At 53.0% G+C, this 57,671-nt stretch carries 39 protein-coding genes (2 of these 39 running past the window's edge); 3 read left to right on the forward strand and 36 right to left on the reverse strand.

The window, feature by feature from the left end; all coding sequences use genetic code 11:
- The 5 genes from ACQ76X_RS06505 to ACQ76X_RS06525 all read right to left on the reverse strand — a co-directional run.
- On the reverse strand, positions 1-1,413 hold the beginning of the coding sequence (locus ACQ76X_RS06505) for an AAA family ATPase (RefSeq protein ID WP_438492387.1). 2,016 nt of this gene lie to the left of the window's left edge; only the first 1,413 of its 3,429 coding nucleotides appear in the window; it begins with the start codon at positions 1,411-1,413; its stop codon lies beyond the left edge, outside the window.
- On the reverse strand, positions 1,414-2,595 hold the full coding sequence (locus ACQ76X_RS06510) for an exonuclease SbcCD subunit D (RefSeq protein WP_438492389.1): 1,182 nt from the start codon (positions 2,593-2,595) through the stop codon (positions 1,414-1,416).
- 112 nt (positions 2,596-2,707) lie between these two features.
- On the reverse strand, positions 2,708-6,895 hold the full coding sequence (locus tag ACQ76X_RS06515; protein WP_438492391.1) for a UvrD-helicase domain-containing protein: 4,188 nt from the start codon (positions 6,893-6,895) through the stop codon (positions 2,708-2,710).
- On the reverse strand, positions 6,892-10,413 hold the full coding sequence (gene addB / locus ACQ76X_RS06520) for a helicase-exonuclease AddAB subunit AddB (RefSeq protein WP_438492393.1): 3,522 nt from the start codon (positions 10,411-10,413) through the stop codon (positions 6,892-6,894). The genes ACQ76X_RS06515 and addB overlap by 4 nt, the downstream gene beginning before the upstream one ends.
- Before the next feature lie 402 nt (positions 10,414-10,815).
- Positions 10,816-12,216: a class I SAM-dependent rRNA methyltransferase gene (locus tag ACQ76X_RS06525; protein WP_438492394.1), complete on the reverse strand. Its 1,401-nt coding sequence runs from the start codon at positions 12,214-12,216 to the stop codon at positions 10,816-10,818.
- A 98-nt stretch (positions 12,217-12,314) separates the two neighbouring features.
- Between ACQ76X_RS06525 and ACQ76X_RS06530 the strand changes: the two genes are divergently transcribed.
- Positions 12,315-13,304 carry a Na/Pi cotransporter family protein gene (locus tag ACQ76X_RS06530; protein ID WP_438492396.1) on the forward strand — a complete coding sequence of 330 codons (990 nt, stop codon included), beginning with the start codon at positions 12,315-12,317 and terminating at the stop codon, positions 13,302-13,304.
- A 197-nt stretch (positions 13,305-13,501) separates the two neighbouring features.
- On the opposite strand, the gene ACQ76X_RS06535 is transcribed toward ACQ76X_RS06530, so the two are convergent.
- From ACQ76X_RS06535 to ACQ76X_RS06625, 19 genes are all read right to left on the reverse strand, one after another.
- Entirely contained in the window at positions 13,502-15,736 is a 2,235-nt protein-coding gene (locus ACQ76X_RS06535; protein ID WP_438492483.1) for a hypothetical protein, read from the reverse strand.
- 304 nt (positions 15,737-16,040) lie between these two features.
- Positions 16,041-17,387: a tRNA (N(6)-L-threonylcarbamoyladenosine(37)-C(2))-methylthiotransferase MtaB gene (mtaB, locus tag ACQ76X_RS06540; protein ID WP_438492398.1), complete on the reverse strand. Its 1,347-nt coding sequence runs from the start codon at positions 17,385-17,387 to the stop codon at positions 16,041-16,043.
- A 3-nt stretch (positions 17,388-17,390) separates the two neighbouring features.
- Complete coding sequence (locus ACQ76X_RS06545) at positions 17,391-18,155, reverse strand: RsmE family RNA methyltransferase (RefSeq protein ID WP_438492400.1); 765 nt, start codon at positions 18,153-18,155, stop codon at positions 17,391-17,393.
- A gap of 154 nt (positions 18,156-18,309) precedes the next feature.
- Positions 18,310-18,993 carry a site-2 protease family protein gene (locus ACQ76X_RS06550; RefSeq protein ID WP_076109107.1) on the reverse strand — a complete coding sequence of 228 codons (684 nt, stop codon included), beginning with the start codon at positions 18,991-18,993 and terminating at the stop codon, positions 18,310-18,312.
- A 2-nt stretch (positions 18,994-18,995) separates the two neighbouring features.
- A complete protein-coding gene (gene prmA, locus ACQ76X_RS06555; protein WP_438492402.1) occupies positions 18,996-20,054 on the reverse strand; it encodes a 50S ribosomal protein L11 methyltransferase in 1,059 nt (352 codons plus the stop codon).
- A 146-nt stretch (positions 20,055-20,200) separates the two neighbouring features.
- A complete protein-coding gene (locus ACQ76X_RS06560) occupies positions 20,201-20,779 on the reverse strand; it encodes a DNA-3-methyladenine glycosylase I (RefSeq protein ID WP_438492404.1) in 579 nt (192 codons plus the stop codon).
- Positions 20,780-20,896: 117 nt separating this feature from the next.
- Positions 20,897-22,555: a DUF4179 domain-containing protein gene (locus ACQ76X_RS06565; protein ID WP_438492406.1), complete on the reverse strand. Its 1,659-nt coding sequence runs from the start codon at positions 22,553-22,555 to the stop codon at positions 20,897-20,899.
- Positions 22,515-23,075: an RNA polymerase sigma factor gene (locus tag ACQ76X_RS06570; protein ID WP_438492407.1), complete on the reverse strand. Its 561-nt coding sequence runs from the start codon at positions 23,073-23,075 to the stop codon at positions 22,515-22,517. Before ACQ76X_RS06570 ends, ACQ76X_RS06565 begins: the two co-directional genes overlap by 41 nt.
- Positions 23,076-23,246: 171 nt before the next feature.
- Positions 23,247-25,679, reverse strand: a complete 2,433-nt coding sequence (locus ACQ76X_RS06575) for an EAL domain-containing protein (protein WP_438492408.1) — start codon at positions 25,677-25,679, stop codon at positions 23,247-23,249.
- A gap of 450 nt (positions 25,680-26,129) precedes the next feature.
- Positions 26,130-27,308 (reverse strand): sn-glycerol-1-phosphate dehydrogenase, encoded by a 1,179-nt coding sequence (locus ACQ76X_RS06580; RefSeq protein WP_438492410.1) that lies wholly within the window; start codon positions 27,306-27,308, stop codon positions 26,130-26,132.
- A gap of 142 nt (positions 27,309-27,450) precedes the next feature.
- Positions 27,451-28,941: an L-arabinose isomerase gene (gene araA / locus ACQ76X_RS06585; protein ID WP_438492412.1), complete on the reverse strand. Its 1,491-nt coding sequence runs from the start codon at positions 28,939-28,941 to the stop codon at positions 27,451-27,453.
- Positions 28,942-29,020: 79 nt separating this feature from the next.
- Positions 29,021-30,694 carry a ribulokinase gene (locus ACQ76X_RS06590; protein ID WP_438492413.1) on the reverse strand — a complete coding sequence of 558 codons (1,674 nt, stop codon included), beginning with the start codon at positions 30,692-30,694 and terminating at the stop codon, positions 29,021-29,023.
- A 27-nt stretch (positions 30,695-30,721) separates the two neighbouring features.
- On the reverse strand, positions 30,722-31,411 hold the full coding sequence (gene araD / locus ACQ76X_RS06595) for an L-ribulose-5-phosphate 4-epimerase (RefSeq protein ID WP_438492414.1): 690 nt from the start codon (positions 31,409-31,411) through the stop codon (positions 30,722-30,724).
- A gap of 185 nt (positions 31,412-31,596) precedes the next feature.
- Positions 31,597-32,610, reverse strand: coding sequence for a FecCD family ABC transporter permease (locus tag ACQ76X_RS06600; RefSeq protein WP_438492416.1), 1,014 nt, complete (start codon positions 32,608-32,610; stop codon positions 31,597-31,599).
- Positions 32,607-33,596, reverse strand: coding sequence for a FecCD family ABC transporter permease (locus ACQ76X_RS06605; RefSeq protein WP_438492485.1), 990 nt, complete (start codon positions 33,594-33,596; stop codon positions 32,607-32,609). Before ACQ76X_RS06605 ends, ACQ76X_RS06600 begins: the two co-directional genes overlap by 4 nt.
- Before the next feature lie 129 nt (positions 33,597-33,725).
- Positions 33,726-35,681 (reverse strand): ABC transporter substrate-binding protein, encoded by a 1,956-nt coding sequence (locus ACQ76X_RS06610; protein ID WP_438492418.1) that lies wholly within the window; start codon positions 35,679-35,681, stop codon positions 33,726-33,728.
- Positions 35,682-35,833: 152 nt separating this feature from the next.
- On the reverse strand, positions 35,834-36,940 hold the full coding sequence (locus ACQ76X_RS06615; RefSeq protein ID WP_438492419.1) for a GntR family transcriptional regulator: 1,107 nt from the start codon (positions 36,938-36,940) through the stop codon (positions 35,834-35,836).
- 246 nt (positions 36,941-37,186) lie between these two features.
- The gene (locus ACQ76X_RS06620) at positions 37,187-37,366 is read right to left on the reverse strand and encodes a YfhD family protein (RefSeq protein ID WP_038595479.1); all 180 of its coding nucleotides are present in this window, start codon (positions 37,364-37,366) and stop codon (positions 37,187-37,189) included.
- 40 nt (positions 37,367-37,406) lie between these two features.
- Positions 37,407-37,766, reverse strand: a complete 360-nt coding sequence (locus tag ACQ76X_RS06625) for a hypothetical protein (protein ID WP_438492421.1) — start codon at positions 37,764-37,766, stop codon at positions 37,407-37,409.
- A 273-nt stretch (positions 37,767-38,039) separates the two neighbouring features.
- Here ACQ76X_RS06625 and ACQ76X_RS06630 point away from each other — a divergent pair, with 273 nt between their 5' ends.
- Positions 38,040-42,602: a S8 family serine peptidase gene (locus tag ACQ76X_RS06630; protein ID WP_438492422.1), complete on the forward strand. Its 4,563-nt coding sequence runs from the start codon at positions 38,040-38,042 to the stop codon at positions 42,600-42,602.
- A 178-nt stretch (positions 42,603-42,780) separates the two neighbouring features.
- On the opposite strand, the gene dnaJ is transcribed toward ACQ76X_RS06630, so the two are convergent.
- The 10 genes from dnaJ to gpr form a co-directional block, all read right to left on the reverse strand.
- On the reverse strand, positions 42,781-43,908 hold the full coding sequence (dnaJ, locus tag ACQ76X_RS06635) for a molecular chaperone DnaJ (RefSeq protein ID WP_438492424.1): 1,128 nt from the start codon (positions 43,906-43,908) through the stop codon (positions 42,781-42,783).
- A gap of 120 nt (positions 43,909-44,028) precedes the next feature.
- On the reverse strand, positions 44,029-45,864 hold the full coding sequence (gene dnaK / locus ACQ76X_RS06640; RefSeq protein ID WP_038595484.1) for a molecular chaperone DnaK: 1,836 nt from the start codon (positions 45,862-45,864) through the stop codon (positions 44,029-44,031).
- A 103-nt stretch (positions 45,865-45,967) separates the two neighbouring features.
- The gene (grpE, locus tag ACQ76X_RS06645) at positions 45,968-46,558 is read right to left on the reverse strand and encodes a nucleotide exchange factor GrpE (RefSeq protein ID WP_438492426.1); all 591 of its coding nucleotides are present in this window, start codon (positions 46,556-46,558) and stop codon (positions 45,968-45,970) included.
- 49 nt (positions 46,559-46,607) lie between these two features.
- Positions 46,608-47,639, reverse strand: a complete 1,032-nt coding sequence (gene hrcA / locus ACQ76X_RS06650) for a heat-inducible transcriptional repressor HrcA (protein WP_038595487.1) — start codon at positions 47,637-47,639, stop codon at positions 46,608-46,610.
- A 255-nt stretch (positions 47,640-47,894) separates the two neighbouring features.
- Entirely contained in the window at positions 47,895-48,386 is a 492-nt protein-coding gene (locus ACQ76X_RS06655) for an N-acetyltransferase (RefSeq protein WP_438492487.1), read from the reverse strand.
- Between the two features lie 92 nt (positions 48,387-48,478).
- Positions 48,479-49,651 (reverse strand): radical SAM family heme chaperone HemW, encoded by a 1,173-nt coding sequence (gene hemW / locus ACQ76X_RS06660; RefSeq protein ID WP_438492428.1) that lies wholly within the window; start codon positions 49,649-49,651, stop codon positions 48,479-48,481.
- A 182-nt stretch (positions 49,652-49,833) separates the two neighbouring features.
- Positions 49,834-51,648 (reverse strand): translation elongation factor 4, encoded by a 1,815-nt coding sequence (gene lepA / locus ACQ76X_RS06665; protein ID WP_438492430.1) that lies wholly within the window; start codon positions 51,646-51,648, stop codon positions 49,834-49,836.
- 209 nt (positions 51,649-51,857) lie between these two features.
- Positions 51,858-52,352 (reverse strand): hypothetical protein, encoded by a 495-nt coding sequence (locus ACQ76X_RS06670; RefSeq protein WP_438492432.1) that lies wholly within the window; start codon positions 52,350-52,352, stop codon positions 51,858-51,860.
- A gap of 82 nt (positions 52,353-52,434) precedes the next feature.
- Positions 52,435-53,826: a stage II sporulation protein P gene (locus ACQ76X_RS06675; protein ID WP_438492433.1), complete on the reverse strand. Its 1,392-nt coding sequence runs from the start codon at positions 53,824-53,826 to the stop codon at positions 52,435-52,437.
- A 190-nt stretch (positions 53,827-54,016) separates the two neighbouring features.
- The gene (gene gpr / locus ACQ76X_RS06680; protein WP_038595493.1) at positions 54,017-55,027 is read right to left on the reverse strand and encodes a GPR endopeptidase; all 1,011 of its coding nucleotides are present in this window, start codon (positions 55,025-55,027) and stop codon (positions 54,017-54,019) included.
- A 272-nt stretch (positions 55,028-55,299) separates the two neighbouring features.
- Here gpr and rpsT point away from each other — a divergent pair, with 272 nt between their 5' ends.
- Positions 55,300-55,572: a 30S ribosomal protein S20 gene (gene rpsT, locus ACQ76X_RS06685; protein ID WP_038595494.1), complete on the forward strand. Its 273-nt coding sequence runs from the start codon at positions 55,300-55,302 to the stop codon at positions 55,570-55,572.
- A 181-nt stretch (positions 55,573-55,753) separates the two neighbouring features.
- Here the strand turns inward: rpsT and holA are convergent, their stop codons facing one another.
- Positions 55,754-56,773 (reverse strand): DNA polymerase III subunit delta, encoded by a 1,020-nt coding sequence (holA, locus tag ACQ76X_RS06690; RefSeq protein ID WP_076109125.1) that lies wholly within the window; start codon positions 56,771-56,773, stop codon positions 55,754-55,756.
- Positions 56,774-57,100: 327 nt separating this feature from the next.
- A protein-coding gene (locus ACQ76X_RS06695) for an anti-sigma factor family protein (RefSeq protein ID WP_438492436.1) crosses the window boundary here: on the reverse strand, positions 57,101-57,671 show its 3' end. The gene runs 650 nt beyond the window's last position; 571 of the gene's 1,221 nt are visible here — the last part of the coding sequence; its start codon lies beyond the right edge, outside the window; the stop codon is at positions 57,101-57,103.

The raw sequence follows: 57,671 nt of genomic DNA on the forward strand, positions 1-57,671 counted from the left end.
CCGCCGGGCTTCGGCGGCGGCCAGCCGCGCCTCTGCCGCCGCGAGCACCGCCGCGCGCTCGCGGCGCTCCCGCTCCGCCGTCTCCCACTGGGACTCGGCGGAGTGCAGTTCCTGCAGTCTCTGCATCGCTTCCTGCAGAGACTGCCGCTCCTGGGAGCGGACCGCAAGCGGCTGCAGGCTTTGCTGCAGCTCCTGCTGACGCTTTTGGCCCTTGGCCAAAAGCTCACGCTCCCGGGCCATGCTCTCCCGCCGGGCAGCCAGCCCGCGGGAGGCCTCGCCTTGGCGCGCCTGCACCGCAGCGCGCTCACGCCGCAGTTCGCTGAGCTCGGCTTCGAGCTCCAGCGCGCGGCGGTAGGTATCGGCCCCCTGCCGGAGGGCCGGCTCCTCGGCGGCCAGCGCAGCCTGCGCCGCAGCCTCGGCCGCAGCAAGCCCCGCCGCCTCATGCTCGGCGGCGGTTGCCAAGGTCTCCCGGCTCTCGGCAACAGCGAGCCGGCTCCGCCAGGCTTCCTCGGCGCTTCGCCACGCCTTCAGCACAGGCAGCCGCTTCTCGGCTTCGTCAGCCTTGACGAGCTTTTGCTCCAGCAGGAGGACGTTCTCCTCCTGCAACAGCAATTCCTGCCGCCGCCGCTCACGGCGGGAACGGTCCTCCTGCAGCTCGCGGATCTTCGCGAAGCGCTCGGCAAGCTGCATAGCCGCCTCCAGCTTCTTGCGGCATTCCTCTGCATGGCGGACCGCTTCCTGCAGCCGCTCTGCTGCGGCCTCTACATCCGCCTTCCCTGCACTGCCAAGGCCCTGCTGCTCCGCTTCAAGCGCCCGCAGCGCCGCCTCGTTCTCCTTGACCCGACGGCTAAGCTTGAGGGCCAGCTGGTCGCCATACTGCTCCAGGTGAAAGAGCCGCTGAAGCATTTGCCTGCGGTCTACACCCCGCAGCGACAGGAACTCGGCAAATTTGCCTTGCGGCAGAACCACCGCACGGGTGAAATCATCCATTTTCAGTCCGATATGCTCTTCTACACAGCGGGTAACATCCGCCAGCTTGTCAGCCATAACCTGGTCTCCGTCTTCCGTGACCTCGATGAACCGGCTGATTGTATTGCTGATGGACTGCTCCCCGGTCCGTTTGAATTTCCGCTCCACCCGGTAACGCCGGACACCGGCGGAGGAAGTGAGCTCGAAGGTGAAAGCCACACTGAGCTGATCCTCGGAATGGTTCATAATTCCCTGCGTTCCGTTCACTGCTCGTTCCACCTTGCCGTACATCGCTAATGTAATAGCGTCCAGCAGACTGGATTTCCCGCTGCCGGTCGGTCCGAAGATCCCGAACAGCCCAGTTTCCGTCAGACTCGCAAAATCAATCTCCTGCTGCTCCCGATAGCTTTGCAGCCCGGATACTTTTAATAGAATCGGCTTCACCTAGTTCTCCTCCCCTTCCTCCGGCTGCCGCCGTTCTTCTTCCGTCAGTTCAAGGAACAGCTCGATCAGGCTGTCCTCCGGCTCCGCACCGCCGGTCTGCCGCTGGAAGAACTTGCGGAACAACTCCTGGACCGGCATCCGCGAACGGGAGATTTCCTCCAGCTCAAGCTCCATCTGCGGATAGATCGGGCGGATATGTATAATCCCTTCCCGTGATTTGCGGAGCCGCTGAATATCATTCATCGACATCGCTTCGCTCAGGCGCAGCTCCAGATCGATAAAGGCGGAGGCATCCCTGCCTTCATCAAGCCAGCCATACACCTCCTGCAGTCCGCCGGAAGATTTCCAGTTCACCAGCGGACGGCCGCAGCGGAGATAGATTTCCTCGAAGGAAGGCTCCCCGCCCGGTGCCACATCAATCATCGTCACCGATTTGGCCTGGCCCGCTTCGGAGAAGCTGTAGGCCAGCGGTGAGCCGCTGTAACGGATCATGCCCTCGCCTTTGACCCGCTGGGCGCGGTGCAGATGTCCGAGCGCCGTATACTGCGCACCGCAGGACAGAGCCGAAGGATCTACGGTATAAGCTCCGCCTACCTGAATGGGACGCTCCGAATCGCTTTCCACGCCTCCGAGCACATAGATATGGCTCATGGCCAGATTCACCGTCTGCGGTGTAAACTCCCGGCCGAGCAGCTTCATCAGCTTGCCTACCCGCGCACTGTAGGCCAGCCGGAGCTCATCCTCCCCGCTGTCCCCGGCGAGCAGCTCCCCGAGGCGGGCTTCGGAGGGATAGGGAAGTGCAGCGATTTTGGCAATTTCTCCGGTCCGGACGGCATGTACCGTCACCGGCTCCGAGGTAGGCAGCCCCACCAGGGTGATGCCCTGTCTGCGCACAAGCGGAGACACGGAAGCTACCCGCTCCGGCTGGTCATGATTGCCGGAGATGACAACAAGCGGCCTGCCGTTCGCCGTCAGTCTGGCTGCGGCATCATAGAACAGCTGCTCCGCCGCAGCCGGAGGGTTGACTGAATCATAAACATCCCCCGCCATTAGAATAAGATCGGCCTTGGAGTCATCGGCAATCTCCACCAGCTCATCCATGAACTGCTCCTGCTCCTTCTGCCGGCTCCGTCCTTCCAGCGTACGGCCCAAATGCCAGTCGCCCGTATGCAATATGCGCATTTTCGCCCTCTTTTCCCCGCCCTCACGCGGCCATCATATAGGTGATATAAGATCAACTTCCATCAATCTCACCTTTTGGGTTAGTTTTTTCAGTTTATCTTCTATAGTAGATTTATAGTTTCACAGCATGTCCGCCGTCAAAAAAGTACAGCCAAATCTCGCTGACCGGTTCGCTTAAAATATCATTCAGCGCCTTGCTGTACAGCTCCAGCTGAAACCGGTACTTTTCCTTCAGCCCGTCCAGTCCGCCTTCATGCTCCAGCACGGCATCACTTTTATAATCCAGCAGAATCAGCCGTCCCTCCTCGCGGAACAGACAGTCAACCACCCCTTGAATCAGCACTGCTTCGTCAAGCGTCCGGCGGCCGTTGTCCATCGAAAGATTAGACAGCTCTCTATCAAAATAATCAAGTCCCCGGTAGGCTTCGCCTGCCGGAACCATATAACTGAACGGCTGCTCTCTGCGCTTCCATGATGCTCCCAGCAGTCTTTGCCCAAGCTCACCGGCATAAAAAGCTTCCACTTCGGCAAGGTCAACCGCCTCCGCCTGCTCCCCGTTCAGAATAGCGACCCGGGTCAGGTGCGCCATCACAGCTTCCAGAACAGCACGGTCCACAGGCCCGTCCAGCGGGACATGCTGCATCACCGTATGGTACGCCGTTCCACGCTCTGCCTTTGACAAGCCCCGCTTCTCCATAAACTTTGGACGGCGCAAATGGAGACTCTCCGCCAGTGCATTACTGCGGCCAGACCCGTTACCCCGGCTTGCAGAATACCCTTCTTCGAGCAGGTCATAGGAAGGCTGTTCCTCCATAGACAACATGGCCTTCAGCTCCGTCACCGATGTTTTGGCCGGAATGCCGGATGCTGCCGCGTATGGATACTCCCATTTCAGTCTTCCGGAGATTTCTGTTTCATCCGGTGTTCCTAGTGAACGCAGTGCACTGCCCGTGCGAAGCGCATCCTGGACAAGCCGCCGTTCTTCACCTTTTGCAGCATCGTCCGCCGTGCCGGCAAAAGAACCTGACCCAAGTCCGGAAGCAGCCAGTACAGAGATGCTCCAATTGGAAACATCGCCATGCAGCACCGTTGAGACAGTGCCTTCCGCTCCCGCCAGCTTGCGCAGAATAGCTGCGCCGGGATGACGGATCAAAGCGGGACCTACCCAATCCAGATAACTGCGGCCCCGGGCCAGCAGATGGTCGGCCAGCAGCAGTTCCTCGCGGCCCTGCATGCCTGTCCAGCCTGAAACGGCACGCGGCAAATCTCTTATTGTACCGACGAGGATCATTTTGTCTCTTGGTCGGGTCAACCCGACGTAGAGCACGCGCATTTCCTCCGCCAGCAGTTCCAGCCGCGAGCGGCGGTTAATCGCCAGATACGGGAGAGTCGGATAGCTGACACGCGTCTCCCGCTCCACAAACCGCGGACCGAAGCCCAGCTCCTTGTGCATCAGGAACGGGGAGTACAGATCCTGCCGGTTGAAGGGCTTGGCCATCCCGGCCAGAAAGACAACCGGGAATTCCAGGCCCTTGGATTTATGAATCGTCATGATTCTGACGCCACCGGCTTCCTCACCGCTTCCCCCGGCAACACCCAGATCGCCGCCATTCTCCCTCAGCCGGGAGATAAACACCAGGAAGCGGAACAAACCGCGCGCGGAGGTATCCTTCTCGAACTGCACCGCCCGGTCGTACAGTGCTTTAAGATTGTTCTGGCGTTGAAATCCGCCAGGTAGGCCGCCCACCCATTCCAGGTAGCCGCTCTCGCCGTAGATGCGCCAGATCAACGCACTGAGACTGCCCTGACGGGCTGCATTTCTCCAACCCTCCAATAATGCTGTGAAAGCTTGCAGCTTCTTCCGCAGTGCAGGCGGAATCTGTGACACCGCTGCTTCATCGGCTCCCCATCCGGCGCCGTCTAACTGCAGCGCACCGGTTACAGCGCCGGATTCAAATTTTTCTGCGGAAGCTGCAGGAACGTTATTAAGGGGGGATACAGCCGCAGCAATCTCAGCCGCAGCAGTAAGCTCCTGTTCAGCCCTAGTGACTTCACCGGTACTGCCCGCAGTCGAGTCACCTGCAGCCGCCATCAGGGCATCATAGAAAGAACCCGGGCTGCACAGACGAACCATTGCCAGCTCTTCCTCACTTAAATTGACTACTGGTGAGCGCAGCACCCCCGCCAGCGGAATATCCTGACGGGGATTATCCACTACTTGCAGCAGCGACAGGGCAATTTCCACTTCCGTTGCCTGGAAATACCCCTTGTTCTGATCGCCGTAGGCCGGAATGCCTTCCAGGCGTAGCTCCTCGATCATCAGCGGTGTCCATATCCGCGCAGAACGCAGCAAAATAACGATGTCGCCGTACACTACAGGACGCATGATACGCAAGGACTTGTCATAGATAAGCAGCGGCGCGCCGCCGGTCATCCCGGTCATCTGCGAGATGCGCCGGGCAATGGCCCGCGCTTCCAGCTGCGCCGTCTCGCTCTCGATGGCTTCGCTCTCCTGGGGAGGAAGCTCCCCGTCTTCAGCGGCTTCCTCCATGCGGCCCGCCGGTGCAGTCCCCCGGTCAATCAGCAGCAGCTCCGGCGCGAAATAAGTATCCGGCCGGTTCTCCTCCGCTCCCGGGAAATTCGCCCCGTAGACCAGTTCGGCACGCTCATCGTAGCTGATCTCTGCAACGGTCCTGTTCATGATCTGGCGAAAAATCATATTGACGGCATTCACAACTTCCATCCGGCTGCGGAAATTACGCGCCAGATCGATCACCGAGCCCCGGGCAGCAGCTGCTCCGCCCTGCTCTTTCTCATCTCCGAGAATCCCCTCTCGGCCAGCCCCGTTATTTGACGCACCAAAGCTGAGATACTTGTCCAGAAACAGCCCCGGCTCCGCCAGGCGGAAGCGGTAAATACTCTGCTTCATGTCGCCGACCATAAACCGGTTGCCCGGCGATTCGCGGGAGATAAGCCGCACGATCTCTTCCTGTACGCTGTTCGTATCCTGGTATTCATCCAGCAGTACCTCGTCGAACTGCTCGCGGTATTCCATTGCCGCATCCGATGGCAGCGAATGGCCCGGCGCAGAATCAGGATGGCGCAGAATCTGCAGGCAGTAATGCTCCAGATCGCTGAAATCGACCAGACCGCGGCCTGCTTTCTCGATCCGGTAACGTTCACCGAACTCGATGACCGTCTCAGCGAGTTCCTGCATCAGCGGAGCCGCCTCATGCAGCTCCGCCAGAAAAACCTCGGCTGGACGCCCAAACAGCGATTTTTGCAGCTCCAGCAGGCTCTTCTTCACATTGTCCCGCAGCTCCTTGACCGTCTCCTGCAGTCCGGGATCGGTTGCATCCTTCTTGCAAGCCTTAAGCTTGCCAAAGGATATCTCTATGAAAATATTATAGAGCTCTGCCCAGGGTTTATTTAGCAGATCATTCTGCAGCGCCCGGACCATTTCCAGATCCGCAGTCAGATTCTCCGCATAGGGAGCCGGTCCGCCGGGCTGCAAGGCGATTTCATACCCCTGAATAAGCTGGCTGGCCGCGCCGTCCAGCGTAAGCTTCGCCTCGGCAAGAATGCTCTGCACCCAAGCCGTACGGCTCAAAGCTTCCGTGTCCGGCAGCGAGAAATCAGCCGCAGTATCCCTCAGCCACTGTGCCGGCCAGGGATGGCTGCGGGCAAAATCATGCAGCCGCTGGACCAGCGCATGCACCGCATCATCGGTACGCTCGCCGCTGAACCAGTCTGCAAGCTTTACGAAAATGCCATCTTCTCCGTCTTCAGAGACCTCGCCGTATTTCTCTTCCAGCAGCTCCTCCAGCAGCTCTTGGCGCATCATCTCCGCCTCGTGCTCATTCAGAATCCGAAATCCGGGGTCAATGGGGATCTGCTGATAATAACGCCGGATGACTTCCAGACAAAAGGAATGCAGGGTCGTGATCGACGCTCTCCCCAGCAAGGCAAGCTGGCGGCGCAAGTAGTCATTGTCCGCTGCTCCGCCCTCTTCCGCCCCCTCTTGCTCCTCCAGCTTCCGCTCCAGTGCCTCGCGGATCCGCTGCCGCATCTCAGAGGCTGCTGCCTTCGTGAAGGTGGCCACCAGCAGCCGGTCCACGCTGAAGCCGTTCTCCTCGTTGCTGATCTTGCGGATGATCCGCTCGACCAGTACGGCTGTTTTGCCGGAGCCTGCCGCTGCCGCAACCAGAATATCATCGCCGCTCTCGGCAATAGCGCGCCATTGATCATCGCTCCACAGGCTGCCTTCCGGCTTGGCCTCTATTTCAGCTCTAATACTCACGGCTTCTCTCCTCCTTTATGGGACAGCAGATCCCAAATCACGTCTTTGCCCGGCTTGGCAAGATTGTTATAGCCATTGCCCTCCACAGCCTCGTCAAACTGGCATACCGGCCGGAAGGAACAGAACGTGCAGGCTGTTTCCTGCTGAATCCGGTATGGCTGGATCGCCACATCGCCTTCCGTAATCCGCGTCCCGATATCGGAAATATTGCTCCGCACCGAGGACAGCAAATGCCCCCACTGCTCCGGCGTGGCTACAGAGGCGCTGCTGTAAAAGCTGCCGTCGCTCTTCAGCGCTACCGGCACAATTGAGGAATGCCCTTTATCGAGCGTAGTATCCATTAGTGAAACGACCTCACGGTCCGCAGTCAGCAGACCCTTCATTTTGAACCGTTTCAGAAGCTCCTGCTCCGCCTGCTCACGGTTCAACCCGTTTGGCGACGAAAGCAGCGGATCATGCACATGGAAATACAGGGTTCCTGCCGGAAGCGCAGCCTTGCCCAGCCACTGCTCGGAATAGGTGAGCAGCACATCGAGATAAGTCAGCATCTGCAGCGACAGCCCATAGTACACCTCATGCAGCTTAAGATCCTTCTGGCTTGATTTATAGTCGATAACCCGCAACAGAACTCCATGCTCTCCTTCGGCCATATCGACACGGTCAATCCGGCCCACCACCTCCATTACACAGCCGTTAGGCAATGTAATTCTCAGCGGCGGGAGATCTTTACCCGGGCCAAAGTCCAGCTCCAGCCCCACCGGCTCGAAGCTGCCCCGGCGGGCATGCTCGCCGAGGATCACGGAAGCGCGGCCGACAATATTCTTCAGTTTGCGGGAAATGTATCCGTAGCGTTTGCTGCTCATCAGAATTTCGCCCTGCAGGAGCGGTGACAGCTTGTCTACTGTCTCTCCGGCTTCCCGGCGGCATTCCTCAGCCGTCAAGCTCCCCCAGCCGCGGCCCTGCTCCTGCAGCCGCTTGGCCATATCGCTTAGCGCGGCATGGAAGAGCTGTCCAATGTCCGGCGCCTGCAGCTTGTAGAGCTGGCGTTCTTTCAGCCTTAAGCCGTATGAAGCAAAATGGGAGAAGGAGCAGGCAACGAACTTCTCCATACGCGACACGCTGCCGCGCAGTGTTCTGCCTCCGTATAGACGGAGGCTGGTCTCCCGCTTGAGCGGAATGCCGTCATTGCGGTAGAACAGCGAACCCAGCAGCAGCTGCAGCTTCGGACTCCAATGCTCCTCCTCCGTGAACCAGTTATAGACATCCCACCACAGTCCGGGGATTTCCACTCCCTGCCGCCACTGGCGCAGCTGCATAATCAGCATGCGCAGACTTTGTCCGGGATGCCCCACAAAACCCAGGTGCAAAGCTTCACCTGCATCGGCTTCGTCAGGAGACACCGCTGCGGGGAACCCGGAAAGGGAACGTTCTTGCAAAGCATCCGGGAACATGCCATGCAGCTGGCGGATGATTTCCGAAGGCAGCAGCGCTTTGCCCTCATCATCGGCTGTGGCATAGCTGATCCACAGTCTGGTGCTGGCCGTTGTCAGCGCGCCATAGATCAGGAAGCGCTCATCGAGCAGCTTGCGCGAGGACCCCGGAGCCAGCTCCATTCCGCTGTTCTCCAGCAGCAGCCGTTCTCCCTCGGACAGGATGCCGTCCTCTTTAAACTGTGCAGGGACAACCCCTTCGTTGAATCCCAGCAGGAAAGCATATTTCACACCTGAAACCCTCGTCCGGTCCATGCTTCCGACCAGCACCTGATCCAGGGCAGGCGGAACCAAACCCATCTTAAGCTCGCTGAGTCCGGTCTCCAGCACCCCGGCAAACAGCTCAAATTCCATTCTCTCCGATCCCATCATTTCCGCGATCTGATCCAGCAAATCGAGCACTGCATCCCATAGCTGGCTGTGTTCCCGCGCACGTTCCGGCTGTCCCAGCTCAAGCGCCTCTCTGCTCAGCTTCTCCAGCTTCCGGGCGGTATCCGACTCCCGGAGCAGAAGGTACACCGCTGTACATAGCTCCAGACCACTGCGGCTCTTCTTGACTCTTTTCTCAAAAGCATACAGCGGACCGGTAATGCACTCCCGGCACCGCTCCATTTTCAGAAGCAACTCCTCATCCACAATCCGGCTGCCTTCCAGCGAAAGACTGGGGATTCCTTTCCAGGAACGTCCGTCGGTCCAGCGGTATCCATGGATGCCGCAGGCCAGCACATAATTCTCCAGCGCGTCCATATCCTCGCGGGTAATACTGCCGTCAAGCGGAAGCAGAAGCTCGGTCTTCACACAGCGGAACACATCCTCATACCGCCAGCGGCGGCGCACCACATCAAGTGCGGACCGTACAAATTCCACCAGCGGATGATGCAGCTCATTCACCTTCTGGTCCAGGAAGAACGGGACGCCATAGTCTTGAAACAACGGGGTAATCAGCTGCTCATAATCTGAAATATTGCGCATGAATACAGCCATCTCGCCGTACTCCGCCCCTTCATCCCGGGCCAGCCTGATCATTTCACGCAGCGCGCCCTCGACCTCTGTTCTATGCGAGACGGCAGCGCTGATCGTGATGGCTTCCGCGGCCTGCCCGATATCGCCGCTCCAGCGGCTGCGGCGGTGAAATCCGCGTTCCAGGTGGGCCAAGGCCGGACTTCCGGCGAAACGCGGAAGCACAGGCGGCGCCAGCAGCTCGTCCCAGACCGCAAGGCCCAGCTCTTCGGCCATCCCGCGCAGCTTGATATACGTAACTGCGGAGGGGTGAAACAACTCCAGTTCATGCGGCTGCAGCCCCGTTGGATAAATCCGGTCAAGCGTAAGGGCCACTGTCACCCTTGATGCATGCTGCATCAGTTCGCGCAGCACCATAAATTCCTGCGGGGTAAAACCATGGAACCCGTCTACCCAGATCTCGGCTTCTCTTATGTAAGAGGAATCCGCAATATGCTCCGCCAGTTCAGCCAGCCGGTCTTCCTGATCTATATACAGCTGTGACATTTCCTGCTCCAACTCGCTGAATACAATATGCAGATCATCCAGCTTGCCGGCCAGAATCGGACTGCTTCCTATGGCCTCACGCATTCTTGCCAGCTGTTCTTCCAGATCGGAAGCACCCAGGCAGCAGCGTTTCAGCTCGGTATGCAGTGCGCTGAGCCGTTCCACAAAGCCCAGTCTGTCGCTTGAAGCGCCGAACAGCTTCAGTTCTTCCTTGCGGCGGTTGATGATCTTGTATATCAGCATTTTTTTGCCTTCCTCGCTGATGGGCAGACTGGCGCTGCCCCCGGTCTCCTGCTTCACCCGGAATGCAAGCCGCGAGAAGCTCAAGGTCTGGGCCCGGATGCTGCCCTTCACGCTGCCTGCTGCCAGCAGGCCTCTCTCCGCCCCGAACGAGCCCTGCTCCGGAACAAGTACAATGATCGGTGCGCCCAGCGGCTCAGACTCCAGCTTTGAGGATACCGTTTCCCATATTCTTGTTGTCTTGCCGCTGCCCGAGCGGCCTATCAAAAAGTTTACCGTCATTGCAGTAGACTCCTTCCGTGGCCAAATCTATGAATACAACCGGTATCAAATTTCTAAACCCGGTTGATGAATCCGTCCCAACATTATAGCATATCTCTTCCAAACGGAACATACGTTTGCCATTGTTTTCAAGTTTCAGCGGGTGGATATCCGCATGTACAGTACAAAGAGACTGCCGCATTTTTAAGCTGCGGCAGTCTCTTGATCATTTACGGTAATATTCATAAATAAGCATGGTCCAGCTTCACTTCCTGCTGCCCTCCCCTTTCTTCATCAGCAGCGGTTCCAGCCACCGGGCCGCCTCTTCTTAGGAGGAGAACGCCAGAATGATTATCAATGAAAAATGAAAAAAAGAGCCTCTTTACAGAGACTCCCGCAGAGCCGGCCTAGGGGCCGGGTTCGTTATTTCTTGCTGCGCACTTCGAATATGGCAAATTTCAGATAATGCCCTTCGTCGACACCGAGAATTTGCGGATGGTCTTTCCCCGCGGCCCGCCATTCAATCAGTCTCAGGACCTTACCGGCATCCTTCGCCGCTTCGGCGATGGTATCCAGGAACAGTTGCGGCTGCATGTGGTAGGAGCAGCTTGCCGTCACCAAATAACCGCCCTCATTGACCAGCTTCATGCCGTGCAGGTTAATATCCTTGTAACCACGGCAGGCACCGGCAACAGCACTTTTGGTTTTGGCAAACGCCGGCGGATCCAGAATGACGACATCCCATGTGCGTCCGCCGCCAGCGGTCATCGGCTTTGCCGTATCGGCCTTAGCCGCCGGCTTCGCTACCGTCTTAGCCTCTCCTGCACCGGTTGCCCGCTCCGTCCGCTCTTCCAGCCCTTTGACCTGATTGCGCAGAAAAGCAAAAGCATCATCCACCACAAATTCCACACGGTCCGTGAATCCGTTCAGTTCCACATTGGCCTTGGCGCTTTCGATTGCGTGGGCGGATACGTCGAGGCAGGTAACCTTTTTGGCTCCGTATTTGCAGGCATGCAGTGTGAAGCTGCCCGTATGCGCGAAGCATTCCAGCACTGTCGCACCGTCCCAATACGGGAAGGTGACCGGCTTGCCGCTTTTGTTCACCGGCAGGGTCTGAACCAGACCTTCATCCGTCTCGATCTCCTGCAGCGTAATTCCGCTGCGGCCGCCCCAGCCTTTGATCAGCGGAGCGATGGAGGCTCTATTCTCGCGCTGGTCGAAAAAGTAGCCCGTCTTCTGGCCTTCCTCGATATCCACGATTACCTTCAGACCGTTCTCGCTTACAGTAATGTGGCGCGGACATTCCCCGTAGAGCACTCCGGTTCTTTGCTCCAAGCCTTCCAGCTCCCGGACACTAACGTCACTGCGCTCATAAATCCCGCGTGGATTCATCACTTGCACCAGTGCCTCCACAATCTCGGCGCGGCGCAGATCCATGCCCAGCGTCAAGAGCTGAACGACAAGAATCTCGCCGAAACGGTCAACAATCAGGCCGGGCAGAAAATCAGCTTCGCCGTACACAAGCCGGTACGCGTCTGCTCCCGGCAGAAAACGTTCCCGATGCTGCAGGCAGCTTGAGAACCGCTCTGCGAAAAAGGCCGTATCCATGACGGCCAGCGGACTCTGGGAGAGAATTCTCACCCGGATTTGCGAAGCCGGATTATAATAACCTGCACCCAAAAAACGCCCCTGGTGATTTAGCACATCCACCAATCCGCCTGCCTGCGGATCTCCATCCACCGAGGCCACCTCGCTGGCGTAGACCCACGGATGCCCCTGCTCCAGTCTTTTCTTGCGGTTTCGTTCCAGAATAACCGATGCCAATGACTTCAACTCCCTGTTCTTGTTAATGATTTCATACATGTCCACTGCAATGCTTTCATATATTGGTGTACAACCCCCGTTCAAAGGAGCCTGTCCTTATGATCCATGACCTGCTGTTCCCTATTATATATGGTCTAGTTATCTTTCTTGCCGGCATGAAGCTTATGGAAGCCGCGCTGTCGCGGCTTGCTGGACCCCTGCTATCCCGAGGCCTGCATAAGGCCACATCTACGCCAGTAAAAGGCCTCATAGCCAGCAGTCTGCTGTCGGCACTGCTGCAGAGCAGTACTGCCGTCACGGTGCTGACCATCGGCATGGTCAATGCCGGCCTACTTACCTATGCCCGGACCCTGGGCATCATTCTCGGCAGCAACATTGGCACCTGCTTAACCACCGAGCTGATTGGACTGCAGATCAGCACGATGGCCACGCCGCTGCTGGCTGCCTCGCTCTGCGTCTGGGCCGCGGCAGTCATGATCGGCGAGCTGCCGCCCTACTTCTGGCGGGCGGCGGAAGCCTGCCGTAAATTCTCCGGGCCGCTCCAGTTCATCAGCCTGGCAGTGGCCGGCTTCGCGCTTGTCCTGTGGGGCATCGCCGTCATGCAGTCGATCAGCCCCGCGCTGCAAGCCAGCGGACTGTTCCGCTGGTTCCTTGGTCATGCTGCCACCAGCGCTCTCTGGGGGCTTGCCGCCGGAGCCTGTCTGACCGCAATGCTGCACAGCAGCGCGGCGGTCATCGGGATGGCGATGGGCCTGGCTTCCACCGGCGTGATGCCGCCGGAGCTGGGCATCGCCATCGTGCTTGGCGCAAATGTCGGCACCTGTGTCACCGCCGTAATTGCCGCAATCGGCGGCTCGCCTTCCGGGGTATTCGTCGCCTGGTCGCATGTGGCGCTCAACGTAGGCGGCGCACTGCTGTTCCTGCCCTTTATAGGGCCGCTGCAGAGCCTCGCCGCCTGGATCGGCGGCGGTCCCGCCGCACAGCTCGCCCATGCCCAGACGATCTTCAATGTGGTCTGCTCGCTGTTGGCTCTCCCGTTGTGCTACCTTCCCTTATGGTCCAGGCTGGAAAGCCGGCTCCAGCCGTGAGAACATGCGCATGGCCGATCGGGCTATCCCCGGACGCATGCGCTATCGCTGTACTATTATACTTCAATTGAGCCTTTTCATCTAATGCAAAGACGAAATGTCGAGCGCACCAGAAAAAAAAGAACTGCAAAGTGCCCCAAGGCGGCATTGCAGTTCTTTGGTCTTTCTTTGATTTTGCATACAGCAGTTTGTTGCTGCTACTTGACTTTAACCGAAATTGTCACGGTCTTGTTATTGTATTTGCCTTTGAAAGAAGTGCTTCCCTTGGCCAGCGCTGTGATGCTGCCTGAGGAGAGCTTGGCTACAGACGGCTTCGAGTTGGTCCAGGTTATCAGACCAGTCACGTCTGCCGTTTTACCAGTATCATACAAGGCGGTTACCACAACGGTCTGGTTGCCTCCCGGAGCCATCTTCAGGCGTGATTCATTCACTGTCAGCTTGGTCAGCTTGGGAATCACGTTGACCTTGAGGCTGACGTTAATACCCTGATAAGATCCCGTTAACGTAGTTGTGCCTTCAGCCACGGCCTTCACGGAAGCGCCCTTGACAGTCGCTGCTGCCGGATTGGAGGATTCCCAATTAATCGTATTCGAGAAGTTGGCTGTTTTTCCGTTGGAGTAATAAGCTGTTACTTTTACCGATTTGGAGGCTTTAATGTTCATCTCCAGCGATGCCGGCTCAACTTCAAGCTTGGTAATCTTTTGCTCAATGGTCACCGGAATGGTGATTGTCTTGTTGGCATAGGTCCCTTTTAGGCTTGCACTGCCCTTTACCAATCCTCTGACCGTTTTTCCGCTTGTGCCTGATTTGATCACGGCATTCGTGCCCGTAATCTCCCAAGTAATCTTGTCGGAGGTCTCACGCTCATCGCCGTTTTCCATAACTACTTTAACTGAAGGCATAGCCTTCTCTTCGCCTGTAACAACCACCAGGTTGTCCTCAGGCCCGATCAGCACCAGCACTTTATCCAGAACAGTAAGCTTATATTCAACGCTCTTGTTGCGGATGTCCGCTTTTGAGGCACTGACGTTGCCTTCTTTAATTTTACCGATCAGTGTAACTGTACCGGCTGCTTTACCTTCAATCTTGCCATCCTTGATGGTAGCAACTTCTGCATTGTCAGAAGTCCACTCTATCTCCTGGCTCAGTTCAAGTTTGGTACCGTCGAGCTTGGTGCCATTTACCTTAGGCAAGCTTAAAGTGTCACCTTTGAACATTTCCTTTTCGGACTTTTCATTCTCTGCTTTCTCAACCTCTATGGCCGTGATGGTCGGAAGCACTTTCAGCTTAATCTCTCTACTGACACCTTTATACTCCGCTTTGATAGTAGAGTCGCCCACACCCTTAGCCGTAATGTCCGCAGCGTCTGCTTCGGATTTGGCTGTGGCTACCAGTTGATCACTGGATGTCCAGGTGGCGTTCTGGGATACATTCAGCGTAGAGTTGGCAGCATCTCTGACCTCAGCCTTCACATCCAGCACTTCACCCATGAACAGCTTCTGTTCCTTGGAAGGCGTCAATAGAATCGCTTCATACGACGAGCGGACGTATACGTCTACGGAAGCTTTCACACCCAGATAAGCAATCGTGATTACAGTCTTACCCGTAGCCAGAACCTTGAGTTCTCCGTTCTTGACGGTAGCTACAGCAGTATTTGAAGAACTCCAGTCGACTTTAGCCGTCACGTCCTCAGACTCCGCTTGGGTAGCGGCTTTGGTAGTTGCCGTCAGCTTAATCGCGCTATCCCCCATAAGGGTCTCGACATCCTTCACAACCTTATCGTTCTGTTTGATGTCGATGTCGGTAAAAGCCATTTCAACTTCTGTCTTATATGTAGCCGTCAGGCCTTTGTATTTCGCAGTGATCGTTACCTTACCTTCTTTAAGAAGGTTGACTTTACCATCCGATATCGTCAATACATTGGTGTCAGAGCTGGACCATTCAACATCTTTCGTAACATCAGTCGCTTCGGTGATGGACTTTCCTCCGAGTACCTTAGCTTTGATAGTCCGCTTCTCTTCACTGTCTCCCAGCTTATAGTTGCCTTCTTTATGCTCAATCTTCAAATCCTTGAATGGATGAGTCACAGAAACTTCAATCGTAGTAAGCATGCTATTATAAGTAGCTGTAATAATAGCCGTGCCACTGTCAAACGGCGTCAAAAGGCCGTTTACAACCTTTACAGCAGTGGTATTGGAAGAATTCCAGGTCACCGCACCCGTTACATCTCTCTTGGAAGAAGAACCTTCTACATTGGCGAACACCTTCAATTGCTTCGGTGTCTGGCCGACTACGAGATCCAATTTGGCCGAACTCTCAAACTCAATCGAGTTGATATCTCCCTTTTCTGCAAAGACACTTACCGGAAATACTACGGTAGCCAGCAGCGCTATGATGAGAAGCAACTTCGTCATTTTCCTGTTCACAGTCATCATTTCTCTCCTTCATTGTGATGTTGTTCTGGGAGGGTACATTCCCACACTCTTCCACTACTATCGACATTTAGCACTGAAGACTTTAACTTTTCTTGAAATCAGGGGTCTTAAAAGCCCAATTAGGGACTTTATAACCAGTGTTTCCCACATGTTCCAGTACCAGCGCCTCATGTTGAAATTCAGAATGATTCGCATACGCGCGGCAGGCTCTTATGATCCAGTCTGCTGCAAACATGTCCCCCAACAAACAACAAGGACTTCATCCCTTGCAGGGGACGAAATCCTTGGTTCCAAGCTGTATTTATTGGCGGACCGCCTGTTTCAGGCCAGCTTGTGACATGCCAACCAGAGTCCCGCCGCATTCATTAACGCCAGCTTCCGTAATCTTCACCTCGCAAAGCTGTCCCTGCAGCGAATCATCGCCGCTGAAGAAAACCTGCAGGTAATTGTCGCTGAAGCCGTGCTGTGTGCTGCGGCCTGGGGCCCCTTTGGCCGACCGTTCAGGAATAACAGACAATGTCTTGCCGACGAACCTGCGCGCATAGGCAAGCTGCATCTCCTCGGATAGGTCGATCAGTTCCTGTACGCGGACGTTCTTAATTTCCTCGTCAACCTGGTTCAGCATTCGTGCCGCCGGAGTGCCTGTGCGCTTCGAATACGGGAAGACATGCATCTCGGAGTAGTTCACGGCCTTCATGAAATCATAGCCGGCGCGGAACATTTCCTCGGTCTCGCCGGGGAATCCGACAATAACGTCGGTGGTGATCCCGACATCCGGCATCGCCTGGCGGATCAGCTCCATCTTGGCATAATACTCTTCGGTGGTGTATTTGCGGCGCATCGCTTTGAGCACCTCGTTATGTCCGGCCTGCAGCGGAATATGCAGATGACGGCACATCTTGGAGCTGCGGTTCAGCACCTCAAGCAATTTATCGTCAATCTGGCTGGCTTCAATCGAACTGATACGTACCCGCTCCAGCCCGTCCACCTTATCCAGCTCCCACAGCAAATCGGCGAGACGGTAATTCTCCAGATCGTCGCCATAACCTCCGGTATGAATTCCGGTTAGAACAAACTCCTTATAGCCGGCCTCCACCAGCTGATGCGCCTGGGCGACAATCGATTTCGGATCGCGGCTGCGCGACAGCCCGCGCGACCACGGAATGATGCAGAAGGTGCAGAAGTTGTTGCAGCCATCCTGGATTTTCATAAACGCCCGCGTCCGGTCGGCAAAACCCGGCACATCCAGCTCTTCGAATTCACGCGTCTTCATAATGTTGCGGACGGCATTCACCGGCTGGCGGGACCCCTGGATATTTTTAACGTGAATCATAATCTGTTCACGGTCCTGGTTGCCGATCACGAGATCGACCCCGGGAATATCAAGGATCTCGCCGGGTGAGGTCTGCGCATAGCAGCCCGTTACGGCAACGATAGCCTCCGGGTTGCGGCGCACGGCGCGGCGGATCATTTGGCGGCTTTTCTTGTCGCCGGTATTGGTTACCGTACAGGTGTTGATTAGATATACGTCGGCGGGCCCTTCGAAATCAACCTGCTCGTAACCTTCATTTTTGAATAGCTGCCAGATGGCTTCAGTGTCATAGAAATTCACTTTACAACCTAAAGTATAAAATGCTACGGATGGCATTGTTCAAGCTCCCCCCATTTCTCCGGATTCATACAGGATGCAGGCTGCAGCGACCATGCCGGCCGTCTCGCAGCGCAGAATACGCCGCCCAAGGCCTACCGGTACCGCTCCGGCCTCTTCGGCCGCGTGGCATTCCTCCGGGCTGAAGCCGCCTTCAGGACCGACAACGATCATTACCCGGCCCGGCGATTCCGGCGCCAGCGCAGACAACCATGGTGCGGCGGCGCTCCGCAGCTGCAGTCCTTCTTCCTTCTCATAACAAAAGTAAACGGCATCATAGTCGCGGAAGCTTTGCAGCAGCAGTTTCCAGCTCAAAGGCGCATGCACGGCCGGCACTATATTACGGTGTGCCTGCTCCGCTGCCTCCTTGCAAATCTTGCGCCAGCGTTCCAGCCTCTTATTCTCCTTGCGCTCGTCATACTGCACTATCGTGCGCTCTGAGAGGAACGGGGCAAAAGCCACCGCACCGATTTCGGTGCACTTCTGAATGACGGTTTCCAGCTTGTCTCCCTTCGGCAGACTCTGGGCCACCGTAATCTTGATCCGCGGCTCATGCGCCATCTCCAGAGATTCCAGTATGTCTACTATAATCTCGCCGATCTCAATCGAAGAGATCTCCACCAACGCCTCGCGGGAAACGCCGTCGCTGACTATTAGCTTGTCTCCGGCTTTGCCGCGCATCACTTTGGCAATATGGCGGGCATCCTCGCCGTCAATGGTTACCTGTTCCGGGCCGAACTGCTCCGGTGCTACGAAATAACGCTGCATCTTCATCCTCATCCTATCCATTATTCAGCGTAAAAGCGGCGGCGATCCTGCTGTTCAGGTCTCCAGCCGCCGCTCTACTCACTTGTAAACCGTCTAAAAATTCACATTACATCATACAACGTTTGCCTGCCTGTGAACAGCCCCTGTTCAGGCTTTACCCTCCAAACAGATTGAAGAACAACCGGAAAAAGTCGTTCCCGATTTGCAGTGCCCAGCTGTTCAGCGGTTCGATCGTGTAGGCACGCAGGCCGGGGATAAAGATGATAAGCAAAAAGATAAAGACCGTCCACTGCTCATACTGCTGTAATTTTGCACGGATCGGACGCGGTGCCACATCCTCTACGATCCGGTAGCCGTCCAGCGGAGGCAGCGGAATTAAGTTAAACAGGAATAGGAAGAAATTAAATTGAATGAACATGCCAAAGAACCAGTACACCGCCCGCAGCAGCTGTTCATTCGTAATGGACTCAATGGCGCCGCTGGCATGCAGGGCGGCATATACTAGAGTACCGAGAATACCGAGCAGCAGATTGCTGATCGGACCGGCTGCAGACACGATAACCCCCATCAGGCGGGGGCGTCTGAAGTTGTCGCGGTTCACCGGAACCGGACGTGCCCAGCCGAAGCCGGCAATGAGCAGCAGGATGATACCGAATAAATCGAAATGCACTGCGGGATTCAGCGTCATGCGGCCCAGCAGCCTTGCGGTTGGGTCACCAAATTTGTTGGCAAAATAGGCGTGGGCGAATTCATGCACGGTAAATGCAATCACCAGTGTAATCAGGAAAAACGGAAGCTGCTGCAGGGGTACTACTAAAATTTCATCCAAAAAATCCATTTCTACCTCTTTCCGGCTGTAAAGGCCACCCAATCTTCTTCACGGGATACTTCCTTAATCTCAAACCCGGACGACTCCAGCGCCTGCGCCACGAGCCCTTCCTTATCTTTATAAATGCCGGAGGTGATATAGAGGCCACCCGGCTGCAGGGCACGGTAGACATCATCGGTGAACAACACGATGATCTCTGCCAAAATATTGGCGACCACAACCTTCACCGGCAGTGTGACACCAAGACTGTCTTCAGCTTTTGGCTTCGCTGGAACAGCCTGCTGCGCGTCCGTATGGCCGGATCTTGCCGATGGCCACATATCTCCCGCCGCCGTATCTGCCGCGCCTTCACCGCCGAGCAGTGACAGCAGGTCGCTTTCTTTTACCGTAATGGATTCCTGCAGCCGGTTCAGCGCCACATTCTCGCGGGCACTTTCCACAGCCACCGGATCCAGATCCAGCGCCAGTACAGACTTGGCACCTAACAGCACCGCGCCTACAGCAAGAATGCCGGAGCCCGTTCCAACGTCAATCACTTCCTCATCGCCGCTGATATGTTTCTCCAGTGCCCGCAGGCACAGTGCTGTCGTTGGATGCGTTCCGGTTCCAAATGCCATGCCGGGATCAAGCTCAATAATTTTTTCTTCCGGGCCGGCAGGGGTATATTCCTCCCAGGTGGGCTTAATCGTCAGCCGGTCCGATACGCGAAGCGGCTTGAAATACTGCTTCCAGGCATGCGCCCAATCATTTTCATCCACAGTTTTCCACGAAATCAGTGCTTTGCCGGGATCAATCCCGAACTCTCTCAGCTCTTCGATCCGTGGAGCCAGCTCTTCGATAATGGCATCCATCGGGACGGTTTCGGCATAATATCCTTTAATCACCGCTTCCCCTTCAGGGATATCATTCAGCGGCTCGTCGTATAATTCACCATAACGTGTATCCCGTACCTTATTCAGGGTTCCGGATTCCTCGATGGAAACACCGCCTGCACCGGCTTCATACAGCAGATTGGAAATCATCTCCTGCGCCTCTTCTGTTGTATGTACTGTCAGTTCATGCCATAACATCTTTGTGGATCCTCCTAAAGGTTTTGTGAGCGCAGCTTACGTGGTTATTCTTCGAACAAAACTGGCTTCGGAAGCATATACTAATAGTTTTGTGAGCGCTGCTTAACAGTATACCATTTCTTCCCCGGGTAGCGCCAAACTGCGGATCAGCTTCCGGAAAGCTGACTTTTGCTGCGGCAAAAGCATTCCTGTGTATGATCGTCCACCATTCCAGAAGCTTGCATAAACGCGTAGCAAATGGTTGAGCCGACAAACTTCATGCCTTTTTTACGCAGCGCTTTGCTCATTTGATCTGACTGGGAGGTTGTAGCCGGCACTTCCGCTCTGCTCTTCCAGTTATTAATTACCGGCACACCCCCGGTAAAGCTCCAGAGATAGTCCGCAAAGCCGCCCTCCTCCTGGACGATCTGCAAATACACAGCCGCATTCCGGATGATCGAGTTAATCTTGAGGCGGTTGCGGATAATGCCCGGATCGCCCAGCAAAGCGGTAATTTTGGCTTCATCATATTCCGCAATTTTCACCGGATCAAATTCGTCGAATACTTTGCGGAAATGCTCCCGCTTCTTCAAGACGGTGTACCAGCTTAGTCCGGCCTGCATCCCCTCCAGCATCAACAGCTCGAACAGCTTCCGGTCATCATACAGCGGTTTGCCCCATTCCTCATCGTGATAAGCAATATACAGCGGATCCTCATTGACCCAGGAACAGCGGGTTATCTCCAAGCTTCATTCTCTCCTTTGACAAGCATCTTATAGAATATAATATCTTATTTTTATCGTATCAGCACAAAAAGCCCCCCGCCGTTAGGTTAGGGCGGGGAGCCTTTCGTGACCGGAGGATTAAGGCTGCAGCTGTACCCGCGTCTCCTTATCCGGTTCATCAGTCGTATAATAGAACATATAAATAGAAGCCTCTGTTCCTTTGTAATCCTTATAGATATCAATAGCTTTATTATTTCCGTCTCCCGCAAAATTGATAGTTTCCGGTCTGCCCAGAATACGCTCGTTACCCAAGCCGATATGAGTCTGGTTGACTCCGCCGAAATGTGGGTCATCACTTTCCGTCTCCACATAAAGGTCATTTCCCTGCATATAGTAGGTCCACTTCACCTCGTAACCACCAGTGTCCCCAATCACTGTTTGTTTTTCTGCAGAAATATTTTTCAGAAGCAGCGGGGTCTTATCATCCTCATGAGTGGTAACTTTATATTTCCCCACAAAGGTAATATCAGTTTGCTCGTCTATAACAAGACCGGATGGGCGCTCAAATCCAAGTGTGGTCAGGAATGGATCATCATTCGGAGACCGGAACAGGCTCCCCTCTAGTGTAGTGCCGCCTACTTCAAGATTATATTTATAATAAGGCAGCTGCTCATGCTTCTCCTTCGCCCTTAGAGTTACACGAATCTGCGTAGGTGTAACAACCATCTGTTCAAAGGTGTGCATGGTATCTCCCGCTTCCAGCGGTGCATTCAGCGCCGTCTTGATCGTCCCGCTCTCCATCAGCTTTTTGCTTAGCTTCAGATCAAAGGACCACGGTCCGGCGATGGTTTGTTCCACCTTAGTATATTGAAGTTTAAAGATAGTGTTTCCGCCGGAAATTTCGGAAGGCTTAAAATACTGTTTCATCGTATATTCTCCGTTATCCCCCGGTGTACCCATCGCCCCCCCAGGAATTGGATCTACCCGGGTGTCTCCTTTGTAAGCCACAATCATCGGAAAGGTCCATTCCTTGGCCTCCGGATTATCGTAGGCTACTGCTGACGACAACAGCAGCTTATCCTCATTCTGCTCAAAAGGCTTGACCTCTACGCTCTTCATTCCCTCTATGCCTAGCGGAAAGTTCTGCCGCTCCGTAGAACTGCTGTTCAGCGGCAGCTCCTGCTCCGCCTGGCTTAAAGCCCGTACAGCCGATGCAGTCAGGGTAACCTCGGCTTCATCCTTCCCGGGTGTCCAGTCACTTTCAAAGTACCCGTTGTACAGCTGTTTCTCTTCATCCCACTGCTGATAGCTGTACTCTCCCTCACTGCTGTTACCCTGCTCATCCTTAAGAGACATCCCTTTGACACCCCAAATCTCTGTATCCGCACCTTTACCGACATCCATGCTGTACAGGATCACTGTCCGGTTCTCATCTACGAGAGCTGTGTGCAGTGTCAGCGTTACTCCGTCTCTGGTTATAGATTGCTCCAACGACTGCCCGAGATTCTGGTCCAGCGCAGCCTGAACGCCGTCCCTGTAACGGAGCAGATTACCCCAGTCATACTGTATTGCGGCATATACTGGAGCAGCCGCCAGCAGCGCACTGAGCGAGGCGGCAATTGTAATTCTGCGCCAGTTTCTAACGCGTTGCCCGCCCCGGACGTCCGCTGTGCTCATCCTTACCGGAGAGGTATCTCCAGCCTGCTCCAGCCTGCGCCACATATCACCAAAATCAGGATAAGGTACAGCTTCTTCATCATTTAGTTGACGCTTCAATGTATTTTCCAGTTTGTTCATAATATTCTTCCCTCCGCTCTTCGTCTTCAAAGCCAGCTTCCTGCAGAATGTCCTTCATCAGCTTCAGGCCTTTATGCAGTCTTGATTTGGCCGTACCGACCGGAATGGACAGTGCTTCCGAAACCTCAGCCAGGCTGAAATCATGCATATATCTCAGTGTCAGCACAGCTCTGATCTTTGCAGGTAGCCGTGACATATAGCCGCCCCATTCCCGCGCCGTTTCTTTCTGCTCAATCGTCCGTTCCACCGTTGTTTCTGTCTGGCTTTTCCATAAATACAGATTTTCCGTCACCTTCTTCTGCAGGCTGCGCGAACGCTTCAGATGATTCAGGCAGGTATTGACCGCAATTTTCATAATCCATGCCCGGGGATATTTAACATCCTCCCATTTGCTGCGGAATACGGTGATGAACACCTCCTGGCACAGGTCCTCGGCATCGGCGGCATCATGCACCATGTAGTAGCAGGTCCGATACACATCCTTATTGTAGGTTTCAAATAACTTCCGATTGCTCTGCACATGTCCCCCTCCTTTCTTGTGTGATCTGTCTATTTAACAATCCGGCTCATCAAAAGGTTCATTTTCTGAGCATAAACGATAAAAGCTGTTAGCGACATCCTTTTACTGGAAAAATTGATCACAACAAAAAAACATGAACCCCGGAAGGTCCATGCTTGCTTAAAACTGTATTTACAGGCTTTGCGTCGCCAGCAGAAAATTCGCCTCCAGCTCCTCCGGCGGCAGCGGACGGCTGTAATAATAGCCCTGTACCTTTATGCAGCCGCTCTCCACTACAATATCCAGCTGCTCTTTGGTTTCTATACCTTCGGCTATGACCTGCATATTCAGATGCCTTGCCATAGTAATGATGGTGGACACTATGGCCCGGTCATCGCTGCTTGCGACAATATCCTTGATGAAGGAACGGTCAATCTTCACTTTATGAATGGGATATAATTTCAAATAACTGAAGGAGCTATAGCCTGTTCCAAAGTCGTCAAGGCTGATACGAATTCCGTTCCGGGTCAGATTGTTCAGAATTCCGGCAGATGCAGAAGCATTCATCATCATACTTTCCGTAATCTCCAGTTCAAGATACTGCGGAGCAAGCCCGCTCTCCTCCAGAATCCCCATAATCTCCCCATGCAAATTGTACTGGTGGAACTGCTGGGACGACAAATTCACCGCCACAGGAATCAGCGGGCCGCCTGCATCCTGCCATAGCCGCATTTGGCGGCAGGCTTCACGAAGCACCCAGTTTCCGAGCTCAACAATCTGGCCTGTCTCCTCCGCATGCGAAATGAACAGGCCAGGCGGCAGGAGCCCTTTGTCCGGATGCTGCCACCTGATCAGCGCCTCTACTCCGATAATTTGATTGTTATCCGCGCGGATTTGCGGCTGGTAGTACAGAATAAACTCGCCGCGCTCCAGCGCTTTCCTCAAATCGCCTTCCATTTCAATCCGCTGGAGCAGCTGCTCATCCAGATCGTCCGAGAAAAACTGATAATCATTTTTACCGTTATTCTTAACCTCGTACATGGCAGTGTCCGCATTCTTGAGAAGCTGTACCTCATCTTGACCATGGCAGGGAAAGAAGGCGATTCCGATGCTTACCGTAACGTAAAAATCCTGCTCTTTCAGACGATACGGCTGCTCAATCGCTGCAACCATCTGCTCCGCAATGGCTGTTACATTCATGTTCTTCCGGGAGAACCGGCACAACATCGCAAACTCATCTCCCCCAATCCGGGCCAGCGTCACATTCTCGTTCACCACACTATGCCGGATACGGCTGCTCATTTCCTGGAGGAACAGATCGCCGTACATATGCCCCAATGAGTCGTTGATGATTTTAAACCGGTCAAGATCCATAACCATAACAGCAAACGGCTCCATCGTTTCACTATGCGCTTCAATGGTTTGCGACAACAGCTCATTGAACATTCTTCTGTTCGGCAGACCGGTCAACTCGTCGTGGAAAGCAAGGTAATGATTTTTCTCCTTAGCCCGCTTTTCTTCTGTCACATCTCTGGCAATTACATAGGTTCCGACCACTTGCCCGTCGACCATAACCGGAGCGTTAACCACACTAATCTCGACCCGGTGCCCGTCCTGATGGATGATCGCTGTTTCATAGCTCAGTTCCTCTCCGGCAAAAGATCTTGAGAACAGCTTCTGCATCCGGTCCTGCTCCTCCACAGCCACAATCGAGAGAATGAACATCATGTTCTGATCCTTAAAGGCACTTGAGCTGATTCCCGTGATTCTTGAGGCTGCAGGATTAAATCCGATAATGCGCATGTCCAGGTCAATCGAGATAATGCCGTCCTGGTTATTTTCATATAACGACCTGTACCATTTCTCAGTAACCAGTATCTCTGTGTCCTTGTTCGAGAACCGGCGGGAGATAAACATTCCGACAACTGATAACCACAGCGTGAACAAAGTCCCGCCTGCAATGACATAGGCAAGCCATTTCTGATCCAGGACAACACCGGTGATCCGTGCAGTATGATGCCGCGGCTCAAAGTGGACTGCCAGCATACCGGTGTAATGCATGCCAACAATCGCAGTTCCCATGATCAGACCGCTGCCCAGCTTCCTCCAATGATTGTCTTCTTCGCCATGATCGATAATATAGGAAAATAACCCGAGCGCTGCGTAGGATGCAACAAAAGCTATCAGGATGGACAGGACTACATATCCGGGAGTATAGATCACATTAATTTGCATCGCCGACATGCCGATATAATGAATCGCTGAAATTCCAATCGCTGAAAATACGCCAGCTCCAAGAAATTGAAGAATGCCCTGCTTGCAGCGGCTAATCACGACAAGGGCGATGAAAGAGGCAACGACAGAAACCCCTACTGACAACAATACAGTGTTCAGATTATAAGCAACCGGAAACGGCAACGATATGGCCAGCATTCCGACAAAATGCGTTGACCAGATCCCCATGCCCATAATTACTGCACCGCACATCAGCCATAGCCAACGTTTCTTCCCTTTGGATCTGCCTACTGCCCCTGCCAGACTTAGAACCGTATATGAAGCTGCTACCGCAATTACATATGAAAATAATACAAGCACCCTATCATGAGTACCATAGATATGCTCCACTTAAGTCCCCCCCTCTCTGTCTTCGATTTCTAAGAACTCCCCTGATCTTCTCCCGATAGTGAATATTTTAAATTTGCACTATTTCACTATTATTATCGACATAAATAGACCTAAATCGACAGATCAGAGAGTGGTTTTTATAAAAAAAATTAACGCTATAACTGAGCCTTCTCAAGCTCCTTGTTAGACGCCGTGTAGAGAGGTGCAATCCTATGAATGGAATCCTATGAAATGAAAGTTTCCCGCTCCCGGAATCCGTTCCGCGCCTCCATTTATTGTGCGTATACAAAAAAAAGGGCCCCGCCAGCAGCTGGCGGGGTCAAGGTATGTAATAAGGGGGTATGTGTCTAATATACAGTCCCAAGCTTAAAACAGTATTAAGTCCTCCTAAAGTTTTACTTAAATCTTCAGAAGGTTAGTATCTGCTCCAGATTCTTCAACATAACCTGTCTATTCCGCAGCAGCTCCCGCAATCTTGCCTTCATTGCGTGCCCGCAACAGGGTATGACGGTTCATCCGGATGAAATGCGCTTCCTGCAGACTGCGGCGCAGCAGATCAGCATCCACACCAAGCTCTTCCAAGGTAGAGGGTCCATGTACAGTGCGCAACAGGCCGCGCAACATTTCCGGTGAAGGAAGTCCGCTGATTTCCTTAAGCACCTGAGCCCACTGATCCTTGTCCGCCAAACCCTGCGTATCCGCCAGCTCATGGTACAGCGCGGAAATTTCCGCACAGGCCACACCTACCTTGGCGCCATGCAGCAGTTGTCTACGTCCGGTGCGGATGTACTCCATCTCCCAATAATGGGACAGATGATGTTCTGCACCGGATGCCGAATGGGATTGCCCAAACAGCAGGATTGCCAGGCCTGATTCAATCAGCGCTTCGGTCAGTACACGGATTCCCAGTTCGGTATGATTCCCGATCTCCTCTGCATGATTTACGCAGGCCAACAACGCCTTTTCGGTAATGGCGGCAACCGCCGGAGCATACGGCTCGTCAGCCGTCAGGCGGCCGAATTTCCAGTCGAACAACGAGGTGTATTTGCCCAGCATATCGCCAAAGCCTGCCGCCACCATGGGAGCCGGCGCCTTGCGCAGCAGCTCTGTATCGGCGAAGATAGCGACTGGACCGGCCGCAGGAATCGTTATCTTGTTGCCGCGGATAATCAGCGGCGAGCCGTTCGAGGTGAAGCCGTCTACCGAAGGAGCCGTTGGGACCGACACAAAGGGAATGGCTGCTGTATAAGCCGCATAACGCGCCACATCATGCAGTGTGCCCGAGCCTGCCACGATGACGGAATCTGCTTTAACTTTTTGAATATCCAACAGCACCTGCACTACAGAGGCTTCATCTGCAATAACATCGCCCTGCGCATTGGGCAGCACCAAGGTGGTGTGGACCGAAATCCCGGCTTCCCTGCACGCCAGCTCCAGACTTGCTCCCGCTACTTTCAGTGTATGTTCATCTGCCACAAGCACCGGCCGTTCCCAGCCCTGTGCGGCCACATAAGGAATGACCTGCTGCAGGGCACCCGGTTCTACATGAATAACCTGCGGAAGAGCAAAAGCTGCCCCTCCTTCTATTTCAGCTGCGGCTGCCTTTATATTATCCAGTATGCTGCTCATATCGAATTCCTCCTAAAAGTTTTGTTAGCAAAGGCTTCCTTATACATTTTATCAGAAGTCCAATATACAGGAAGAAACGGACGTACCGCACTCTGATCGAGCGCGGTACCCGTTTCTTGTCATCACACGAATATAGAGAGAATTAGAGCAGCTTCCAAGCGATATCGTTCAGGCGCAGTTCATTGCGGAAGGATCGTGTATTGGTATCTTTGTCGATGACCACACATTCGATGCCAACCATTTCGGCGAAATCAATCAGTTGCTCTGTAGTCACCACATACGAGAATCCGGTATGATGCGCACCGCCGGCCAGAATCCAGGCTTCCACGCCTGCCTTCAGGCTTGGCTGCACTTTCCACAATACACGGGCAACCGGCAGGTTCGGCATAGCTTCGGTAGGCTCAACGCCTTCCACTTCGTTCACAAGCAGACGGAAACGGTTGCCCATGTCGATGATCGAGGCATTCAGCGCTGCACCGGAACGTCCGTTGAAGACCATGCGGGCCGGATCCTCTTTGCCGCCGATACCGAGCGGGTGCACTTCAAGCTTCGGCTTGTCGACAGCAATGGTCGGGCAGACCTCCAGCATGTGCGATCCAAGCACCAGCTCATTGGCCGGATCAAGGTGATACGTGTAATCTTCCATGAAGGAGGTGCCTTTGTTGCCGGCGATAATCTTCATCAGGCGGACAAGCGCCGCTGTCTTCCAGTCGCCTTCTCCGGCAAAGCCGTAGCCCTGCTCCATCAGGCGCTGTACAGCAAGACCCGGAAGCTGCTTCAGTCCATGCAGATCTTCAAAAGTAGTAATGAAAGCTGTATATCCGCCTTCTTCCAGGAAAGCTTTCATCCCCAGCTCAATCCGGGCCTGATAACGAATGGATTCACGCACAGGTCCATCCTGATCTCCGCCTTGCGCAAAGTCATACGCCTTCGCGTATTCTGCCATCAAATCGTCGATCTGTGCTTCGGTAACGGCATCCACACGTTCCACGAGGTCACCTACACCATAGCCGTCAACGGTCCAGCCCAGCTTGATTTGTGCTTCTACCTTATCACCTTCGGTTACAGCCACCGAGCGCATGTTGTCGCCGAATCTGGCAACCTTCAGCGTTTGGCTCTCATTGAAGGCAGCAGCGGTGTTCATCCAGCCGCCGATGCGGCCTCTAACTTCACTGTCTTCCCAGTAGCCGACAACCACTTTACGGGCAATGCCCATACGCGCGCCAATGAAGCCGTATTCGCGGTCGCCGTGTGCCGACTGGTTTGTGTTCATGAAATCCATGTCGATGGAATCCCATGGAATATCACGGTTAAATTGGGTTGCCAGGTGCAGCAACGGCTTGTGGAGCTGCGACAAACCTGCGATCCACATTTTGGCCGGGGAGAAGGTGTGCATCCAGGTGATGATCCCTCCGCAGTTCTCATCGCTGTTCGCAGCAATTGCCAGCTTGCGGATTTCGTCCGCTGTAGTCAGAACCGGTTTGAATACTATTTCAAAAGGAACCGCGTCGTCCGAGTTAAGGCCTGCGGTAATTTGGCGGGAGTGCTCCGCTACTTCCTCGATCGTTTCAGGGCCATACAAATGCTGACTTCCGGTTACGAACCAGAATTGATAAGGTTTAATGGATAACATGTAATTACCTCCTAAAGTGTTGTGTACGTAACTTCACTGAATGATTTATTACCAAACTGACTTCGAATGTATCAACATACTATTCCGTAACATCCTCTTTAATCGCCTTAAGATGCTTCATGACATTGTTCTCGCCGCGGCCGAAATAGTCATGCAGTCTGGAATATTCCTGATACAGCTTTTCGTAGACTGCTACGTTTTCCGGAATTGGAACATAGGATTCTTCGCGGATACGGGCCATTTTTTCTGCCGCTTCTACGATAGAATCGTAACCGCCTTTTTGAGCACCGGCTGCAACTGCTCCGAACATTGCCGCGCCGAGCGCAGGCGTCTGCTTGCTTGCTGCCACTTTAATTTCCCGGTTGGTAACGTCCGCGTAGATCTGCATCAGCAGGCGGTTCTTTTGCGGAAGTCCGCCGCAGGCATACAGTACATCAACGGCTACACCGTTTCCGTGGAATGCATCCACGATCTTGCGTGTGCCGAAAGCTGTAGCTTCAAGCAGCGTGCGGTAAATTTCTTCCGGTTTGGTCAGCAGCGTGCAGCCAAGCAGCAGTCCGGTCAGGTTGGTATCCACAAGTACGGAGCGGTTGCCGTTCCACCAGTCCAGTGCGAGAAGTCCGGTTTGGCCCGGCTTGTAGGCCGCAGCCCGTGCTTCCAGCCAAGTATGGATGTTTACGCCTTCTTCCGCCGCAGCTTCTTTCGCATAGGCAGGGACCGCTTCTTCCACATACCATTCAAAAATATCGCCAACAGCGGATTGTCCAGCCTCATACCCGTAATATCCCGGAATGATTCCGTCTTCCACCACACCGCACATGCCTTCAACTTCTCGTTCGGTATCACCCAGGACCATATGGCAGATTGAGGTACCCATGGACATTACCAGTTTGCCCGGGGTAACTACACCTACAGCGGGTACAGCGGCATGAGCATCCACGTTGCCGACGGCCACGGCCGTACCTGCCACGAGGCCGATTTGCTGAGCCATTTCGGCAGTCAGTTCCCCGGCTTTCGTTCCCAGGGGAACGATATCCCCGCGCAGCTTCGTTTCGGTCAAGTTCTCGAGGCGCGGATCAAGCGCTTTGAAGAACTCCTTGTCCGGATATCCGTCCGCTTTATGCCAGATGGCCTTATAACCAGCCGTACAGCTGTTGCGTACAATGTTGCCGGTCATTTGCGAGATCACCCAGTCGGTAGCTTCCAGGAACTGATCAGCCGCATCATAGATTTCAGGCGCTTCGTCCAGGATTTGCCAGATCTTGGCCATCATCCATTCGGAGGAGATTTTGCCGCCGTAGCGCGGCAGCCATTTCTCACCGCGTTCAGCGGCGATGCGGTTGATTTCATTCGCTTCATGCTGTGCGGCATGATGCTTCCACAGCTTCGTCCAGCTATGCGGGTTCTCCTGATATTCAGGAAGCAGGCAGAGCGGCTGTCCTTGTTCATTAACCGGAAGCATCGTACAAGCGGTAAAATCTATGCCAAGACCTACGACATCCGCAGGATCAATGCCGGACTCACGGATTACCTCTGGCACCGAACGCTTCAATACTTCAATGTAGTCTGCCGGATGCTGCAGCGCCCAGTCATATTCCAGTTTTTTGCCGGTTCCCGGCAGAATCTCGTCAATCACGTGATGCGGATAAGGCGTTACATGATCCGCGACTTCCGTTCCGTCGGCCAGATCTACCAGCACAGCGCGTCCGGATTGGGTTCCGTAGTCGACGCCGATTGCATATTTTTTACTCATGTACGAATTCTCCTTTATATATAGTAATTAGCTTTGGCCGTAATAGGCATTTGCTCCATGCTTGCGCAGGAAGTGACGGTCGAGCAGCGTCTGGCTCATCGGCTGCACATTCGGGTTCAGCTGGAAGGTCTGTGTTGCCATCTTCGCAACTTCCTCAAGGACTACAGCGTTATGAACCGCATTATGCGGATCTTTCCCCCAGTTGAAGGGAGCATGGCAATGTACAAGCACACCCGGAATCATGTCCGGATTCAGATCCTTGAATGTCTCCACGATCACATTACCGGTCTCCAGCTCATACGCACCTTTGATTTCCTCGTCTGTCATCGGGCGGGTGCAGGGAACTTCACCGTAGTAATAATCGGCATGGGTGGTTCCGAGCGCCGGAATGCCTCTGCCTGCCTGTGCCCAGCCGGTTGCCCATGGTGAATGGGTATGGACAATGCCGCCGATGTTCGGAAATGCCTTGTATAGCACCAAATGAGTAGCTGTATCAGAAGAAGGGCGGTAGCTGCCTTCAACAATATTGCCTTCCAGATCAAGCACAACCATGTCGTCCCGGCGCAGCTTGTCATACTCCACACCGCTCGGCTTAATAACCACCAGTCCCTTTTCCCGGTCAATGCCGCTGACATTCCCCCATGTAAACGTTACCAAGTTGTAACGGGGCAGGTCAATATTGGCTTCCAGTACCTCTTGTTTCAATTGCTCCAACATTCGTAATCCTCCCTATGGTCTTAGGTATGATCGTTCTTTTGCTTTGCCACCTCATTATACACTTGTACGTACAATTAATCTATAGTTTTTTAATAAAACGGAGAATAGGTACATACAAATAAAAAACAGACTTCATCATCCTAGTATCGGATGATAGAAGCCTGTCTTCCCGCATCTCCCATTGTTTATTCTGACCTGGCCAGCAAATACAAAAAATAAGGTGTACTCAGCATAGTGATGATGATGCCGGTCGGTATATCTGTTCCGAAACTGACCGTGCGGGTAATTGTGTCCGCAATAAGTACCACCAGCGTCCCGGTCAGCGCCGAGGCCGGGAGGAGAAGCTTGTGGTTCGGGCCAACCAGCCTGCGCGCCAGATGGGGGCTAATCAGACCGACAAAGAAAAAATTGCCGCCCAGAGCCACACTTCCGGAGGAGAGCGCTACTGAAGCCAGAGTAAGTCCAAGAAATTCCGGTTTTACCGCAAGCCCTAAGCCCGTCGCTGTCTCATTGCCAAGATTGAGTGTATTTAGAATCCGCGACTTGTAAACCGCATAGCCCACCAGCAGCACTGTCCATGGGGCCAACACCGAAATATATTTCCAGTCATCACCCCAGAGGCTGCCCGCCATCCAGCGCTGGGCAAATTCGAACTGAGTATGATCCAGCCGGAGTGTAATCATCAGCGACAGCGCTCCATAGCCGCTTGACATGGCTACCCCCGTAAGGATTAATCCAGTGGGGGATATCTCCCTGCCCCGGCGGTAGGACAGCAAGAAGATCAGCACCGCTGCAGTCATGCCTCCGATAAAAGCCAGCACTGGCAGCGCAATCGCCGAGGAAACACCTTTAACGGAGAAAATCGCGATATAGATAAGCACAAACAGCCCGGACCCGGAACTGATACCCAGCGTTCCCGGACTAGCCATGTCGTTCCTCAGCAAACTTTGCATGATAGACCCAGCAACGCCCATTCCGATGCCAACCAGTATACAAAGCACGATCCGCGGCAGCCTGAATTCGAAGACAATCAGATTCTGCTTGTCTGTTCCTTTCAGCAGCAGTACACGCAGCACCTCCATGGGAGACAGGTTCATTTGGCCCGAATTCATTCCTATCACCACAATCAGAATGACCAGTACTACTAGTAGAAGGCATAAACCAATTCCCCGGGAAACGGTATAAGCACGCTGCTTCATCCTAATTCCCCCTTTTGCCGGCGTGACAGATAGAGGAAAACGGGAACGCCGATGATTGCAAAAATAATCCCTACAGGCGTTTCATTTGGGCGGTTAATGAGCCGGCCGAACAAATCAGCCCCCACCATGAAGGTCGCTCCGTAAAGCCCGGACAGCGGAATAATGTAACGGTAATCCACACCCGCCATATAGCGGACTACATGCGGGATAATCAGGCCCACGAAGCTGATGGGGCCGACGATCAATACCGACAATCCGGTCAGCACAAGCACAATAAGTGTGGCAATCCCCTTGATCCGCCCGGTTGGCAGCCCCAACCCGGACGCAACATCATCTCCCAGACTCAGCAGCGTAACCGAAGGGGCCAAAGCAATAGCAGCCAGCACGCCGACGGCAAACAGCGGCGAGATAATGCTTAGCTCTTTCCATGTGGTGCTGGCTGTCCCTCCGGCCGTCCAAAACGTAAGGGCCTGTCCGATGTTGTATTTAATGGCGACAAAGCTGCTAAACGCGGCAAATAGCATGGATACCGACATTCCCGCCAGTACAAGCCGCTGCGGGGTCATCCCCCTTTTGCTTAAAGAAGCGACTCCATAGGTCAGCCCTGTTGCTGCACCTGCCCCAAGACAGGCATATAGCATAGTCTGTGCATAAGTACGGTCCGGCAAAAAAGCCATGCAAAGCGCCATTGCCAGTCCCGCACCAGAGCTGATGCCCATCAGTCCCGAATCGGCCAGCGGATTTCTGGTAGTGCCCTGCATAATCGCTCCTGTCATCGCCAGGCTGCAGCCGACGATAACATCCGCAACCGTACGTGGAAACCGCAGGTTGTGAATGATCTGGTGCTCCGTTTTAGCGGGATCGAAATTAAAAATCGCCGCCCAAGCTGTATGCAGCTGCATATCAGCAGATCCGAAGGAAATGGAAGCAGCCACAACCAGCACGAGCGTCAAGAACCCTGCGGCCATCAGCAGTGAAAAGGACATCCCCCTTTTTTTTCCATATGTATCTGTATCCACATCTTTCATCATACCCTTCGTCCTTCATCAGTAATTTGCTGTCTCTCACAGCTTCATAGTTAAGAGCCCACCGGCCGAAGCCTGTGGGCTAAGCTGTTATGACTGCGGAGAATCCAGCAGTGCATTTACAATAAAGTTAACCTGCGCCTTAGCGGAATAAATGTCGGTATAATAGCTTAAGCCGAATTCCATCTCGATCAGATGATGGTTCTGGATAGCCGGCAGAGAGCTCCATACCTGATTTTGGCTCAAATCATCCATGCCATCATAGGTATTGCGAATGATATAGTCCCCTGCATATTCGGGAAGCACCTCGAGGGATACCGATTCAGAATAAGTGTTCTTATCGATAATTCCCGTTTGCACACCTTTTGGCGCTTTCAGTGAGAGCACATCGTAGACAATCCTGCCTGCTCCGAACAATTTGCCCATGACTGTCATGGAATCATTACCGCCTTCAAATACAGAAATCGTTTTTTCACCAAAGCCGGCATCCAGTAGCTTCTGGACAGATTCTTTTACATTCTGATCATAATCCGCAAGCACCTGCTCGGCTTCATTCTCTTTATTGAGTGCTTGTCCAATCAGCCTTACTCTTTCTTCCTGGGTAATCTCCCCGTAAGGCACATAGATAGCCGGAGCGATTTTGGACATCTCTTTGGCCTGCTCCTCACCAGCCGTGATAATCAGATCAGGGTCCAGCTTCATGACGGCTTCCATGTCCCACTCAGCCCAGTGCCCCAGATCGGTGCTTTCCTTGACCTCTTCCTTAAAAGCCGCACCATCATACGCCTCTGAAATCCCAACGGGCTGCACACCCAGAGCAATCACATCACCCATCAAGTATTGGACCAGCACACGCTGCGGATTGGCAGGCACTTCTACATCACCAAGTACAGTGGTTATTGTCCGTGTTCCGGTGTCCGCCACATCCTCAGGTGCAGAAGTAGCAGATCCGCCGCTTCCCGCCCCCTCCAGCGCGTTCCCTCCAGTTGTTGCATTACCCGTGGCGGCCGAACCGCCTGAGCAGGCGCTAAGCAGCAAGGCCATACACAGCATCGCTGTGGCGGCCATTGTTTTTTTCTTTTGTCTCATCTGAAAATGATCCCCTTCCACTCGTTGATTATGATAATCATTATCAATATAAGACCAAAACTCATCCATTTGAATGGCATATCCTTGCTCCGGGGATGGCATATCTTCATTTACGGCTGTCTGAAGTCCTTCTGATCTAAACTTGGAGGGCGAGATACCCATATGCTTTTTGAAGCTGCGGCTGAGCGTATAACCATCCGGATAACCCACACTTTCTGCAATCCCCTGCAGATTCGCTTCTGTTTTGAGCAGCAGCTGCGACGCTTTCTCTACCCTCACACGTGTTAAGAACCGCATGGGACTCTCACCCACCTTATTCTTAAACAGCTTGGATAAATGCCCCTGACTGCACCCGAGAGCTTGAGCAGTGCTTTTCAGTGTGACTGAGTGTCTGTATTGTTCAAGGATATAACGTTTGGCCTGCTCAGCCAGATCTGTCTTGGCCGCGGTATGCTCCGTAAGCTGCAGATGCTTCAGCAGTTCATAAACGAACCTGTAGAGCAGCGACTTTACGTACAAACGCCCCAGTCCTTCATTGGATTTCCATATGGTTTCCATCTCCCGGGCCGTGTTGAACAGCATCGGTTTGTGAGTGGTCTGCACCCCATACTGCCGCTGAAAGGGACTGCTGCGCTCCATAATTTGCTGGATATCGTTCCTCCCGGGCACAGGAATCACGGCTTTGTATAGTATCAGATAATATTCAAAACTCGCTCCGCTTTCCACCACGATGTCTAACCGCATGCCCTTGCCTCCATGAAGAGCATAAGCACCGCTGACCGCAAGGAGCGTTCCTTCAATACATACCTTCGCTTCTCCTTCAATGACATAGATAAAAGCGCTGGCTGGCAGGCGGTAAGAATACAGTTCTTCCCCTGCCTCTATTCTCACCCGGCGAACATCCATCACTTTGACGGACGCATGGTTCCACACCAGCAGATGTTCATTCCATTCCATTGATTCCGGCACTTCCTTTGATATAGTCATTTTAAACCATTATAGTGATAACCATTCTCAACAACAACCCGCACACATACATTCATTAAATTCCAGATAAACTTAAATACGAAAAAAAGCCCGCACCCTGTGCGGACTTCCGTTACTGTTATTCAACTGCGGTCTAACTGTTCCAGCCGTTTCGTTGAGCTTCTCAGAACAAGCTCCGGCTTATAAATCCTGTCCTTCGGCGGCTCCGCACTTTTATGCTCAATCATGTCAATCAGCATGTTGGCTGCCTCTATACCCATTAGCTCTTTCGGATGTTTAAGGGTGGTCAGCTTCACTTCTGTCGCCATCGCCAGCGTTGAATCGTCGAAGCCGATAATCGACAGATCGTCGGGCACGCTTAATCCCGTCTGGCGCGCGGCCTCCAGCAGCAGTACTGCCAGCTCGTCATTGTAGCAGACGAAGGCTGTAGGCCGCTGGCATCCCTGCAGCATTTTTAATGCCGCTTCATAAGGCACGCTATGCTTCTGTTCGCTCGTATAATGGGTCACGGTATCCGCTCCCAGGGGAAGGCGGTGTTTGTGCAGCGCCCGTGTAAACCCCTTTAACCGGTTGGCACCCTGGAGATCGTCTGTCTTGAAAAACCCGGCAATCTCCCGGTGGCCCAGCTCAATCAGATGCTCCGCAGCCATAAATCCCCCTGCTTCGTCATCCAGCTTCAGGCAGGGACAATGCAGCTCGGGATACCGCTCATTGATCATGATGAACGGAATACGGTGAATTTCAAGCGCCAGAAACAGCGGCAGATTGGGATTGCCCTGTGCGCTTTTGGTCGGCTCAATAATCAGTCCCTTGAACGGCTGGCCCAACAGCATCTCCAGGTTCTCCCGCTCCTTATTCTTGTCATTGTCGGTGCTCGACAGCATCATGCTGTATCCGCTGCCGCGAAGCTGCGCTTCTGCGCCGCGTACAAGATGAGGAAAGATATAATCAGAAATATGTGTCGTCATCATGCCAATCATACTGCTGGTCTGCAGCGGCCGCGTTTCCTGCCGGGCAACAAAAGTTCCCTTCCCTTGCAGGCGGTACAGCCAGCCTTCCTTCTCCAGTTGGCCAAGCGCTTGGCGAACCGTCTGTCGGCTCATCCCGAATTGTACGGCAATTTCATTCTCGGATGGGATCTGGTCATCCGGCTTCAGCCGCCCGGACTCCATCCAGGACAGCAGTTCACCCTTTAGCTGCATATATTTCGGTATCGGTTTATCCGTCATGGTACACCTCAGGCTACTTATATAGAGTAATACAAGTCATTATAACATAAGCCACTTGTATGTACATGTTAAGTCTTTACTTTTTTGAATCTTCAGCCTCCCTTTTATCCATTTGATTTAACCAGGGGATTCCGGAGAAGCTGCCGTTTCGCGCAAAAATGCCCCACACTGGTGGGGCATCCCGATGTAGCAGCTTTGCCATTCATTTCGCTTCATTTAATACGCTTCGTACTGTACCCCTGTCAGCTATTCCTTCTTCATAATTTCGTGCAGCTGACGTTTATCGGCTTCCTGTGACCGCTCAAGTGCCTCCAGATCATCCTGATCCGCTTCCGCCGCCGAGAACTCCACATCTTCCAATTTCGCTTCGTAGAGCATCTTCTGCTTGTCTGTTTTAGAGAAGATCTTTGAGTTTTCTCTATCCATCGGTTGTCCATCCTCCTGATTTGTATTGATGTGTCAAGACTTAGACCATTCCGCCGGCCTCTTCGATTATAGTCAATGCCTGGTTATAGGAATTCTGGTCCACGATAACTGTCAGCAAAATATTCCGGCCTGTCGGTCCGCCGTCACCGCCGTGGCTCATGCCGCTGCCGCTTGTATGCGCTGCAGACAAAATACCTGTGTGCGGGTTGACAGAGGTCATGGAATCCATACTTGCCAGATTGCCGGTCACCGGATTCACGCTTGCCTGCAGCCCGTTTCCGCCAAATCTGCTGAAACGGTCAATGGACAGCTCGCTAACTCGTAGCGCCTGAAGCTTGCGGGAGACGCCCTCGGCTTCCTCGGGAGCCTTGAAGTAGGCTAATATAGATCTCTCCGACATTATATCCCTGCTCTCGCCTTTAATTTATAACACTGGATGCTTGGTTAGGTTGTCTCAGGCAAGCCTATTTTATGCTTCTGCTGTTATTTATTCTACTATCCGGCTGGAATTTAAATGCGGGTCCAACTTCACCGTAATATGGTACAAAAGGGCTATATTCTATTTCGGATTAAACCTGTAGAATAAATGTAATTTTCATTTATATTCCATTTTTTAGAAGGAGGACAGCAATCACACGGCAGTTAAATTCATGTTTGGGAGGATGAAGCTATTTTGAAACAACCATTAAGGCATTCCATTCAAAGATTTGGTATTGGCGCAGCAAGTTTCAGCTTGGCCGCTTCTCTATTGTTTCCTGTTTCTGCCTTTGCGAACTCATCCCTTGAGTCATCCTCAGGGCTATCTGCCCAAACAACCCTAGAACAGGCCCAGAAGGTGATCCCGCAAAATTATGCGGGAGTAAATACCGGATCAGCTCCTGTTACAGTGATTGTTGAACTGACCCATAAGCCGGTCAATGTATACGAGAGTGAAGCCAAAACCTCGGCTGCGCGTTCCTCCACCTCTCAACGAAGCAAAATCCTTACCGAACACAACTCTTTCAAAACTGCAGCAAGACAGCTCGGAGCTGCTATTGAAAATGAATACAGCGACATATTTAACGGATATTCAGTGACTTTGCCGGGAAATCAGGTAGACAAACTGCTCAAGCTGCCTGGAGTGGCGGCTATCTATCCGAATGATGAAGTCCACGCGCTCGCAGACAGCACTGACACTGCCACTCTCCCGGCAACTCGCAGCTACTCTGATACCGGAGAACTGATTGGAGCAGACAAGCTTCATGAGCAGGGTTACACCGGCAAAGGCGTTCAGGTTGCCGTTGTTGATACCGGTATTGATTATAAGCACCCGCTCCTGAAGGATAATTATAAGGGCGGCTATGATGCGGTGGATAAGGATAACGATCCATACGAAACAGAGCCCGATCCCACCAAACCGCCTAAGGGCACCAGCTCTTATGATACCTCGCATGGCACACATGTATCGGGCACCATTCTCGATATAGCGCCTGAAGCGGATTTATATGTGTATCGTGTGCTTGGTCCATATGGCAGCGGCACAACAGCAGATGTCATCGCCGGAATCGAACGCGCCGTTCAGGACGGTGCGGATGTCATCAACCTTTCACTGGGCTCCAGCATGAACCAAAGTTATTCTGCCGATTCGATTGCGATTGACAATGCCGTGAAATCCGGTGTAGATGTCATTATTGCTGCCGGTAACGCCGGTCCGGACGAATCGACGCTCGGCTCCCCTGGCGGCGCACAGCTGGCGCTTACGGTCGGCGCCTCCACTATTCCGGTCACCATTCCTTTTTTTGATATTGGTAATCTCAATGATATCCCTGGCCTGATTTCCACATACTCCCCGGAATTGACTGAAGATATCTCGGACTTGACGATCGTTTATGCCGGCCTGGGCACTGAGGCTGACTTCGCAAATGTCGATGTTACCGGCAAGGCAGTACTAGTGGACCGCGGACAGATCAACTTCGGCGCGAAATCGCTGAATGCCAAAGCTGCCGGTGCCAAGGTTCTGTTGATTGCCAACAATACCACCGGTGAATTGAACGCCACTTTAGGAGCACCCGGAGACTATATTCCTACTTTCGGCATCAATCAGGAGAACGGCAAAAAGATCAAGGATGAGCTGAACGCGAGCAGAAAATCAATCAGCTATGTTCCCGTAGCTGAAAAGAATCAGCTGGCCGATTTCAGCTCTACCGGCCCCGGATTGCCAGACTATTTGCTGAAGCCGGATGTAGTTGCTCCCGGTGTAAGCATTAATTCCACCGTACCTATTTGGGAGAGCACGGACGAGACGTATGATAACGCCTTCGGTCTGAAGCAAGGAACAAGTATGGCAACTCCGCATGTGGTTGGAGCCGTTGCCCTGTTATTGGGTAAATACCCGGATCTTGCACCGGACCAGATCAAATCACTGCTGATGAATAATGCTGACCCTATATTTGCCCGGGGCGGCAGCTCTTATTCCCTCTATCAGCAAGGAGCAGGTTTAATCAATCTGGTGAAATCAGTTGATGCAGGCTCTATCGCCAAGGTAGGAGAGATTTTTTACAGCGGCCTTCCAGGCTCTGCCGAAATTCCATACTATGCGGGTTCCCTGTCCTTCGGCCTGCAGCCGAAAGGTGCAAGCGTGACGAAAGCCGTCTATGTGGAAAACTTCAAGGACAGCGGAAAGAGTTATAGTCTTTCTCTTGAATGGCTGACCAACAAGCCTAGTGACATCTCGGTGTCCACAGCACCTAATGTCATTACCTCCGGAAGCGGAGACAGCAGTTATATTCCCGTTGTGCTGGGCGTTTCCGCAACAGCACAGGACGGAGCTTATGAAGGTATTCTGAAGCTTACCTCCGGAAGCGAGGTTCTGCGTCTCCCGCTCAACGTTCTGGTAGGCGACAAATTTAATCTGGATCCAGTAAACCAGCTCAGCCTGGATGATACCGAAATTTCACCAAATGGAGACGGACTGTTCGATAAGACAGGCTTCTACTTCTCGGTGAACAAAGATCTGCCGAATATCCGGTTTGCCGTAACGGCCCAAGATGCACCGGCTACTGTAATCGGTGATGTGTATTCCGCCCAAGGGACCATCTACCGGGGAGCGCACGAATTCCTGGATTGGGGCGGAACGGTAACAGATCCTGCAACCTCTAAAGTAAGTGTGCTGCCGGATGGGCACTACAATATCACGCCTGTTCTGCAAGGCAACCTTTGGCTTACCGATCAAGCCATTCCATTCACAGTAGATACTGAGAAGCCGCTCTCTTCCGGATACGCAGTCGAGGAATATGAGCTGGAGTCACCTGATGATGCAAGAGTGGCCAATATTAGTGCAACCATTGACTCCGACCTTTTGGCCGATCTGATTTCCACCTCCAGACCTGTGTCTTCTCTCTTCAGCGTGTATGCACTTGCCGAAGATGAAAACGGAGAAGTATCTGCCTACCCAGGAGTTATCGCCCCTGACGGTTATTTCGAAATTGATGTGCCGGTCAGTGAAGGCGTTAATGATTACATTGTGTACGTGACCGATGCCCTGGGTAATGGTGCTGCTGAAGAGGATTACAGCCAGCATCTGGTATACAACACCAATGGCGGTGTTCTTGTTGCTCCTAAACTCTCTGCACAGACCATCGAAACCGGTCAAACGGTTACGGTAGATGTGTATTTCTCGGCAACGGATGCGGTCTATGGTGTGAACGGCGCCGGAGTCAACATCGTCTACGATGAAAAGCTTGCTGCACCGCTAATTACATCGAGCGTACAGCTCGCTACGTACCAGGAGCAAAAGTTCCCGGGGGTTCCATTATTACAAACGGATACGACTACCCCGTCTGCCGACGGACTGAAGTTGACATCTTATGCAGTTCAATTAGAGGGAGGAGCATATAGTGGTACCGGCTCATTGGTACAGTTCACCTTCACTCCTAAGACTGCAGGGATCTATTCCTTTGAGCTGAATGATTTGCTCACCTGGAATGAGAAGAAACAGGATAACGTTCCGTCAAGCTATTCTACAGTGACGGTGACCGTTAACGATCCGGTTAAACCAACCGATCCGGAAACACCGACTAACCCGGAGACACCAACAAATCCAACGAATCCAACGAATCCAACGAATCCCGAAACACCAACCAATCCGGGCTCACCAGCTAATCCTGGCTCACCTGCCTCCACACCGGCTCCGGTTGCCGGCACATCGCTTAAGTCCGGGCAGCTGGTAGAAAAGGCTGATCCTGCTGGCGGCAAGCCGACGGCTGTGCTCAACATTTCTGAGGCGGCTTTGACTGCCGCCCTGCAAAACGCATCCGAAACAGCCGTTTCGCTTGATCTCGGCGATGTGGATTTTGCGAAATATGGTCAAGTGAGTTTTACTCTTACCGCAGCTCAGGCTGAGAAGCTTAAGTCTTCAGCCAAAGCGCTAAGTCTCACAGGTACTGGATTTACGCTGGTCGTTCCAGCAGCTACACTTCCCGACTTCATTTCCGGCAGCGGGCTTACTCTGAGCCTTAGTCTTGCCGAAGGTGCCGATACGGGTACCCTGGCGGGAAGCACCACAGCTATTGACCTGAGTTCTGCTACTCTGATTCTCAAAAATGGCTGGACTACCGGAAAACCTGTCATTCTACAGCTTGCTCTCAATAAAGACGGCCTAAAGGATGTCCGCAAGACAGCGGTCTATCAGCAAAACGCTGACGGAAAATGGGCTTATCTGCAGGCAGGCACACTTCCTAAAGAAGGGGTGCTGCAATTTACCATTACCGCTGATGGTACCTACAGCGCTGCCGTACGCAATACAAGCTTCAAAGATATCGGCGCACACTGGGCCAAGGAAGATATTGAAATTCTGGCCGCTCACGGCATCGTAGCCGGCAAAGGCACTGATGGCAGTTTCAAGCCATCCGATACCTTGAGCCGGGCCGAACTATTGACACTCTTCGACCGCTTGCTTGGCAAGGGAGATACCTGGTCGTCCCGCAGCAAGGAGAGCGGATCTCGTGAGGTATTGACTCGTGAAGAATCTGCAATCATCCTTGCGGAAGCTTTAGGTGCAGACAGTACTTCCAGTACTGCCTTAACCTTCAAGGACACAGGCAAGATCTCAGGCGCCGCCAAGGGTGCAATCTCCTTCGCGGTAGACAAGGGCTACCTGAAAGGAGTAGGGGCCAACACCTTCAATCCTGGAGGCACCCTGACCCGCGCGCAAGCAGCATCTATTCTGCAACGTGTGCTTGAGGATCTGCGCTCTTAAGATCACCATTCACTAAAAAATCAAAAAAAACGGCTGCACCATCCTGAAACTTAAGGGGGTGCAGCCGTTTTTGTGTGTGCAGGTGAAGTCACAAGCACTCTATTCATTACATAAAATAGCCCCCTAGCCTCCGCACAGCGGAAACAGGGGGCTATTAAGGTTATCATCGGTGAATAAATCAGTCCCCGCGGAATGCACGTTTCACACGGTCAAAGAAGGATTGCTCCTGCTCATGTGTGTTCTCTCCGTTGTAAGAAGCGAACTGGCGGAGCAGATCCTTCTGCTCTTCGCTAAGCTTGCTTGGAGTGACTACGATGACACGGACATGCTGGTCGCCTGTTCCGTTGCCGCGCAGATGCGGGACACCTTTGCCTTTGAGGCGGAAGAAGGTGCCTGTCTGTGTTCCGGCAGGGATCTTAAGCTTTACTTTTTCCGTCAAGGTAGGAATCTCGATCTCGTCGCCAAGTGCTGCCTGAGCGAACGTAAGCGGAACCTCGCACATGATGTCATCATTCTCACGCACGAAGAAATCATGGGTCTTCACGCGGATCACAATGTACAAATCGCCGGCAGGGCCGCCGCGTGTGCCGCCTTCGCCTTCTCCGGTCATGCGCAGCTGTGCGCCGTCATCGACACCGGCTGGAATGCGCACATGAATCTTACGCTGCTTCTTGACCTTGCCTTGACCAGCGCAAGTCGTACATTTTTCCTTGATGATCTTGCCTGTGCCGCTGCAATGGGAGCAGGGACGGCGGTTGCGCATTTGTCCCAGCGGTGTATTCTGCACGAATTCCTGCTGGCCGCTGCCGTGGCATACGGAACAGGTCTCCGGTTTGGTGCCGGGTTTAGCTCCGGAGCCGAAGCAGGTATCACAAGACTCCGTGCGTGGAATGGTAATGTCGGTTTCTTTACCGAATACCGCTTCCTTGAATTCAATGGTCATCGTGTATTGCAAATCACCGCCGCGCTGCGGAGCATTCGGATCACGCCGTCCGCCGCCGCCGCCGCCGAAGAACATATCAAAGATATCGCCGAGTCCGCCGAAATCTCCACCTCCGCCGAAGCCGCCGCCCATTCCCTGGTTAGGATCAGTATGACCATACTGGTCATAACGCGCCCGTTGCTGGCTGTCGCTCAGCACATCATAGGCTTCCTTCACTTCCTTGAATTTCGCCTCGGCGTCACTGGCTTTGTTAACGTCCGGATGATACTGGCGCGCCATCTTGCGGTACGCTTTTTTCACTTCTTCGTCTGAAGCATCTCTACCGAGGCCCAGAACCTCATAATAATCGCGTTTGTCTGCCACTGCTTTCACCTCCGTACATCAATTTCCATAATCCCTGTAACATGTTAAAAGGAAAGCCAAAACACGGGATGCCCCGGTTTTGACCTTCCCTTCTTACAGAAATACATTTATCGTTTAAGGTTACCCTTGATTCTTCTCGTCGTCAACAACCTCGTAATCGGCATCAACAACATTGTCTTTCTTCGCACCCTCTGGAGCACCTTCAGCACCCTGTTCAGCCTGTGCAGCCTGCTCATACAACTTCACGGACAACTGCTGTACAATCTCTGTCAGCGCTTCTGTAGCTGCATTGATTTCTTCCAGGTTGTCAGTTTCCAATGCTGCTTTGAGTTTATCCTTGGCTTCGTTTGCTTTCTCAACTTCAGAAGCATCCACTTTGTCGCCGAGGTCTTTGATCACTTTATCTGTGGAATACACGAGCTGGTCAGCGGAGTTCTTGGCTTCCACCAGTTCTTTACGCTTGCGGTCTTCCTCAGCGTGCAGTTCGGCATCCTTCATCATTTGTTCAACTTCCGCGTCGCTCAGGCCGCTGGAGGAAGTGATCGTGATCTTCTGGCTCTTGTTCGTGCCTTTATCTGTTGCGGATACATTTACGATACCGTTGGCGTCAATATCGAAGGTTACTTCGATTTGCGGTACGCCGCGCGGTGCCGGTGGAATCTCATTCAGCATAAAGCGTCCCAGCGTCTTGTTGCCGTTCGCCATTTGGCGTTCGCCTTGCAGGACGTGAATTTCTACGCTCGGCTGGTTATCAGCAAAGGTCGAGAACACTTGCGATTTACTTGTAGGAATCGTAGTGTTGCGCTCGATCATCTTCGTGAACACGCCGCCCGCAGTTTCAATACCGAGGGACAGTGGAGTTACGTCGAGCAGTACAACGTCTTTCACATCGCCGGTCAATACGCCAGCTTGAACAGCAGCACCGAGGGCTACTACTTCATCCGGGTTAACGCCTTTGTGCGGGTCTTTGCCGGTAAGCTTCTTGATGGCATCCTGTACAGCAGGAATACGTGTGGAACCGCCGACCAATACGATACGGTTAAGATCAGCCGGAGTCATGCCAGCATCGTTCAGCGCTTGGCGGGTAGGTCCCAGTGTGCGTTCTACCAGGCTGGCAGTCAGCTCATCGAATTTAGCACGGGTCAGGTTGATCTCCAAGTGCTGAGGCACTCCGTCAACGACAGTGATGAACGGAAGCGATACTGTAGTTGTCAGTACGCCGGAAAGCTCTTTTTTCGCTTTTTCCGCAGCATCCTTCAGACGTTGTACAGCAGCTTTGTCCTTGCTCAGGTCAATTCCTTGCTCTTTCTTGAATTCTGCTACGAGATAATCCATAACCAATTGGTCGAAATCGTCACCGCCGAGACGGTTGTCACCGCTGGTTGCTTTTACTTCGAAGAAGCCATCGCCCAGTTCAAGGATCGATACGTCGAACGTACCGCCGCCAAGGTCATAGACGAGGATCGTTTGATCTTCGGATTTCTCCAGACCGTAAGCAAGCGCCGCTGCTGTCGGCTCGTTGACGATACGCAGCACTTCCAGACCGGCGATCTTGCCCGCATCCTTCGTAGCTTGACGCTGACTGTCATTAAAGTATGCAGGAACTGTAATAACCGCTTGGGTTACTGTCTGGCCCAGATATGCTTCTGCATCGGATTTCAGCTTCTGAAGAATCATGGCCGAAATCTCTTGTGCGGAGTAATCTTTGCCGTCAATGCTTTCTTTGTGGCTCGTACCCATGTGGCGTTTAATCGAAGCAATTGTACGGTCAGGGTTCGTAATAGCCTGGCGTTTCGCTGTTTCGCCGACGATGCGCTCGCCGTCTTTCTTGAAGCCTACAACCGAAGGGGTTGTACGCGCGCCTTCCGGATTCGGGATAACGACGGCTTCGCCGCCTTCCATAACGGCAACGCAAGAGTTGGTGGTTCCAAGGTCAATACCGATAACTTTACTCACTGTAATGTGCCTCCTCAAAAATGATATGGAGCCCTAGCTCCTATAATAGTTAGTTATTTATGATGATCATGCAGCAGGGTGATACCCGGCTATATAGACAGGACTACATGCTGACTTTGACCATGGCGGGACGAAGAACTCTATCTTTCAGGAGATAGCCCTTCTGGACCTCCTCCGTCACGATACCTTCTTCGTGCTCGTCGCTCTCCACCTGCATAATGGCCTGATGATATTCAGGGTTAAAAGGCTGTCCTACTACTTGCATGGCTGTAAGTCCTTCAGACTTCAATACCCCTTCAAGCTGGCGGAAAATCATATTCACACCTTTGCCGAAAGCCTCGGATTCTGTACTTGCCGAAGCCGTGGCGAGTGCACGCTCGAAATTATCCAGTACAGGAAGCAGTTCACCGACCAGCTTGGAAGTGGCGTATTGCGCCAGCTCTTCCTTCTCCTTCTGCGTACGGCGGCGGAAGTTGTCAAAATCGGCTTGCACACGCAGCGCGCGCCCTTGATATTCCTCAGCCAGCTCCTGCAGGCGCTTAGCAGCTTCACCGCTGCCCGAAGCCTCCCCGCTGGTCTCTTCCCCCGTAAACGAACCGGTTTCCTGTGCTGCTTCTGACTCATCGGCTGCCTGGTTCTCATTTATAGCCTGATCCTTAATTTCATTTGAATCTTGCACTTGATCCTCTTTCAAGTTGTCTTCACCTCCTTAAAATCAGTCACGTTAATCTTTAACACTCTGTTCACTTATACCAGTGTGCCAGCATCGCTGTCAAATCCCGGGACAGAATCCCCAGTATGCCCATTACTCTTGCGTATTCCATCCGGGTCGGGCCAAGGATGCCGATGCTTCCCAGCGCCTTGCCGTCGAGCGAATAAGTAGCGGTAATCAGACTGCAATTGGCGAAGGCCTCATGCTTATTCTCGGTACCAATCCGCACCTGCATACCGGTTCCGCCGGAAGCGGGGGCCAGCATTTTGAGCAGGGTCGGCGTTTCCTCCAGCAAATCCAGAATATTCTTGACCTTGTCGACGTCTTTGAACTCCGGCTGGGTCAGCATATTCGTCGCCCCGCTGAGATAAATGCGCTGTTCATGATCGCTTTCCAGCGCCGTGTCCAGTACTTTCATTAATTCTTCATAATGGGAGATGTGGCGCTGCATTTCCTCGCCAAGCTCGGAATAGAGCTGGCTCTTCAGCTTATAGAGCGGTACGTTCACCAGTTTGCTGTTCAGCAGATTAACCACTTTCTCCATTTCGGAGAGGGAAATCTCCGGAGGGATTTGAACCGTACGGTTCTCGACCTGTCCGGTGCTTGTAACGATGATCGCCACGGCGTTGTTGCCATCGAGCGGAAGCAGCTGAAAATGGCGCAATGATGTATGAAAAACCTCCGGTCCCAGCAGGATGGAAGTATAATTCGTCATATTGGAAAGGATCATTGCCGCATGTTGGATTACCTGCTCCGTCGCATTCAGCTTCTCTGCGAAAAAAGCGCGGATCGTGCCCATTTCTGCCGACTCGGCGGAATTCCACGGCACCAAATGATCCACATAATAGCGGTAGCCTTTATGGGAAGGAATTCTCCCTGCCGATGTATGGGGCTGCTCGAGATATCCTAAATCCTCCAAGTCGGCCATTTCGTTGCGGATAGTAGCAGGACTGTAGCCTACATCCCCCCGTTTGGAAATGCTGCGCGAGCCCACTGGCTCAGCGGAAGATATATAATCATCAACGATAGCGTTAAGTATCATTCTCTGGCGTTCGGTTAACATGTAATTCCCTCCTATCGGCTGTGGCTCCGATTCGTTAGCACTCTGGTCAGATGAGTGCTAACCACTAATACAAAAATACCAAACTGACCTTGACATTGTCAAGTCAGTTCAGCATCTTGGGTGCAGTCATTATTCGACTCATTCATGAATCCCCCGGAAAGTCTGCCGGTCACTTACCACACCTTGCAGTGCAATCCAGGAATGAGTACTTAATATCAGCTTCTATATTTATGTTGCAGGCTACTTGCGGCCCGGTTAATTCAGCATCTTAAGCACAGCGATTTCGTCGCAGGCATTCTGCTTCTTGCAGTTGACACAATCGGTCCATACCTTCTCGGGGAAGATTTCTTTTTCTACGACAGTGAAGCCGTTTCTGAGGAAAAAATCAACCGCATAGGTCAAGGCCATAATCTTCGGAATCCCCTGACGCCTTGCTTCTTCTGTCAGCTTCTCCAGAATCATTGAGCCTACTCCCTTGCCCTTGCCCTCATCACGCAGACCGAGGGAACGAACCTCGACAAGATCATTACCCAGTCTGAAAAGCGATCCGCAGCCGACAAATGTACCGCCGATTTCAGCGATCACAAACTGATCAATCTGGCGGGCCAGCGCTTGCCTGGAACGGGGCAGCATGATACCGCTCTGAGCGTATTCTTCAATCATTAGAAACAGCGGCTCAACATCCTCCACTGTAGCATTTCTGCATATCACCTTCTGGTCTCCTGTAGGAACCGAATGGCGGATCATTTCCGTTTTGACAAGCACTTTGACTCACCCCTCGTTGTTAATATGAATAAATATACAACAGAGTGAATTACAATTCAAGGGGTATTTTAAAATTAAACCTCTGTCAAAGCACCGACAAATTCACCAAATACATCATTCCCGAACAGGATTCCCTGCTTGCTCAGACGGTAGACATCCCCCTCCTGCTCAAGCAGCCCGGCATGCAGCATTTTATGCAGCGAGTTCGCAAAAACAGTCTCCAGCGATTTGCCGAACTGAGCCTTGAACGCCCGGTCCGACACGCCTTCACGTATGCGCAGACCGACCATCATGAAGTCCTCCATCGCTTCCTGTTCGGAGATCGGGAAGGAATCCAGCCGCGGCAGCCCGCTGCGCGAAGCCTCGATATACGGATTGACACCCTTAATATTCATATGCCGCTGCCGTTTGACATATCCATGCGCCCCCGCGCCCAGGCCGTAATAATCTTCATTGCGCCAGTACGTAATATTGTGGCGGCTTTCCATTCCCGGCTTGGCGAAGTTGCTGATCTCATATTGCGTGTAGCCCGCAGCCTCCATCGTCGACATCAGCAGCAGGTACATCTCCAGCTCATCCTCCTCACTTGGTAGCGGAAGCTTGTTCTTATTAAACAGCGTGTGGAACAGCGTGTTCTCCTCCACCTTTAGGCTGTAGATGGAATAATGGGGCAAGTCCAGCTCCAGCGCCTTGCGGATGCTTTCTCTAAGCATATCCACCGTCTGGTTCGGCAATCCGAACATCAGGTCAACAGAGAGATTATCCAGTCCGACCGCGCGTGCATTTTCCAGGCTGCGGTACACGTCATCCACATTATGAATCCGTCCAATGCCGCTAAGCAGCTCATTCTGGAAAGCCTGGACACCAAAGCTGACCCGGTTGACCCCGCCTTCTTTCATTACCATTAGCTTATCCTTGTCTGTAGTACCGGGATTTGCCTCCATCGTGAACTCGATATTCTCATCCCACTGCGGGAAATGCTTGCGTACTGACTTCAGAAAGTAGGCCATTTCATCCGGCTTCAGCACCGTCGGTGTTCCCCCGCCGACAAAGATCGTCTTGATGACACCCGGAGGGGTGTTCTTCACCGTCAGTTCCATCTCCCGGTCCAGGGCATGCAGATAATCCATCACCGGCTGGTCCTTCAGAACATAGGAATTAAAATCACAATAAAAGCACTTGTTCGTGCAAAACGGGATATGAATATATACGGCCTCAGGGGGACGGCCATTGTTTTCTGTGTTCATAGCTGTCTCCTTACTATACTAAAGTCGTCAGCAAAGCTGACTTGATTGTGGAGAAATCTTGACGCCTTTATATTGGAAAGGCCTTGATCTACCATATATCTTTACTTCTCTTATCACAAAAGGGAAGCCTGACGGCTTCCCTTGCAGAGCGATCACTTGCCATTGACATCCTTTAAGACGGTTTACTCGTCAATCTTCAGCACGGCCATGAATGCTTCCTGCGGCACCTCAACACTGCCGACCTGCTTCATGCGCTTCTTGCCTTCCTTCTGCTTCTCCAGCAGCTTCCGCTTACGCGAGATGTCCCCGCCGTAGCATTTGGCAAGAACGTTCTTACGCATCGCCTTAACGGTCTCACGGGCAACAACCTTCGTGCCGACAGAGGCCTGAATCGGCACCTCAAACATTTGCCGCGGGATGATGCCGCGCAGCTTCTCGCAAATGATCCGCCCGCGGTTGTACGCGCGGTCGCGGTGGACGATGAACGACAGGGCATCGACCTGCTCTCCGTTCAGGACAATATCCATCTTCACCAGGTTGGACTGGCGGTAGCCGGAAATTTCATAATCGAAGGAAGCATAGCCCTTCGTGCCTGATTTAAGCTGGTCGAAGAAATCATATACGATTTCGGACAGCGGAATCTGATAAGTGATCGTCACCCGATTGGAATCAAGATACTCCATGTTGACGAATTCACCACGTTTGTTCTGGCACAATTCCATTACGGTACCCACGTAATCGTTCGGGACGATAATTGCGGCCTTAACGTACGGCTCTTCCACGTAATCAATAGTACCGATCTCCGGATAATGCGACGGATTATCGATTTGAAGCATTTCGCCGTTGGTCAGCATAATCCGGTAAATAACGCTCGGGGCTGTCGTAATCAGCGGCAGATTGAATTCACGCTCAATCCGCTCCTGAATAATCTCCATATGCAGCAGTCCGAGGAAGCCGCAGCGGAAGCCGAAGCCAAGCGCGCTTGAGCTTTCCGGCTCAAAGCTGAGCGACGCATCATTAAGCTGGAGTTTCTCCAGCGCTTCGCGCAGGTCGTTGTAGTCCGATGTTTCGATCGGATATAGACCGCAATACACCATCGGATTGATCTTACGGTAACCAGGCAGCGGTTCCAGGGTTGGATTCTTGGCATCCGTCACTGTATCCCCGACACGGGTGTCGCCTACATGTTTGATTCCGGCTACGATAAAGCCGACATCGCCGATATTAAGCTCATCGACAATAGTCATGCGCGGCATAAACGCCCCGACTTCAATAACCTCGAATACCTTCTCGGTTGCCATCATCTTGATCTTGGAACCGGTACGGATCTTTCCGTCCATAACACGGACATAGACGATAACGCCTTTGTACGGATCAAAGTGAGAGTCAAAGATCAATGCCTTCAGCGGTTCTTCAGAGTTGCCGGTCGGTGCAGGAACCTGTTTGACGACCTGCTCCAGAATTTCCTTGATACCGATACCGGCTTTGGCAGAAGCAAGTACCGCTTCACTGGCATCCAGTCCGATCACATCCTCAATCTCCTGCTTAACCCGTTCCGGGTCGGCACTTGGCAGATCGATTTTGTTGATAACCGGCAGAATTTCCAGGTTGTTGTCCAATGCCAGATACACGTTAGCCAGCGTTTGCGCTTCAATCCCTTGCGCCGCATCCACTACCAGCAAAGCGCCTTCACAGGCCGCAAGGCTGCGGGAAACCTCATAGGTGAAATCGACGTGTCCCGGTGTGTCAATCAGGTTGAGCAAGTAATCCTGGCCGTCGTCAGCACGGTAGGTGAGACGCACAGCCTGAAGTTTAATTGTAATCCCGCGTTCGCGCTCCAGATCCATCTGGTCAAGCACCTGCTCTTGCATTTCGCGCGAGCTAAGTGCACCTGTATACTCAAGAATACGGTCAGCCAGTGTCGATTTACCATGGTCTATATGTGCAATAATCGAGAAATTGCGGATTTGTTGTTGTCTTTTCTGAACGTCAGTCATTCCTTACCCCCACAGACAGCCTAATGTTAATCCACTTATTATAACAGTACGCGCTTCCCCCATCAATCCCGTCCCCCGCAGGAAAATAAAGAAAAGACATCCGGGTGATGTCTTTTCATATAAGCCCTTTGTTATAAAGGCTCTTCCTGGCCTTTTACAGCTGCAATGAATAAACCGGATGCATTCTTCGTGCGGGCGGGGGGTGCCTGTCACTCTTCGACAGAGTCGAACAGGGAGACTACCCAGCGGATGCTTTTTTGCGAAGCCTGCTGCAGCAGGCCTGCCGTCTTATCCGCCAGCACATCCACCCCCCTGTTTTGCTCCTCCGGAATCAGAATCTGCTCCGGGGTCAGCGTGCTGTAATCCTTCACTTCCTGCTGCGGTAGCTGCGCGGTGCCATTAGGCACCGCAGTTTGCGTCTGGACCCCCGGAAGCACCGTGTAAGCACCTGTTGCCGGATCTATAGCCACAGGCACATAAACGTAGGCCTGCCCCCCCTTAACGTTTCCCGCCCCTGTTCCCGTCACGGCGGAAGCTCCTGCTGCTTGTCCGGTCTGGGGGGTCCCGGATATTCCGTTCCAGCCCGGCAGCACCGCGGAGTTCTTAGCGACGCTGCTGCCAACGCCGCCAAACTGCATGCCAATCAATATGCCGATTCCCGCCCAAATTCCGACCATCGTCAGTTTTTTCCCGAACCGCGACATAGCTGTCACTCCTTTTAATACTTGCTGATACTTGCTAATCCTTGCTGTAAAGCCCGCGCCCACTTAGATAGCACTGTATGAATTAAGAAACGCCGCCTGTGCTTTTTGCTCCCTGGACGCCCTCAGCTCCGCTTTCCTGCGTCTGCGTATCGGCGCTTTTGCCCGGGGCGGCAGCTTTTTCGGCGTCATGGCTGCTCCAGTACACATCGGCGATGGCATCAGCTAGAACGTCTGCTGTACGCTTCAGCTCCTCGGCAGTATTGTCAATTCCACCCACCTCAATCAACACGCTATTTGGTGAAAGACTCTGATTATACTCTCCGTTATTTCCGTTCCCGGACGACTTCCCCCAGATGCCCCGTGAGAGACCCGGATAGCTTTTCTCCAGCAGCTGATGAATCTCGTTGGCGAATGCCTCATTTTTCTTCCAGTCCTTATTCGCATGGCCAAGAATGAAATAGACCTGGGCGTAGCTTTTGCCTCCGATCTCTGCAGTCGTTTTGCCATGGCGCTGTGAATCCCGGTGTATATCAATCAGCTCAGTCATTTCCTGATTCCCGGCAAGCGCTGATTTAATGGTCATCCGTGAATATTTATAGGAAAAATTCCAGCTGTAATCCGGTACCTTCGTCGCGTAATCCTCCTGTGCATGCACCGTTCCAATTCCCCGCTTTTCCAGCCGCTTTGTTATATATGATCCTACCAGCATTACATTTTTGGAAGGCACGCCGGAGCTTGGATTGTCGCTTTGCACCCCTAGCAGAGGATTGTATGCCTCGCGGGGATGGGAGTGGTAGACCAGAATGCGTTTAATTGATGTATCCTGCACATTTCCTCCGTTATCACCCGGGCTGCCGTTGCCCCCGTCTCCTCCGGTCTCGGAAGGGTCAGGCGTCACCGTAGCCTCAGGTTGCGGAGAAGCCTCTGTGCCCGGGTTGTCTGTGTCTTCCGCCGGAGTTGGACCGTGTTCATCTACCACACCCTCTGCGCCAGTCCCTGTTCCGCCGTCCGAGGCCAGCTCATCACTGCCCGGATGATAATCAGCCGGTGCTCCCGTAGCGCCGCCTGAGCCTTTACGGAGCAGGAAAGGATCATCCGCTGCCAGCCCCGGCACCTCACGCGAGAGCAGACTCTTCGGATCACCGGGATCGACGCTTGTCAGCAGACGGAACACGAAGGAGGTGACCTTTGGGCCCGAAAATGCCGAAGGCCCGTCCCCTTTAGGCAAATGCGGAACCTCCATGCCCAGAAGCTCCATAAAGAATCCGCTGGAAAGCGAAGCAGCCAATCCTTTCATAGAAGGAATGGGTGAAGAGTTCAGCTTCTGTCCGGCTAATCCACCGGCTCCAAGCAGCATGAAAAATACAAGTGAACCTCCGGCCAGCAGCAGCATTGTTCTCCCCAGCGACAGAACATCCAGCAGCTTTCCCCGCAGCCGGCCGATATTCCACAGCTGAAACCATTTTCTATTCATTTTTGTTATGTCCTCCTCCAGCCCTCTGTAATCTCTTATATTTCAAATCTATGAGCCAGGGAGGAATACTAGAACCGAAAAAGAGATAAGTAGAAACAGCAGCGGTGGAATCTGCCAGCCGGTAACAGGAAAAAACCCGCACAGGCTTTGCCATTCGGCAGCCGGTACGGGCTCTATATTCAAGTGGAAATTAATGCGTATAGGCTCCGACATTGCCTGGATCCACGGCTTCATGCAATGCAGCATTCAGCCCGCTGGCAACGATATTGGCAATTTCCTCAATAAACTCATCGATTTCCTTAGGGGTAACTATCAGATCATGTCCCAGCGGCTCAAGCACTTCCTTGACCAGCGCAAGCCGCTCCTGCTCGGAGATATCATCCAGCATACCCATGATTTCTTTCGTATGGGCTGCCCCGTCTCCAACCTGCGCAAAGTGATTCTTCATCATCTCCAGCACATTATTGACGATGGTTGACGCATAACAAACCGTAGGAACGCCGATAGCAATGCAGGGAATCCCCAGAATCTCCTGGGTCAGTCCACGCCGTTTATTGCCGATTCCCGAACCCGGATGAATCCCGATATCGGCAATTTGAATCGTCGTATTGATCCGCTCAAGCGAACGGGAGGCCAGGGCATCAATCGCAATAATGACATCCGGCTTCGTGCGGTCCACGATCCCTTGCACAACCTCGCTCGATTCAATGCCGGTCAGTCCGAGCACACCCGGGGCAATCGCACTCACATTGCGGTAGCCGGGAGAGACCTGATCCGGAACCAGTTCATAGAACTGCCGGGTAACCAGTGCGTTCTCCACCACCAGCGGGCCGAGCGAGTCCGGAGTTACATTCCAGTTGCCCAGTCCCACTATCAGCACGGAGGATTCTTTGTTGATTCCGATCCGGTTCAGGAACTGTTCAAATTCGCGGGCAAACACGGTGGATACCTTCTGCTGCAGACCGGTATCTCCGCCGCGAAGTGCCGGAACTTCCAGCGTCACATAATTTCCGATCGCACGCCCTATGGCCTGTGATCCTGCGTTATTGGCAACTCCAAGCCGGGTTACCTTGATTCCGCCCTCTTCTTCCACCTCTTCATTCACACCGGGAATCGGCGTTTTTTGCGGTCCCTGGGCCATTTCCTTTGCCTCTACCGCCAAATCCGTACGTACCGAATACAGCTGAAGATCCAGTTCCATTGATAGTTCAGCCTCCTTATAATTTAATGAGCATTAGCTTTTGCTTTTTGTCGATAGTGTGCGAGAGATAGCTGTGGTTTATTCAGATCATCAAGGTTTAATTCAAATTCAAAATAGGTATAACATTTCACATTACGGTACTGAGAGGATCAGCTACATTGGAATGCGATTTTCAAAAGCTTTTAGTGTTGCTTTTTGCTAACGGTCATGCTAAACTATTTTAAGTTGTGAATCATATGATGATTTCGAATGTCTTCCAGGAGGTGAATGCAATGCCAAATATCAAATCCGCGGTTAAACGCGTCAAGACGACCGAAAAACGCCGTGCACTGAACGCTTCCCAGAAGTCCGCGCTTCGTACAGCTGTGAAAACTGCTGATGTAGCACTGACAGGAACGGAAGTTGAAACTGCTCAAGCTGCTTTCCAAGCTGCTTCCAAAAAGCTGGACAAGGCCGTAAGTAAAGGTCTGGTTCATAAAAATGCGGCTGCCCGCAAAAAATCCCGCTTGGCGAAGAAATTGAACGCTCTTAAGGCAGAAGCCTAAGCCAAGGGCGACATTCATAATGAGCATTCTAAAAACCTGACCGCTATGCTGCATACGGTTAGGTTTTTTTGTGCCCATTTACCCTTTTATAATAGTAGGAACTGCAAAAGCCTGCCCGGTGATATTACTCAACACGGGGCAGGCTTTTTACTGTAGATGCATTGAATGGTCTTGTTCCGGTTCAAGCGCCCAGCTGCAGCATAAACATCTCCAGCCCAAGCACCTTGTCTATGGCTCCTGTCTTCATCTTGTAATCCAAATCGGCCAGGGTGCTCAGAATACTCCGCAGGCGCTGGCTTTCAAATTTACGGGCCTGCTCACCAGCAAGCTTGACGGCATATGGATGCAGTCCAATTTGCGAAGCAATCTGCCCCTGTGAGTAGCTGAGCGCGGACAAATCCTTAACCTGCAGAATGATCCGGAACTGCCGGGCGATCAGCGCGGCAATCTTGATCGGTTCCTCGCGCTGCTTCAGCAGCTCGTAAAGTGTATTAAGCGCCTTGTCGAGGCGTAAGTTCGCTATATCCTCCACCAGAGTGAACACATTCTGCTCAGTGCCGCGGTGCACCAAGCTCTCCACCGCTGCGGCATCCACGGTTCCGCCCTTGCCTGCGAACAAGCACAGCTTGTCCATCTCTGCAGACAAACCCTGGAGCCCTGTCCCGGCACTGGCTACCAGCGCCTCGGCTGTTCCAGACGCCGCGCTGCAGCCGCGCTCACGGAAGCCCTTCTCCACCCAGCGCAGCAGCTCTTCCGCACCCAGCGGATTGAAGGCCAGCACCGTGCCTGCGGCTTTGGCCGCTTTGACGATTTTTTTGCGTTCATCCAGCTTGTCATTATTGACCATAAATACGATTACACTGAATTCAGCCGGCTGTTGCATATAATCGCTAAGCATTTCTACACGATGCTCGATCTTTGCATTCTCTTTCCCCGCCGTGAACAGGGAAGCATCTCTCACCAGCAGCAGCTTCCGCTCCACCATAAACGGCACAGTCTCCGCTTCTTCTATAACCGCCTGCACAGGCGTCTCCGAGAGATCGAAGGGGATCACCGCAAAGTCACGATCCTCTTTGGCAATCAGATGCTCCTCCAGAAAGGCCGCAAATTCATTCATCCGGAACTTCTCACTGCCATACAAAACATACAGCGGTGAAATATTCCCCTGCTTGATGTCCTTGGCCGCCGTTTTGGCATCCATCCCGCCACTTCCTTTTCCATTGCATTCCTCAACGCTTAGTATGAATCCAATCCATTTTTATATTTTAACAAAAAAGCAGCTATAAACATAGGCGTCTTTCCCTCTATCCGTCCAAGCTTCCTGCAGCATGACATGCAAAAACGGAGCAACTTCGGCAGCGTTGACCAAAGTTGCTCCGTTTCAGCGGCGCATCTATATAAACGACGGAAGGAAAAGCTCTAGAAACTCCCCTTCCGACGGTCATACCGATGAAACTCGCAAATCCTGAAATTCCTGTCCTCTTACCATAGCATATTCCACTAGCTCTCAAAAAGTTCCACTCTGCAATTATTTATTGGACGTTGCCGCGTCCGGAGTAACAGCAGGTGAAGCTACCGGCGTAGGCTCCGGTGATGCTGCCGGTGAGGCAGAGGCACCGATTTCAGGAACTGTATATACATTGGCTACTTCAGCGCCGTTCTGCTCGGTCACATAGGAGAACTGCAGTCCGTCAGCCGACCAGTTACCGGAAACCCACGCTCCTTCCAGTGGAAGTGAGGTCAGGACCGTCCGTTCCTGCTCTGGGCCGTTTGAAGGAAGCTTATAAATTACCAGCTGCTGTTCGGCCAGTTCAGCTGTGTAGAGACCATCGGGTGAGGTCCACGAAGCTTGGGCTTTGAGAGCAGAAAAGCCCATATTTCTATCTTCCCCCGCCCCGGGCTCATGGGAGGCATCCAGAGACTCCAGGCTGTCGGCTGCTGCCGGATCCCCGCCTTCGTCCAATTCCATGTTATTGCTGCTTTTGGAGTCCCTATCCGCGGCCCCGGGTGCCGGAGTTGCTGTTCCGGTAGTGCCTTTCCTGCTTGAAGTCCGCTTATCTGATCCAGACTTTTTGGTCATGGCAGGAGCTTTATCCGTT

Source organism: Paenibacillus sp. IHBB 3054 (genome assembly GCF_051594305.1).
Taxonomy (GTDB): Bacteria; Bacillota; Bacilli; order Paenibacillales; family Paenibacillaceae; genus Paenibacillus_AQ.

Bases quoted from the DNA above. Each gene is read 5' to 3' on its own strand.
- ACQ76X_RS06510 (WP_438492389.1), bottom strand. From the start codon at position 2,595: ATGCGCATATTGCATACGGGCGACTGGCATTTGGGCCGTACGCTGGAA.
- addB (WP_438492393.1), bottom strand. From the start codon at position 10,413: ATGACGGTAAACTTTTTGATAGGCCGCTCGGGCAGCGGCAAGACAACA.
- ACQ76X_RS06530 (WP_438492396.1), top strand. From the start codon at position 12,315: ATGATCCATGACCTGCTGTTCCCTATTATATATGGTCTAGTTATCTTT.
- ACQ76X_RS06535 (WP_438492483.1), bottom strand. From the start codon at position 15,736: ATGACTGTGAACAGGAAAATGACGAAGTTGCTTCTCATCATAGCGCTG.
- mtaB (WP_438492398.1), bottom strand. From the start codon at position 17,387: ATGCCATCCGTAGCATTTTATACTTTAGGTTGTAAAGTGAATTTCTAT.
- ACQ76X_RS06545 (WP_438492400.1), bottom strand. From the start codon at position 18,155: ATGCAGCGTTATTTCGTAGCACCGGAGCAGTTCGGCCCGGAACAGGTA.
- ACQ76X_RS06550 (WP_076109107.1), bottom strand. From the start codon at position 18,993: ATGGATTTTTTGGATGAAATTTTAGTAGTACCCCTGCAGCAGCTTCCG.
- prmA (WP_438492402.1), bottom strand. From the start codon at position 20,054: ATGTTATGGCATGAACTGACAGTACATACAACAGAAGAGGCGCAGGAG.
- ACQ76X_RS06565 (WP_438492406.1), bottom strand. From the start codon at position 22,555: ATGAACAAACTGGAAAATACATTGAAGCGTCAACTAAATGATGAAGAA.
- ACQ76X_RS06580 (WP_438492410.1), bottom strand. From the start codon at position 27,308: ATGAGCAGCATACTGGATAATATAAAGGCAGCCGCAGCTGAAATAGAA.
- araA (WP_438492412.1), bottom strand. From the start codon at position 28,941: ATGTTATCCATTAAACCTTATCAATTCTGGTTCGTAACCGGAAGTCAG.
- ACQ76X_RS06590 (WP_438492413.1), bottom strand. From the start codon at position 30,694: ATGAGTAAAAAATATGCAATCGGCGTCGACTACGGAACCCAATCCGGA.
- araD (WP_438492414.1), bottom strand. From the start codon at position 31,411: ATGTTGGAGCAATTGAAACAAGAGGTACTGGAAGCCAATATTGACCTG.
- ACQ76X_RS06600 (WP_438492416.1), bottom strand. From the start codon at position 32,610: ATGAAGCAGCGTGCTTATACCGTTTCCCGGGGAATTGGTTTATGCCTT.
- ACQ76X_RS06605 (WP_438492485.1), bottom strand. From the start codon at position 33,596: ATGTCCTTTTCACTGCTGATGGCCGCAGGGTTCTTGACGCTCGTGCTG.
- ACQ76X_RS06610 (WP_438492418.1), bottom strand. From the start codon at position 35,681: ATGGAATGGAATGAACATCTGCTGGTGTGGAACCATGCGTCCGTCAAA.
- ACQ76X_RS06615 (WP_438492419.1), bottom strand. From the start codon at position 36,940: ATGACGGATAAACCGATACCGAAATATATGCAGCTAAAGGGTGAACTG.
- ACQ76X_RS06620 (WP_038595479.1), bottom strand. From the start codon at position 37,366: ATGGATAGAGAAAACTCAAAGATCTTCTCTAAAACAGACAAGCAGAAG.
- ACQ76X_RS06625 (WP_438492421.1), bottom strand. From the start codon at position 37,766: ATGTCGGAGAGATCTATATTAGCCTACTTCAAGGCTCCCGAGGAAGCC.
- hrcA (WP_038595487.1), bottom strand. From the start codon at position 47,639: ATGTTAACCGAACGCCAGAGAATGATACTTAACGCTATCGTTGATGAT.
- ACQ76X_RS06655 (WP_438492487.1), bottom strand. From the start codon at position 48,386: ATGATCCGCCATTCGGTTCCTACAGGAGACCAGAAGGTGATATGCAGA.
- hemW (WP_438492428.1), bottom strand. From the start codon at position 49,651: ATGAACACAGAAAACAATGGCCGTCCCCCTGAGGCCGTATATATTCAT.
- lepA (WP_438492430.1), bottom strand. From the start codon at position 51,648: ATGACTGACGTTCAGAAAAGACAACAACAAATCCGCAATTTCTCGATT.
- ACQ76X_RS06670 (WP_438492432.1), bottom strand. From the start codon at position 52,352: ATGTCGCGGTTCGGGAAAAAACTGACGATGGTCGGAATTTGGGCGGGA.
- ACQ76X_RS06675 (WP_438492433.1), bottom strand. From the start codon at position 53,826: ATGAATAGAAAATGGTTTCAGCTGTGGAATATCGGCCGGCTGCGGGGA.
- gpr (WP_038595493.1), bottom strand. From the start codon at position 55,027: ATGGAACTGGATCTTCAGCTGTATTCGGTACGTACGGATTTGGCGGTA.
- rpsT (WP_038595494.1), top strand. From the start codon at position 55,300: ATGCCAAATATCAAATCCGCGGTTAAACGCGTCAAGACGACCGAAAAA.
- holA (WP_076109125.1), bottom strand. From the start codon at position 56,773: ATGGATGCCAAAACGGCGGCCAAGGACATCAAGCAGGGGAATATTTCA.